Here is a 55653-nt window from a genome sequence, read left to right as displayed (position 1 = left end):
CGGTGCGGGCCTGGCCCTCCTCGTCGATGGTCAGCGCGATGAGGGCGGCGCCGTGCTCCCTGGCGAGCTGGGTGACCTTGGCGAAGCGGGACTCGGGGCCGTCGCCGTCCTCGTAGTTCACCGAGTTGATCACCGCGCGGCCGCCGAGCTTCTCCAGGCCGGCCCTGATCACGTCGACCTCGGTGGAGTCCAGCACGATCGGCAGCGTGGAGGCGGTGGCGAAGCGGCCGGCCAGCTCCTCCATGTCGGCGACGCCGTCGCGGCCGACGTAGTCCACGCACAGGTCGAGCATGTGCGCGCCCTCGCGGATCTGCTCCCGGGCCATCTCCACACAGTCGTCCCAGCGGCCCTCCAGCATGGCCTCGCGGAACTTCTTCGAACCGTTGGCGTTCGTCCGCTCGCCGATCGCCAGGTACGAGGTGTCCTGCCGGAACGGCACCGACTGGTACAGCGAGGCCGCGCCCGGCTCGGGCTGCGGGTTCCGCTCGGTCGGCGTCACCTCCCGGACGCGCTCGACGAGCCGGCGCAGGTGCTCGGGGGTGGTGCCGCAGCAGCCGCCGACCAGGGACAGGCCGTAGTCGCGGACGAAGTTCTCCTGCGCATCCGCCAGCTCCGGCGGGGTCAGCGGATAGTGCGCCCCGTCCTTGGTCAGCACGGGCAGGCCGGCGTTCGGCATGCAGGACAGCGGGATGCGCGAGTGCCGGGACAGGAAGCGCAGGTGCTCGCTCATCTCCGCCGGACCCGTCGCGCAGTTCAGGCCGATCACGTCAATGCCCAGCGGCTCCAGCGCGGTCAGCGCCGCGCCGATCTCAGAGCCCAGCAGCATCGTGCCGGTCGTCTCGACCGTGACCGACACGATCAGAGGTACGGCGTGGCCTGTGGCTTCCATGGCCCGGCGGGCGGCGATGACGGAAGCCTTGGTCTGAAGCAGGTCCTGCGTCGTCTCCACGAGGAGCGCGTCCGCGCCGCCCGCGAGCAGGCCCTCGGCGTTCTGCTGGTAGGCGTCTCGGATCGCTCCGTAGGTGATGTGACCCAGCGTGGGCAGCTTCGTGCCGGGCCCCATCGAGCCCAGCACCCAGCGCGGTCGCCCGTCACGGGCGGTGAACTCGTCGGCCGCCCCACGGGCGACCCGGGCGCCGGCCTCCGACAGCTCGAAGACCCGCTCGGCGATCCCGTACTCCCCCAGGGCGGCGAGGTTCGCCCCGAACGTGTTGGTCTCCACGCAGTCGACGCCCACGGCGAAGTACGCGTCGTGGACCGACCGGACGATGTCCGGCCGCGTCATGTTCAGGATCTCGTTACAGCCCTCCAAGCCCTGGAAGTCATCCAGCGTGGGATCCTGGGCCTGGAGCATGGTGCCCATCGCCCCGTCCGCCACCACCACACGGGTGGCCAGGGCTGTCCTCAGTCTGTCGCTGCGCGTTCCCGTCACGACAGCCCCCGCAGATGAGCCACGAGGTGCGCGGCGCACCCCACTCCATAGGTGGCCCGCAGCCGCGCGAGCAGCGCATCGCGGTACAGCCGGTACTCCTGCGTTCCGACGTAGTCCAGGACCGTGGCGGCCAGAACGCAGCCGAGTTGGGCGGCGCACTTCTCCGGCACGCCCCACGCCGCACCCGCGAGGAATCCCGCGCGGAAGGCGTCACCGACTCCTGTGGGGTCCACGACGCCCGACACCTCAACCGCGGGAACGGCCAGGGCTTGGCGCCCGTCCTTGCGGATTCGGACGCCCGCTGCTCCGTGCGTGGTGACCCAGCAGCCGACGCGGCGCAGGATCTCCTCAACGGTCAAGCCGGTACGGTCCTGCAGCAGCGCGGCCTCGTACTCGTTGGTGAACAGCCAGCGTGCGCCGTCGATCAGTTCGAGGACGTCGTTCTTGCCCAGGCGCGCCAGTTGCTGGGACGGGTCGGAGGCGAAGGGGATGCCCAGTGCGCGGCATGCCCGGGTGTGACGGAGCATGGCCTCGGGGTCGTCGGGCGAGACCATCACCAGCCCGAGCCGGCCGACCCGTTCTACGACCGTCCGCAGGTCGATCCGGCGGGCTTCCGCCATGGCGCCGGCGTAGAACGTCGCGATCTGGTTCTGCATCCGGTCGGTCGTGCACACGAAGCGTGCCGTGTGCTGTTCCTCGCTGACCAGCACGGAGTCGGTGTCGACTCCGTGCTGCTTCAGCCATATCCGGTAGGGCTCGAAGTCGCCGCCGACCGCGCCGACGAGCACCGGCTGTATGCCGAGCAGCCCGAGGCCGAAGGAGATGTTCGCTGCCACGCCGCCGCGACGGATCTCCAGCCGGTCTGCGAGGAAGGACAGGGAGACACGGTCCAGGCGGTCGGCCAGAAGCTGGTCGGTGAAGCTCCCCGGGAACGACATCAGATGGTCGGTGGCGATGGAGCCCGTGACAGCGATGCGCATCTCAGCCCTCCACAGCCCTGAGCAGGGCTTCGACCCGGTCCGTCGACTCCCATGACAGTTCCGGGAGTTCACGCCCGAAGTGGCCGTACGCCGCGGTCTGGGCGTAGATCGGCCGCAACAGGTCCAGGTCACGGATGATCGCGGCAGGCCGCAGGTCGAACACTTCGGTGATGGCGGCCTGGATACGGTCCACAGGCACGGCTTCGGTGCCGAAGGTCTCGACGAACAGGCCCACGGGCTCGGCCTTGCCAATGGCGTAGGCGACCTGGACCTCGCAGCGGGAGGCGAGGCCCGCGGCGACGACGTTCTTGGCGACCCAGCGCATCGCGTACGCCGCCGAGCGGTCCACCTTGGAGGGGTCCTTGCCGGAGAAGGCGCCGCCGCCGTGGCGGGCCATGCCGCCGTAGGTATCGATGATGATCTTGCGGCCGGTCAGGCCGGCGTCGCCCATGGGCCCGCCGATCTCGAAGCGGCCGGTCGGGTTGACCAGCAGCCGGTAACCGTCGCTCTCCAGACTCAGACCTTGTTCGGCCAACGCCTTGAGCGTGGGCTCGACGACGAGGTCCCGGATGTCCGGCGCCAGGAGACCGTCGAGGTTGATGTCGGGGGCGTGCTGCGAGGAGACGACGACGGTGTCCAGACGTACCGGCCAGTCGCCGTCGTACTCGATGGTGACCTGCGTCTTGCCGTCCGGCCGCAGGTAGGGGCAGGTTCCGTTCTTGCGGACCTCGGTCAGTCGCTGCGCCAGCCGGTGCGCGAGGTGGATCGGCAGCGGCATGAACTCAGGTGTGTCGTCGCAGGCGTACCCGAACATCAGGCCCTGGTCGCCGGCGCCCTGCCGGGATAGCTCGTCCCCGCCAACTTCGATCCGGGCCTCGTACGCGGAGTTCACTCCCTGCGCGATGTCCGGGGACTGGGATCCGATCGAGAGCGACACACCGCAGGACGCCCCGTCGAAGCCTTTCGCGGAGGAGTCGTAGCCGATCTCGAGGATCGTGTCGCGCACCAACTGGGCGATCGGGGCGTACGCGGTCGTGGTGACCTCGCCCGCGATGTGCACCTGCCCCGTGGTGATCAGAGTCTCCACGGCGACGCGCGAGGCCGGATCCTGGGCGAGCAGCGCGTCCAGAACCGTGTCGCTGATCCGGTCGGCGATCTTGTCGGGATGGCCCTCGGTGACCGATTCGGAGGTGAAAAGCCTCCGGCCCATCTCACTTCACCCCCGCACGGAAGAAGTTGGCGTCGATGGCGTCGAGGGTGCGGATGGCGTCGACCTCGAGGGTCTCCATCTCGATGGGGCGGCCGCAGTGCTGTTCCAGCAGGAAGACGAACTCGACGAAGGACAGCGAGTCGATGAGGCGGTTCTCGATCAGGTCCAGGTCGCCCGGGATGTCCTCGCGGTCCGGGTGACGCTTGAGGATCCAGTCCTTGACCTGCTGCAGGGCCTCGCTCATGAGTGTGCTCCTCACATTGCTGTGTACAGGTGGGTAGGCAGGCGCCTCACGGCCGGAGGCCGGAGGGATCGCCGAGGATGGGGGCGGCCACGGCGACCGCGTAGTCCACGTCATGGCTGATGCTCACCGTGATGTCCGTGATGCCAGACTGCGCCGCCATGTCGGCGGCGCTACGCCGCAGCTCGACGAGCGGCCAGCCACCGTCCGAGCGGCGCACCACGATGTCCCGCCACGGCAGGAAACGGCCCCGGACCCGCAGTGTCTTGAACGCCGCCTCCTTGGCCGCGATCCGGCCGCAGAGACTGAGAAGATCAAGCCCACTGGACGTGCGGCAGTCGGCCAGTTCTCCGGGGTCCAGCATCCGCTCGAAGAACCCCTCGCCGTGGTCCTCGAGGAGTCGGCGGACGCGCTTGACGGACACGATGTCCATGCCGAGGTTCGCCCAGCCCGGGCCGCCTGCGGCGGTAGGGTGGGCCGGCACGTCACACCCCCGGTCCGACCGGGGAGAATTGGTCCCTGGCCGCATGGACGGCCTCCGTGGCGGCGGCCCAGCTGCCGTGCCGCCGCGTGAGTGCGGACAGCCAGCGCTCCAGGCCGAAGGCGACGCAGCTGGTGAAGGCCGGACCGCCGGTGCCGGCGAGGGTGATGGAGCAGCGGTCGCCGAAGAAGTTGCGGTGCGTGTTGACGGAGGCGATCGCCAGGTCCTCGTAGAGGAATTCGTGCTTGACGGGCGACAGCCGCTGCAGCACCGCCTTGGAGCCGCCCTTGTCGTAGAAGGGGTCGCAGGCGGCTTCTTTGCTCAGCGGCAGGTCCAGCGCCCGGGCGAAGGCGGTGATGCGGTCACTGAAGTCGCACAGGTGGCTCTCGGCGTGCTCGCGGCTGCCGAGAGCCACGATCTCCCTCATGCGGAAGCCGAGTTGGCGCCTGAGCCCCTCGTAACGCTCCTCCTTGCGGAAGCACCAGCCGACAACGGTGACGAGGGTGTCCTCGGCCACCGCGCGGCCCTCGTGGTCGAGGTAGACCGCGTAACAGGACGCGGAGGGCAGACCGAGTTCGGCGGGTTGCAGAGTGCTGCAGGGAAAGCATCCGGTCTCGGCACAGAACTCACCGCGCCGGTCGACCTCGATCGCGGTCGCGACGACGGCCTGGTGCGGGAAGTTCTCGTAGTAGTCCAGGCGCCTCAGATCCGCGGCCGGCAGCAGCGGGGGCATGGTCATGGAGCGTGCTCCGGCAACCACTCCCCACCTTTCGAAGGTGTCGTCGAGGAGCCGCAGCAGGGCGGTGCCCTCCGGTCCGAGGGAGGGTAAACCGCGGGCTTCTCGGGGTGAGTCCGGTGAAGATCGCGGGGCTGTGAACGTGGTGTGGGACACGGTGGTTGACCACCTCTCGGGTCAGATGACCGGCAGCGTGTCGTCGGAGAAGATCCCGGTCTTGAGGAAGAAGGCGAGCGGCTTGCGGATGGCCTTGCGCTCGTGCGGGCGCCGACGCTCGTCGGCGACGAGCGCGTTACGCAGACCGAGCGGGTCGGCGATGCCGGCATCGCGGTAGACGTGCGGGTTGTAGAGGGAGTTGACACTGAAGACGACGTAGCGCTTGAGGTAGCTCTCCACCTCGCGCAGCCGCTCCTCACCCACCGCGTCACGCATCCGGGTGAACAGCAGCGAGACCAGCTCGCGCCCGAAGGCGATGTGCCGGGACTCGTCCTGGTGGTGGATGCGGTTGACCTGGCGGATGGTGTCGCAGAGCGTCTCGTCCTGCGCCATCCGCATGTTGTAGTGGTCGACCAGCTCCTCAAAGAACAGGATGCGGGCGAAGACGAGGAAGTTCTCGACCTCCGGTTCCCAGGCCGAGTCGGCGCGCATGGCGGTCGAGGCGTAGATCTTTTCGCCGTAGCGACGGCAGAACTCGGCGAAGAACCACATGTGTTCGTTCTCTTCACCGATGAAGTGGTGGAAGAAGTCGGACGGCACCTCGAAGCCGGGCATGTGGATGCGGCCCACGACCTCGATGAGCAGCTCGCGGATGCCGTGCACGTTGAGGCTGTAGAAGTTGATGGACTCCCACTTGGACAGCCGGTGCAGGGTCTCCTCGCCGAGCTCGTCGAAGTACGGGGTGCCGTAGGGGGTGAGCAGCTCGGGGCTCATCCACAGGCGGTTCTCGTCCAGCTTCTCGGGCCAGTCGAACTGCTGGTACGGGTTGTAGTAGTCCTCGATGGCCTTCTCGCTGAGCCGTTCGAGGACTTCGAGGAAGCGGTCGGTGACGGGCAGGGCCGTGGCGGCCATGGTCTCTCCTGTCGGGTACGCGGGTGTGCGGTACGCGGGCGGGTCAGGACCGGACGTCCTACGCGGTTCAGGGCCGGGCGTGGTGCGCGGCTCAAGGCCGGACCTCGTACACGGCGTTGACCGGGGTCTCGGTTGCGCGCCGCCAGCGGGTGAAGCCGGCCTCCTCCGCGATGGCGCGGAACGCCTTCTCGCCGGAGTGGTTGCCGAGGGCGTGCGGGCCGCGCTGGGCGACGGCGACGGGCAGGCACATCACGGCGGACAGCGACATGAACATGCGGGCAGCCGGTGTGCGGGTGTCGATGTCGGCGGGCGAGACGTTGGACTCGACGAGCATCCAGGTGCCGTCCTGGTCCAGGGACTTGTGGACGTGCTGGGCGGCGGCGACCGGGTCGCCCATGTCGTGCAGGCAGTTGAAGAAGGTGACCAGGTCGTAGCTGCTGCCCGGGTAGTCGTCGGCGGACGCGGTCTCGAAGACGACGCGCTCGGACAGGCCCGCGTCGTCGGCGAGCTGCCGGGCGATGGCGACGGCCTCCTCCGAGTAGTCGAAGCCGTACACCCTGGCCTGCGGGTAGGCCTTGGCGATGAGCAGGGTGGTGTGTCCCACGCCGCAGCCGATGTCGGCGACGCTGCCGCCGTTCGCCAGCTTCTCGGTGACGCCTTCCAGAGCGGGCAGCCAGTCGCTCAGCAGCCGGTGCTGGTAGGTGGGCTGGAAGAAGCTGCCCATGCCGGTGTCGAGTGCCGGGTCGTGCTCGGCCCAGCCCACGCCCTCGCCGGTACGGTAGGCGTCGACGAGCAGGTCCTCGGTGGCGTACAGCGCCTTCAGCGCGGTGAAGAATCCCGCGGCGTACGTGGCGGACCCGGGCTCGGCGAGGACGGAGGCGTGCGCCTGCGGCAGGGTGTACTTGTCGGACGACGGGTGGCGTTCCACGTAGTCGGCGCTGAGCTGGGCGTGCAGCCACTCCTCCGCGTACCGCGCGGTCACGCCGGCGCGCTCCGCGAGTTCCGCGGGGGTGAGCGGGCCGTGCTCGGCGAGTGCGCGGTACAGGCCGAGCCGCTCGCCGAGGGAGACGGTCAGGCCGCGGACGGCGGCTGCAGCGTCGTCGATGATGCGCTGGTGGAAAGCGGTGGTGGGGTCGGCACTCGGGGCACCGGTCGGGTCGGTCATGACGTGGCCTCGTCTCGGGTCGCGGTGAACAGGAAGGACCGCGGCACGCGGGGCACCTCACGGGACGGCACGGGGTAGGGCCAGCGGCCGAAGTCGGCGCCGTCCTCACCGGGCTGCTTGACCTCGCGCACCGTCCAGCCGCAGGAGGTGAGCAGCTGCTCGGGCTCCTCGGTGCCGAACAGCCAGGGGTTGCCGTCCTCTTCGAGCGCCTTCATGAAGGGCCGTGAGAGCGGGTTCTCCAGGGCCGCCTTGCTGATGACGTCACCGAGGAGGACGGAGCCCGGCGCGCTGTGCTGCCACAGGGTCGTGATCAGGGTGCGCACTGCGTCTTCGGGCAGGAAGAACAGCAGACCCTCGACCACCCACAGCGTGGGCTGCTCCGAGCGCCAACCTGCTTCCTTCAGCGGGCCGGTCCAGTCCTGGGTGAGGTCGACGGCGACGGTGCGGCGTTCACGGCCGGCCGGCTTCGGCTCGTCGGCGAGCATGGCCGCCTTGGCCTCGAGAAGCGCGGGCCGGTCGAGTTCGTAGACGGTGACGCCCGTGGGCCAGTCGAGCCGGTAGTAGCGGGTGTCCATACCGGCCGCGAGGAACACGACCTGGCGGATCTCCTGCTCCCGCATGGCGCGGCCGATGGCGCGGTCCAGGTAGGTGGTGCGGATGGCGAGGAACGGCACGGTGCCTGCGCCCGCGTAGCGATCGAGCAGCTCGAAGCCGACGGTGCCGGCGACCGTGCGGGCGTAGGGATCGGCGAACAGCCGGTCCTCACGCTCGGTCTCCAGTGCCCGCGCGGCGGCGGTCCACTGGGCAGTGCGGGATACGGCCTCCACAGGAGGTCTCCCTTCGGGAAGCGCTTGGGAAGCGGAAGGTGGAGCGGGACGTGTGCGGACGGCCGTGTTCAGCGCTCTCGTACACAGGGGACCGGGTCCTCCGCCGCGGACATCGACGCGGGGGATTCGGCGGAGGAGTCGGCAGGGCGCCGCCGGAAGATGCTGTGCAGGATCATGCTGAACACGGCCGTCCCGTCGGGGGCCACCAGCTCGCAGCGCGGCTGGACGATGCCGGTGGCGGGATTGCCGAACGAGGGACGCGATCCCAGGATCCGGATACGCGCGGTGAGGATGTCGCCCGGACGCACGGGCCGGTGGTAGCGGACCTCGTCGATACCCGGGGATCCGACGCAGGCGCTGTAGGCGAGGAGCCCGTCGACGTAGCGCCGCATGAAGAGCGCCGAGGTGTGGAAGCCGCTGGCGATCAGCCCTCCGAAGGGCGACTGCTTCGCGAGCTCCGGGTCGGTGTGGAAGGGCTGCGGGTCGTAGCGCCGTGCGAACTCCAGCACCTCCTCCTCGGTGACGGTGACGGTGCCCAGCTCGTGGATGTCACCGGTGCGGAAGTCCTCGAAGTAGCGCATGACGCCCCCTGGAGCCGGAGAAAAGATTCTCTTGACGTACCCCAATATACGAATGAGCCGTTTATTTTGTCAATCCAAATCTACGATCGGACCAAGGCTTGTTCGATGTCTCGCCAGAGGTCGTCCGGGTGCTCGATGCCCACCGACATCCGCACCGTTCCGGCGCCGATACCGGCCGCTGCCAGGGCCTCCTCGCCGAGCTCTCGGTGCGATGTCGACGCCGGGTGAGCGACCAGCGTCTCCACTCCGCCCAGCGAGAGCGCGAGCCGGGCGAGCCGCACCCGCTCGATGAACGCGCGGCCGGCCTCCCGCCCGCCGGCAAGCTCGAACGAGACCATGCCGCCCCCTCCGGACAGCACCTTGCGCGCCATGTCGTACGACGGATGGCCGGGCAGCCAGGGCCAGTTCACGGCGGTGACCTGCTCGTGCTCCGCGAGACGGCTGGCCAGGAGCTGTGCGCCCGCGCAGTGCTGCCGCATCCGCAGCGGCAGCGACGGCAGCCCGCGCAGGGTCAGCCAGGCCGCGAACGGATCGGCGCAGGCGCCGAGTTCGACCGTGCGCGGCCACACCCGGTCGCGCAGCTCCACGTCGGCGAAGACGGCGACCCCGCCCAGTACGTCGGAGTGACCCGCCAGGTATTTGGTCGTCGAGTGCACGACCACGTCTGCGCCGTGCTCTATGGGGCGGCACAGCACGGGCGACGCGAGGGAGTTGTCCACAACGCTGACCACACCGTGCCGCCGGGCCGCCGCCAGCAGGCCGGGAAGATCGGGCACCTGACCGGTCGGATTGGCGATGGTCTCGAGATGCAGCACGCGAGTGGTAGGCCGCACAAGCCGTTCGAACTCGGCCGGGTCGTCTCCTCCTACGTACTCCACCTTGACGCCGTACCGCGCCGCGAGGTCCGAGAGCACGGCGTACGTACCGCCGTACAGGCAGCGCTGGGCGACCACGTGGTCACCTGGTCGCAGCAGCGAGAGCAGCACCCCGCTGATCGCACCCATCCCGGACGCGAAAGCGATGGCGGCGGCTCCTCCCTCCAGCGCGGCGAGTGTGCGCTCCAGGGCCCGTACGGTCGGGTTGCCACGCCGCGAGTAGACGTACGGACCGTCCGGCCCGGCCATGGCGTCGGCGAGCGCGTCGGCGGACTCGAAGGCGAAGGCCGAGGACTGGACGATGGGAACGCTCAAGGGCTGACTGCCGCCCGGCAGAGGCTCGTTCAGGATGTGCACGGCACGGGTCTGCATGTCCAAAGTGGGTGCTCCTCTCTACACAGAACTCAGGGCCGCCCGGTGCCCCGGTTACCCGGTGCCGGACGGCCCTTCGGAGGTTCTCTTGTCCTGGTGGACGGTGGCGTTGTGCGATTCCTCCACCTGCCCACTGGGCGGCCGGCCCGCTAGACGCCGGCCCGCTCGCCCTGCGCCGCGGAGGCGGCGTCGGCCTGCGGTGCGGCAGCCGCCTTGTCGCTGCGCATCGCCAGCAGAGTGATCAGCCCGCCCACAGCGGCGATGACGGCGGCCCAGATGAACGCGGCACTGAAGCCGTCCGTCAGCGCGGGCAGGTTGCCCAGCTGGCCGGCGCCCTGTGACGTGGCCACCGCGGTCAGTGCCGCGAGACCCAGCGCGGAGCCCACCTGGTACGTGGTGTTGACGATGCCGGACGCCAGACCCGCCTGCTCCTGCGGAGCCCCGGACATGGCGGCCATCATCGCCGGGATGTAGGCGAGCGACATGCCGAGCGCGGCGACCAGCGAGGCAGGCAGGACATCGACCACGAAGGTGCCGGTGGGCTCGACGGCGGACAGCCACAGCAGTCCGGCGGCGAGGACCAGCAGACCACCGCCGATCATCGGCTTGGCGCCGAACTTGGCCATCAGCTTCGCCGTGATCGCCGTCATGAAGATCATCAGCAGACCGGTCATCGGCAGCAGCGCGGCACCGGACGCGAACGCCCCGTAGCCGAGGACCTGCTGGAGGTACAGGTTGAGGAAGTACCACATCGGGATCCACGCGGCGCCGAGCAGGGTCATCGCGAGGTTGGCCGAGCCGAGCCGCGGGACGCGCCAGATGCCGAGCGGCATCAGCGGCTCGCGTACCGTCTTCTGGATCACGAAGAACAGCACGAGCAGCGCGACGGCACCGGCCAGCTGAAGCACGGTCCCGGTGGAGGTCCAGCCGACCTCCGGCGCGCGGACGATGGCGAAGACCGCGAGCGCCAGGCCGGCGGTGACCGCGGCGGCTCCCAGCACGTCGACCGAACCGCGGCGGCTGCCGACGGCGGGCAGGAGCTTGGTGGCCGCGAGGGTGGCGACACCGATCGGGACGTAGATGATGAAGATCCACGGCCAGCTGAGCCACTCGGTGAACACTCCGCCGAGGAACACGCCGGCCGTGCCGCCCGCGGGGGCGGCGGCGCCGTAGAGCGCCATCGCCTTGCCGAGCTCCTTCGGGTCATGCGCGAAGAGCATCATCAGCAGCGTCATGGCCGACGGCGCGATCAGCGCACCGCCCACACCTTGAACGGCACGGCCGACGACCTCCACCCACGCCGTCTGCGCGGCGGCCGCGACAACCGAGCCGGCGATCAGCACGACCCAGCCGGTGTTGAAGATCTTGCGAGCACCGATCAGGTCGGAGAGGCGGCCGCCGAGCAGCAGCAGTCCGCCGAAGGCGATGACGTAGGCGTTGAAGACCCACTGCAACTCACCCTGCGAGAAGCCGAGGTCCTTCTGCATCTCGGGGAGCGCCACCCCGATGATCGACGTGTCCATGATGACCATGAACTGAGCGGCGGCGAGCACGACCAGTGCCCACCAGCGCCGGGGATTGACGGCAGACATGGGTTCATCCCTTCTCTGACATACCCCCAGGGGGTACTTTCGCTGCGAAGGTAGCATACCCATGGGGGGTATGTAAGAGAGCAAGTAGAGATCCGCACCATGGGCGCTTCCGCAAGTCGGCCATGACCCGCGAAAGGCGGCATACGGCTGCGAGAGGACGATCAAAGCGGTGGGTGGCAGTCCTCCATCGGCGTCGGCGGTAGCCGCAGGAGTGAGCACTCCGTCACACGGTGACGTGCCGCCGTGACTATCTGGGGCAACGCTGCATCCGGCGCTGACAGGATGCGAACCCAGGCCAACCCGAGGCACCACCGGCAGGGAAGGTCCTATCGTCTCTTCATGTCGATACGCCATGAAGACCTGGTCAGTCCGGCTACGCGCAGCACCTTCCGCATGCTGGCCACGAATCTGACCGTCCGGACGATCGCCGAAGTGTGGCAGAGCCACAACTTCGCGCCTGTTCCTGATGACGAGCTGCGGTACACCGACACCAGCGTGCGCCGCACCACGTTCGAGTCGTACGCGGCGGCAGTCGACTGGTCCGATCGCTCCCACGTCAGCCGGGCCCTACGAGTCTTCGAGGACATCATCCGCAGCGGCAAGCGGGAGGGATGGGCGGGATCATGGCTGGATGAAGTGACGGCGAAGCTAGAGCGGGACGGCCTGGTCCTCGACGAGCACGGCCGCATCACTGGCGTGTGGATGGCCGTCCCACCCCGGGTAACGCCGGCAGGCAGCGGAGCGCGGGGACTGCGGATCACCGAGGTCACCCGCCGCCGCATCTTCGACCTGCTGCGCCGACAGGGCACCGCCTGGTCCGGCGGCTTGGACGAGATCGCCTTCCTGTTACGGCTGTACAACCTGCAGGCCTTGCCGAGCACCGACTCACGCTTCACCACGGCCGAGCGGGACATCGTCCAGCACCGGTACAACAACCAGGACTGGGAGGACGACTGGATCTACGACGACGCGCGATTCGCTCTCGCCCAGGGGCCGGACGAGACCCTGCTGAGGTTCCTGGCCGAGATGATCCACCCCGCCGTACGTACGGACACCACCGAGGTGCAGCAGCTGCTCGCGGCATTCAATGAAGCCCTGACCCGCGATGGTTACGCGCTTGTCCAGCGAGCCACGATCAGCGGCTTCCCCGTCTACGAAGGGCGCCGGCTCGAGGACGCCGGCTCCGAGCGCCGGCAGCCCACGCAGAGAGATATACAGCCATCGCGGCCTCTGTCGGCAGTCCGTGAGCCCACGGCGCCGACTCCGGGAAGGCCTCCCGTCCGTGTCACCGCGCCTGTGCGCGAGCTCGCCCGTGGTGAGCGGAAGGACTACGCCTGCGACCGCTTCCCCATCCCGCACGGCGGACAAGCTGATGTCTTCCGCGCGACCCACAAGGCGACCGCGGCAACAGTCGCTCTCAAACAACTCCGAGGCAGGCCTCCCGCTGAGCGGCAGATCGCCCGTATGCGCCGTGAAATCGTGGTGGGCCGCTACCTCGATGGTCACCCGCACGCCATGCCCGTGCTGGACGCCGACCCGAACCACAGGTGGTTCGTGATGCCCTACGCCGAGACCACAGCCGAGCACTGCCGTCCGGAACTCTCCGAACTTCCGGGTCTGCGTGCCCTGTTGGACGCGCTGTGCTCTGTGCTGACCAGCGCGCACCAAGCCGGGTGGATCCACCGGGACATCAAGCCCGCCAACATCCTCCGTCTCGACGGTCGCTGGGTCCTGGCGGACTGGGGCATAGCCCGTCGTCCCCGCGGGCAGACCACCGACCCCCAGCGCACACGGGTCGGCGTCCGCTTCGGCACGGACGGCTTCGCCGCACCGGAACTCGCCCATGACGCGCACGCGGCCACGCAGGCTGCCGACATCTACAGCATCGGCCAGCTGATCGGTTGGGCCGTCACCGGAGACATGCCCCAGATCAATCTGCCCCTGATCCCCACATCAGGGCCCTGGCGCACCGTGGTACGCGCGGCCACCCAACGCGACCCCGCCCACAGACCAGCAACTGTCCAAGACCTCCAGCAGCTCATCGTCCAAGAGACGGAAACCCCGCCGCAGCCTCCCCTCCTGCGCGCCGAAGAGCTCGTGAAATCCATCGGAGCAGGCTCAGCAGCCGCAGCGCACGAACTGGTTGTGCTCGCGGCCGCACACACAGATGACGCACCCCTCTACTGCGACCTCCTCCTGACGCTCCCGGCGGCCAGCCTCGCGCCGGCGCTCCTGGCGGTACCAGGCCAAGCCGCAGAAGTCGTCCGGGCCATGGCCGCGCTTCTCGGTACCCACAGGCCGCCCGAACGCGGCGAGGTAGACGCCATGATCACCTGGCTGATGGAGATCGCCCAGCAAGCAGCAGAAGCAGGTGAGCTCGATCTGCTGGAAGAATGTTGCAACGGCGCCTTTGAATGGGACGCTGACTGGGATCAATGGATACCTCAACGCCATATCGCCGACTGGTTGCTCACTTTGGCCGGAGACTCCGCAAGCTCCGTCGCGGGAGTGCTCCGCCGCCATCCGGCCTGTGCAGCACACTTCAGCCACCTCGCCGACAACCTCCGCATCGACCACAGGATCCGAGCCGCCATTGAGGTCGCTACCGAAGGGCAGCCCATGATCCAGCAGTCTGATGGAACCGATTCCGTGCCTGCGCCGAGGACGGAGCGAACGCCATGAGCCACCAGCGAGCCCTGGACCATCAGCGACCGCAGTTGTCTCGAGGACTCATCTCGTCGCTGGGCGCGTGATGCCCATCGCTATACCCTCGCCTCCGGTCTCGTGCCGGACGCGGCTCCGACGGCCGTGGCCAGTGGGTCGCGGACCGGGCGGCCGAGGAGGTCCGCGAGGTCGGGGGCTCGGCCCGTGGAGAGAAGGCCGCACTCCCCCGCTACGTCCGTCGGGGAAGGGCGGCCGGTCCAGTCCGTGGCTGCCGGTCAGCTGTCCGGCGAGGCGCTCGTGCATGTCGGCGCTGGGCTTGCTCAAACCGATGATGGTGACCTTCTTGCCGGCAAAGAACCTGCTGGAGTCATTTCGCCACAGCATCCCTCAGGGGAGCAGCACCAAGGGCGCTCCCGCTGGGACCACCCACCTTGTGGAACTTCCACAAGCCGATAGGCCGATCATCAAGTCTCTGTACCGGCGTGTGACTCGGTTACTCGCCAAGCCGGAATCCGTCCGATGGCCACCCAGCCTGCAGCGACCGCCCTACCGCCGCAACAGCAGGACACTAGTCTGATGACATCTGATGGTGTGTCAGTAGAGTTAGCAAAGGGTTAGCAACAGTCCTGCCACAGGCGCCCACAGACGGCGACACCGTGGAATGGCGCAGCACCGCGCATCAGGCTTGCTACGAACCCAGCCGCCCTCCCGCACGCGATGGAACTGCTGAAGACAAACACTGCGGCGAGCCACCCACCCGTCACCGGCGAATCAGCCATTTTCGCAGGTCAGCGAACCCTTCCCCGCGGCTTCAGAGGCGTCGTCGGCAGTTCGGGAGCCGACAACGGATCCCCGTCGTACCCCTTCACCTCCCCGAAGCTCGACCCTTCCATCCAGTCCCGCCGCGCCTGTACGATCTCCTCCTGCGACCGTCCGATCCAGTTCCAGAACATGATCAGCTCCTCCTCGAACGGCTCGCCGCCCAGGAGCATCAGGCCCGCGTCCGACTCCGCCCGCAGGGGCAGTTCGCTGCGGCCGCAGCCGAGGTAGAGCATCGAGCCGGGCAGGACCGGGACGCCGTCGACGTGGGCCTCGCCGGACATGGACAGGACGGCGTACTCGAAGTCCGGTTCCAGGGGCAGGCGTACGTCAGCGCCCCGGGCCAGGGCGATGTCGGCGCCGACGATCGGGGTGTAGGCCGTGCCGGGCGACCTCGCGCCGTCGAGGTCGCCGAGGATCAGGGTCGCCTTGATGCCCGGACCCGCGACGACCGGCAGGTCGGCGTGGTGCTCGAAGCGCGGGTCGGTGTGGCGGTGGCCGTCCGGCAGGGCGACCCACAGTTGCGCGCCGTGCAGGAAACGGGCGTGCGAGCGGGGGCTCTCCTCGGAGTGGCTGATCGCCCGGCCGGAGGTCATCAGGCCCAGCTCGCGCGGGCGGATCATCTGGAGGCTGCCGGTGGAGTCGCGGTGCAGCACCTCGCCCTCGTGCAGCCAGCTCACCGTCTGCAGGCCCATGTGGGGGTGCGGCGGCACCTGCATGCCGGGCTCGTCGGCGATGTCGTCGGGGCCGTAGTGGTCGACGAAGCACCAGGCCCCGACCATCCGGCGGCCGAGGTTGGGCAGCAGCCGGCGGACCTCGCTGGACTCGCCCAGCTTCACGCGGCGCGGGCTGAGGAGTTCACGCACCGGCTCGGCCACCACGAAGCCACGGCCACCGCACAGGGCGGGGACCGCCTCGCGCTCAAGATTGCTCATGGCGCCCAACCTAGTGCGGCCGAGGCCCCCGCGTCAGCGCGTCACCGTCGCCCGCCCGGGTGCTGAGCCTGATCAAGGAGCGGGCGGACGCCGAGCCGGCCGGCCTCACCGAGTAGTGGAATATTGAACCAACAGGTTCGGTTGTCGGCCTCGAAGGAGGCCACCCGTGAACACCACCCACGACGAGACCTACTACGCCCACGGAACACCGGCGGAGCGCTGGGAGCGCGCGCTGCTGTTCTTCGACGCCAAGGACTACGCCGCCGCCGCGCGCGTCCTGGTCGGGCTGGTCGAGGAGGCGCCCGAGCAGACCGGGCCGCGCCTGCTGCTGGCGCGCTCCTACTACCACTCGGCCCAACTGCGGCGCGCCGAGGCCGAGTTGCGGACGATCGTCGAGCGGGACCCGGTCGAGCACTACGCCCGGCTGATGCTGGGCCGTACGCTCCAGCGGCAGAACCGGCACGAGGAGGCGGAGTCGCACCTGCGGATCGCCTCGGCGCTCGCGGGTGACTTCGAGCAGCCCCGCGCGTGACTTCGAGCAGCTCCGACCGCCACGCGGCCGACGGTGCCCCGGCTCCTTGGGAGCTGGGGCACCTGTGCGTCCCTGGAGGTCGGCGGGTCGGCTACTGCGCGGGGGCCCCGGGGCCGTACGAGCGCCGTCCGCGCCGGTAGGCGATCTCGCCCAGCAGGATGTCGACGGCGAGGAACACCGCCAGCGGGATGCCGAACAGGGGCAGGAAATACCCGAGTACGGCGGTCACCGCCAGCAGCGGCACCAGGATCTGCGGCGGCACCTGCTGCCAGGCGCCGCGCGGGACCGGCCGGCCGAAGGCGGTGCCGCGGCCGCGCTGCCACCACATGCGGTAGCCCCAGACGATCAGCAGGATCAGACAGAGCGCGAGCAGCATCAGGGCGATCTGGTTGGCCAGGCCGAACAGGACGCCGGTGTGCAGGTCGATGCCCCACCGGGTGAGCTTGGCGAGCACCGGGTAGTCGGCGAAGCGCAGGACGTCCATGACCTCACCACTGGCCGGGTCGATCGCGACGGAGTCCTGCTTCTCGGGCCAGCTGCGCTGGACCTGCTTGACGACGTACGCCGAGTTCGCGTCGGCGGGCGGCACGATCTCCACCGGGTCGCCGAGGCCCTCGGCCCGCGCCGCCGCCAGGACCTTGTCCAGGCCCACGCCGTGCGCGGCGTCCCCCGCCTGTCCGGCGGCGGAGCCGTGACCGGCGTGTTCACCGCCCGCCGCGGCCGACACCGACGGGGTGGCCTGGCCCAGCGAGGTCCGCAGCTCGTCGATGGAGGCCCCGGCGTGGGCCGACCAGGTCAGACCGGTCGCCGAGAGGAAGAAGAACCCGGCCGCCGCCCAGGCGCCGACGCCGCCGTGCAGTCCGAGCGTGCGGCGCCGCCCGTTCGTCCCCCGCACCTTGCGCAGGGCACGCCGGCGGGAGAACCACAGCACCAGCCCGCCGGCCGTGATCACCGACAGCCAGCTGGCCGCCAACTCGCTGTACAGGCGCCCCGGTTCTCCGAGGTGGAGGTCCCGGTGGAACTCGTCGATCCAGGTGCGCAGGGGCAGCGCGCCGGTCGCGCCGTACTGTTCGAGGGCGCCCCGCACCTTCGCGGTGTAGGGGTCGACGAAGACGGCGAGCGTGTGACCCTCGTCGACGCCCGGGACGCCGGACAGCAGCACCCTGGTCGTCGCGTCGTCCTCGAGTGAGGGGCGTACGGCCGAGACCGTGCCCTCCGGGTGGGCCTTGCGGGCGGCGGCGACCTGCTCGCTGATCGGCAGCTTCCGCTCGCCGACGGGGACGGTCAGCTCGTGGTCGTAGACGATCTTCTCGGCCTGGAAGGAGGCGGCGTACAGCAGGCCGGTGACGGCGGCGACGAGGAGGAACGGCGCCACCAGCACCCCTGCGTAGAAGTGCAGGCGCAGGACGAGGGGACGCAGCGGGGCCCAGCTGTTCTTCGACGGTGCCGGGGCGGCTGGTCGCGGGGCCTCGTCCGTGGTGGTCGAGGGAGCGGTGGTCATCGGCGGGCTTCTCCCGGGGGACGTCTTCTTGGCCGTTGCGGTGCAGTAGTCGGAGTGGAGGGGCGTCCAGTTCCCGAAGGAGGTGTGTGACCTGCGCCACTCGAAGGGGGAGGGTGCCGTGTCATCCTGACGCGATGGGAACTCCGAGTGATCGCGCACCCCTGGCCGAGCGGGTCGAGGAACTCCTCGCCGGCGACGGCCCCTTGACCATCGTCACGGCCGGTGACCCGGTACTGCGGCGCGGCACCGAGCCGTACGACGGTCAGCTGGACCCCACGCTGCTGGCCCGCTTCGTCGAGGCCCTGCGGGTCACCATGCGCGCGGCGCCGGGGGTCGGGCTGGCGGCGCCGCAGGTCGGCGTGGGACTCAGGATCGCGGTGATCGAGGATCCGGCTCCGGTGCCGGAGGAGGTGCGGGCGGCGCGCGGGCGGGTGCCGCAGCCGTTCCGGGTGCTGGTCAATCCCGCCTACGAGCCCGTCGGTGGCGCGCGGGCCGCGTTCTTCGAGGGCTGCCTGAGTGTGCCGGGGTATCAGGCGGTGGTGGCGCGGCCCGGCGCGGTGCGGCTGACCGGGCAGGACGAGCACGGGCGCGCCCTGGACGAGGTGTTCACGGGGTGGCCCGCGCGGATCGTGCAGCACGAGACGGACCATCTGGACGGGGTGCTGTACCTGGACCGGGCCGAGTCGCGGTCGCTCTCCTCCCACCAGGCGGTGGCGGAGCGCTGGGCGCAGCCGACGCCTCACGAGGCCGCGCGGGCGCTCGGCTTCGAACTGCCGTAGCGACAAGAAAAAAACCGGAGGCGTCCGACGCGGCGCTTCCCTTACCGTGGCCGCATGTCTACGCCCCGAATTTCCTAGCCGAGGACCCGCTTCCACGCCACCCGTGTGTCCTCTTGCTTGTTCGGAGCGTTTTCTCATGATCACCGTTCGTGACGTCGACGTGCGCGTGGGCGCGCGTCTGCTGCTGTCCGGCGTCTCCTTCCACATCTCCCCCGGCGACCGCGTCGGCCTGGTCGGCCGCAACGGCGCCGGGAAGACAACCCTGCTGCACACCCTGGCGGGCACGCTGCGGCCCGCCGCCGGGACCGTCGTCCGTACCGGCGACGTCGGTCATCTCCCGCAGGACTCGCGCGCCGCCGACCAGTCGGTCACCGTCACCGACCGGATCCTGTCCGCGCGCGGCCTCGACCGGGCCGTACGGGCGCTGCGCCGCGCGGAGGCCGCGATGGCCGACGGGACGGAGCGTTCGATGCGGGCCTATGTGCGCGCCGAGGCCGAGTTCCAGGCGCGCGGCGGCTACGCGGCCGAGGCGGAGGCCGCCCGGGTCGTCGCCGGGCTCGGCCTGCCGGCGGAGCTGGCGGACCGGCCGCTCGGCGCGCTCTCCGGCGGGCAGCGCCGCCGCGTGGAGCTGGCCCGCATCCTCTTCGCCGGGCACGGCACCCTGCTGCTGGACGAGCCGACGAACCACCTCGACGCGGCCTCGATCGCCTGGCTGCGCACCTTCCTGACGAGCCATCAGGGCGGGCTGGTGATGATCAGCCACGACACGTCCCTGCTGGCCGCCACGGTGAACCGGGTCTTCCACCTGGACCCGGGGCGGGCGGCGCTCGACATCCACAACACCGGCTGGGACACGTATCTCGAACGGCGGGACGCCGACGCGCGGCGGCGGACGCGGGAGCGGGCCAACGCCGAGCGCAAGGCAGCCGCCCTGCACGCCCAGGCGGGCAAGATGCGGGCCCGGGCGTCGACCGCGGTGGCCGCGCGGAACATGGCGCGCCGCGCGGACCGTATGCTCGCCGACCTCGAACCGGCCCGGCGCGCCGAGAAGACCGCCAGGATCCGGCTGCCCGAGCCGGCGCCCTGCGGCCGGATCCCGCTCGGCGCGGTCAGCCTGACCAGGTCGTACGGCGAGCGGCAGGTGCTGCGCGGCGTCGATCTCGCCGTCGACCGGGGCAGCCGGCTGGTGGTGCTCGGGCCCAACGGCGCCGGGAAGACGACCCTGTTGCGGATCCTCGCCGGGCAGGACGCGCCCGACAGCGGCCGGGTGGTCCACGGGCACGGGCTGCGCCTCGGCTACTTCGCGCAGGAACACGACACCCTCGACCCGGAGTCGACGGTCCGCGGGCACCTGGCGGATGCCGCCCCGCACCTCACCGACGGCGAGGTCCGCCAGGTCCTCGGCTCGTTCCTGTTCACCGGGGACGACGCCGAGAAGCGCGTCGGCGTCCTCTCCGGCGGTGAGAAGACCCGTCTGGCCCTGGCGGGTCTGGTGCACTCGGGCGCGAACGTGCTGCTCCTGGACGAGCCCACCAACAACCTGGACCCGGCCTCCCGCGCCGAGGTCCTGGCCGCGGTGGGTACGTACCCGGGCGCGATCGTCATGGTCACGCACGACGAGGGCGCCATCCGGGCACTGCGCCCGGACCGCGTCCTGCTCCTGCCGGACGCGGACGAGGACCTGTGGGACGAGGAGTACCTGGAGCTGGTGTCCTTGGCCTGAGCGGATGTCCCAGCTGTCCCGAGGCATGTCCTAGCTGTCCCGGTAGGACTCCAGCAGCCGCAGCCAGACCTCGCTGATCGTCGGGTACGCGGGGACGGCGTGCCACAGGCGGCTGACCGGGACCTGGCCGGCGACGGCGACGGTCGCGGAGTGGATGAGTTCGCCGACGCCGGGGCCGACGAGGGTCACGCCGCGCAGGATCTCGTCCTCGACGTCGACGACCATGCGGGCGCGGCCCTTGTAGCCGTCGGCGTACAGGCCCGCGCCCGCGACGGAGGACAGGTCGACGTCGACGGCCTTCACCCGGTGGCCGGCCTGTTCGGCCTCGGCGAGGGACAGGCCGACGGCCGCGGCCTCCGGGTCGGTGAAGACGACCTGGGGGACGGCGGCGTGGTCGGCGGTCGCCGCGTGGGCGCCCCACGGCTGGGCCAGCAGGGTCTCCCCGGTCGCCCGCGCGGCGATGGCGGCGCCCGCGATGCGGGCCTGGTACTTGCCCTGGTGGGTGAGCAGGGCGCGCTGGTTGACGTCGCCGACCGCGTACAGCCAGTCGTGGCCGGTGACGCGGAGGCTGTCGTCGACGTCGAGCCAGGAGCCGGGTTCCAGGCCGATGGTCTCCAGGCCGATGTCGTCGGTGCGCGCGGCGCGGCCGGTGGCGAAGAGGATCTCGTCGGCCTCGACGCGGTCGCCCTTGTCGGTGACGGCCACCACGGTGCCGTTCTCGCGGGTCACGGACTCCACCGACGTGCCGGTACGGACGTCGGCGCCCGCCTCGGTGAGGGACTCGGCGACCAGTTCCCCGGCGAAGGGCTCCATCCGGGCGAGCAGGCCCTTGCCGCGGACGAGGAGGGTGACCTTCGAGCCGAGGGCCTGCCAGACGGTGGCCATCTCGGTGGCGACCACACCCCCGCCGACGACGATCAGCCGGCCGGGCACGGTCTTGGCGCTGGTGGCCTCCCGGCTGGTCCAGGGCCGGACCTCGTCCAGTCCGGGCAGCGGCGGCAGGGCGGCGCGGCTGCCGGTGCAGACGGCGACGGCGTGCCGGGCGGTCAGGACCGTCTCGCCGCCGTCGGGGCCGGTGACCGTCACCGTGCGGGGACCGGTGAGCCGCCCGTGGCCGCGGTGGAGGTCGGCGCCGATGGAGTCGAGCCAGCCGACCTGGCCGTCGTCCTTCCAGTGGGAGGTGTAGTAGTCCCGGTGGGCGAGGACCGCGGCCGCGTCGAGGGGGCCCTGCACCGCCTGGCTCAGGCCCGGCACGCGGCGGGCGTCCGCGCGGGCGATGACCGGCCGCAGCAGGGCCTTGCTGGGCATGCACGCCCAGTAGGAACACTCGCCGCCGACGAGCTCGCTCTCCACGACCGCGGTGGTCAGCCCGGCGGCGCGGGTGCGGTCGGCGACGTTCTCCCCCACGGGCCCGGCCCCGAGCACCACGACGTCGTACGTGTTGGTTTCCGTTTCCGTCATGGGGTCAGTCTGGTGGGTGGTGTGCACCCTGGCCACATGGGTAGGGGCGCGGAATACGTGTCCGGTCGGCCGTGTTGTGCCGACGGCTTGACCCCACACCAGGAAGAGGGATTTACGCCATGAGCAGCACCGTGGAGCTCACCAAGGAGAACTTCGACCAGACGGTCACGGACAACGAGTTCGTCCTGATCGACTTCTGGGCGTCCTGGTGCGGGCCGTGCAAGCAGTTCGCCCCGGTCTACGAGAAGGCGGCGGAGGAGAACCCGGACCTGGTGTTCGGCAAGGTGGACACCGAGGCGCAGCCGGAGCTGGCCGCGGCCTTCGGTATCCAGTCGATCCCGACGCTGATGATCGTCCGTGACCAGGTCGCCGTGTTCGCGCAGCCGGGCGCGCTGCCCGAGGCCGCTCTGACGGACGTCATCGGGCAGGCCCGGAACCTGGACATGGACGAGGTCCGCAAGGCGATCGCCGAGCAGCAGGCCCAGCAGCCGGCCGAGTAACGGACCCGGCCGGCCGGCGGGCCGGGCCTCTAGTAGGGGTACGGAGCGACGTCTCCGCGCACCGTCGTCCAGCGCAGTTCGGTGAAGGCCTCCAGGTTGGCCTCGCCGCCGAAGCGGGCGCCGGTGCCGGAGGCGGCGATTCCGCCGAAGGGCGCGACGGCCTCGTCGTTCACGGTCTGGTCGTTGATGTGGACGATGCCGGTCGGGATGCGCTCGGCGAGGTCCAGGCCCCGGGCCGGGTCCCGGGTGACGATGCCCAGGGAGAGGCCGTACGGACTCTGCGCGGCCAGGGCCGCCGCCTCGTCGGCGGTGTCGAAGGGCCGGACGGGCGCCACGGGGCCGAAGACCTCCTCCGTGTAGGCCGGGGTGTGGTCGCCGACGTGGGCGAGGACCGTCGGCCGGTAGAACAGCCGGTCGTGCGTGCCGCCCGCGGCGACCTTGGCGCCCGCGGCCCTGCTGGACTCGACCAGGCCGCTGATCTTGGCGAGCTGTCCGGAGTCGATGATGGGACCCAGGTGGACCTGGTCGCGGTACGGGTCGCCGACGGCGAGCGAATCGGCCTTGGCGGCCAGCCGCGCGACGTACTCGTCGTACAGGGACGCGTGCACCAGATGGCGTCCGGTCGTCATGCAGATCTGACCCTGGTGGAAGAACGAGCCCCAGGCGGCGGTGGAGATCACCGCGTCGAGGTCGGCGTCCTCCAGCACGATCATGGCCGAGTTGCCGCCGAGTTCCAGGTGCGCCCGCTTGAGGTGACGGCCGGCCGCCTCTCCCACGGCCCGTCCGGCGGCGGTGGAGCCGGTGAAGGAGATGACCGGCACGCGCGGGTCGGCGACCAGGGCCTGACCGGCGTCCGGGCCGCCGGGGAGCACGTGCAGCAGGTCCTGCGGCAGGCCTGCGGCGGCGAAGACCGCGGCGAGGGACAGCCCGCCGCAGACGGCCGTGCGCGGGTCCGGCTTGAGCAGCACCGCGTTGCCCAGCGCCAGGGCGGGCGCGACGGAGCGGATGGACAGGATCAGCGGGGCGTTGAACGGGGAGATCACACCCACCACGCCGGCCGGGACGCGGCGCGTGTACGACAGGCGCGGGGCCTCGCTGGGCAGGACCTGGCCGGCCGGGCGGGAGGCGAGCGCGGCGGCCTCGTAGCACTCCTGGGCGGCGACGTGCAGCTCGAAGTCGGCCTTGCCGGGCACCGAACCGGACTCGCGGACGAGCCACGCGCGCAGTTCGTCGGCGTGCTCGCTGAACAGGTCGCCCGCCTTGCGGAGCACGGCGGCGCGGGCGAAGTGCGGGGCGCTCGCCCACGCGCGCTGGGCGGCCGCGGCCCGTCCGGCGGCGGCCCCCACGTCCTCGGGGGTGGCGAGGGTGAGGCCGGCGAGGACTTGGCCGGTGGCGGGCTCGGTGACGCTGTATCCGGGGCCCGTGAGGGGGTCGGGCTGCCAGCTCCTGGGGTCGAGCAACGGCATGACGGCTCTCCGATCGATCGGTCACCGGCTGACGGGTGGGCGGAAGTCCCGTGCGTGCGCGGCCGGTTCGGCGGTCACATGGCGGGACGCGCGGAGCGGGCGCGGCCGTGCGTGCCGCGGCCCGCCTGCGAACGCGCCCCCATTTGGTTGAGCATGCAACATCCTAGCCGTGTGGCGGGTGGGGCGGGGCGGACCGTCCCTCGTTCATCGACCGTAGGCACGGGAGCGGTCCGCCCGCACGTCAGCTCGACTCGCGGTGCAGCACCGTCGCGCCCAGTACCTTGTGCGTCTCGGGTTCGGTGCCGGGCTTGCGGACCGCGCGGTCGACCAGTTCGGCCAGTTCCTGGCCGGAGGGCAGCTCCAGGCGGACCGTGGTCAGCCGGGGCCGCAGCAGCCGGCCGAGCATCAGGTCGTCCGCGCCGATCACGGCCGTCTCCTCGGGGATGCGGATGCCCTCGTCCTGCAGGGCCCGCATCAGCAGCATCGCGTACTCGTCGTTGTAGGTGAACACGGCGTCCAGACCGAGGCTCCGCCAGCGGGCGGCGAGGCGGGCGGCGGCCTGTTCCTCGTAGGCCAGGGGCAGTTCGGTCAGCGTGGCGTCCGTGCCCCGCAGGGACTGGCGCACACCGTCGAGCCGGGGCGCGGAGAACGCCTCCAGGCCGGGCTCCTGGGGGACGACGACGCCGATCCGGCGCCGGCCGCGGTCGTAGAGGTGGGAGCCCGCGGTGTGGCCGACGACGTCGTGGTCCATGAGCAGGGCGTGCGCGCCCTCGATGGTCTCGGGGCCGAGAGTGACCACGGCCCGGGCCCCGGAGCGCTTGAGCACCGCCACCCCGCACGGACCGAGTCCGGAGCCGGGTACGAGCACGGCGACGGGCCGTAACTCGGCCCAGGCGCGGGCGGCTTCGTCGCCGTGCGGGCCGCCGGTGCCGTACTGCACGACCGTGTAGTCCAGGACGCCGAGCGCGCTCTGGAGGTCGGCGAGGAACCGGCTGTAGAGCGGGCCCACGGGGAAGGTCGGCGCGGGGATCAGCACCATCCGGCTGTGCCCGGCGCGCAGGCTGCGGGCCGCCGCGTGCGGTACGTAGCCGAGTTCCTTCGCGGCCTCGTGGACGCGGCGGCGGGTGGGTTCGCTGATCCGTACGGCGCTGGTGTTGTTCAGGACGTAGGAGACGGTCGCGCGCGAGACGCCGGCCAGGCGGGCCACGTCGGCGCTCGTGGGGACGGAGCGCGACGGCGCGGGGGACGGGAGCGCGGGCGTTTTCGGTATCTGCACCATGACGTACGGCATCTTGGCAGAAGCCCCAATGCGCGCTTCCGGCGGGGGAGTTGTGACGAATCCGTGAGCGTTCACGGCATGCGGCGGGCGCTGTCAGCAGGCGGGGCGCGTGCCCGTCACGCGGTCGACCAGGTCTGTCCAGGCGGCCTCCAGGCGGGACAGGGGGATCCCGCACTGCTTGGTCAGGTGATGGATCAGGGCCGGGTCGAGCTGGCCCATCAGGGTGTGCGCGAGGAGCTCGCAGTCCGCGCCGGGGACCGCCTGGCGCAGGAGCATCTCCACGTGGTGCCGCAGGACGCGGCGGGCCGGGTTGATGTAGCGGCGGTTCGCGCCCGGCTCGGCGGCCAGTTGCAGCTCCAGTTCGTCGGCGGAACGGCGCAGCAGCGCGCAGCCGAACGCCCGCAGTCGCTCCACGGGCGGCGCTCCGGGGCCGAGCGGCGGCGGGCCGCCGAGGAACGCGGCCTGGAACTTCTTCTCGGAGTGGTCGAGCAGCGCCGTCAGCAGGCCGGTGCGGTCGCCGAAGCGGCGGAAGACGGTGCCCTTGCCGACGCAGGCCGCGGCGGCCACCGCCTCCATCGTGACGGCTTCCGCACCGCGCTCCGCCACCAGCCGTGCCGCGGCCTCCAGCAGCCGGGCACGGTTGCGCGCGGCGTCGGCGCGCAGGCACGGCTCGTGGGCCTCCAGGGCGGTGCCGAGCTGGAGCAGCTCCGGGTGGTCGACGGGCTCCTGGGGCGTCGGGAGGGGCGGCGAGGCGGCGGACATGAAGCCAGCGTAAAGCATCGGGAACAAAACTGGACCGCGGTCCGGTTAGGATGCTAGAACATTAAACGGACCCCGGTCCGGATCGTGACGGCAGTGTTTCACTGCGGTCTTTTCATATACGTGGGAGTCAGCATGTCTGTTCGTATCCTCGCCCTCGTCGGCAGCCTTCGCGCCGGTTCGCACAACCGCCAGCTCGCCGAGGCGGCCGTCAAGCTCGCCCCCGAGGGTGCCGAGGTGGAGCTGTTCGAGGGCCTGGCCGAGATCCCGTTCTACAACGAGGACATCGACGTCGAGGGCAGTGTTCCGGCCGCCGCCGAGCGCCTGCGCGAGGCCGCGAACGCCGCGGACGGCCTGATCCTGTTCACGCCGGAGTACAACGGCACCATCCCGGCCGTCCTGAAGAACGCCATCGACTGGCTGTCCCGCCCGTACGGCGCCGGTGCCCTCAGCGGCAAGCCGGTCGCGGTGGTCGGCACCGCCTTCGGCCAGTACGGCGGTGTCTGGGCGCACGACGAGACCCGCAAGTCCGTGGGCGTGGCCGGCGGCAAGGTGCTGGAGGACGTCAAGCTGTCCATCCCCGGCTCGATGACCCGCTTCGCCGAGACGCACCCGGCCGACGACGCCGAGGTCGCCGCGCAGCTGACCGAGGTCATCGCCCGTCTGCACGGCCAGGCCTCGGAGCCGGCCGCGGCCTGACCGGCACCCGCCCGTCCGCCACGGAGGGACCGCAGCCGTCACGGCTCCGGTCCCTCCGGCGCGTCGGCGCGCTGTGCCTCACACCGGCTGGGGAGAAGCCTCCCGCCCGGCCCGGTGGATCGGTGCGTCCGAGCCGGTCAGGGGCGCCCCCGTGCCGCCGTGGCGGGCCGCGATGATCTCCGCCGCGATGGACACGGCGGTCTCCTCGGGCGTACGCGCGCCCAGGTCGAGGCCGATCGGCGACCTCAGCCGGGCCAGCTCCGGCTCGCCCAGGCCCGCCTCCCGCAGCCGCCGCTCCCGGTCCTCATGGGTGCGGCGGGAGCCCATCGCGCCGACGTACGCGACCGGCAGCCGCAGCGCCTCCGCCAGCAGGGGCACGTCGAACTTCGCGTCGTGCGTGAGTACGCACAGCACCGTGCGCGCGTCGGTCTCGGTACGCCGCAGGTAGCGGTCGGGCCAGTCCACGACGATCTCGTCGGCCTCCGGGAAGCGGGCCCGGGTGGCGAAGACCGGGCGGGCGTCGCACACGGTGACGTGGTGGCCGAGGAACTTGCCCGCCCGGACGAGAGCCGCCGCGAAGTCGATCGCACCGAAGACGATCATGCGGGGCGGGGGCACGGCCGACTCCACGAGCAGGGTGAGACCGCCCGGGCAGTGCGAGCCGTCCTCCGAGACCTCGACCGTGCCGGTGCGTCCGCCGTCCAGCAGGGCGCGGGCCTCGGCGACCGCCGTGCGGTCCAGGTCCGGGCCGCCGCCCAGACCACCTTCGGACGAGCCTCCCCCCGGCTCCGCCCCGGAGGCTCCCCGGTTCGCTTCGCTCGGGCGGACGAGCAGCGCCCGGCCGAGGAGGCGGGCCGGGCCCCGGACGACCCGGGCCAGCGCCACCGGCTCACCGCGGGCGGCGGCGGACAGCGCGGCCCCCTCGACCGAACGCCCCGCGGTGTACGGGACGACCATGACGTCGATGGTCCCGCCGCAGGTCAGCCCGACCGCGAACGCGTCCTCGTCGCTGTAGCCGAACCGCTCGACGAGCGTCGCGCCGTCCCGCAGGGCCTGGACGCACAGGTCGTACACCGCTCCCTCCACGCATCCTCCGGAGACCGAGCCGATGGCCGTGCCGTCGGCCGACACCGCCAGGGCGGCGCCGGGAGGGCGCGGGGCGCTGCCGCCGACGGCGACGACCGTGGCGACGGCGAAGTCCCGGCCCTGTTCGATCCACTCGCGCAGCGGCCCGGCGAGATCAAGCATCGCCGCCCGCCAGCAGCACCCGGTCGGGCCGGATCGGCAGGTTCCGGTGGCGTACGCCGGTCGCGTGCCACACGGCGTTGGCGACCGCCGCCGCGGCCCCCACGATGCCGACCTCGCCGATGCCCTTGATGCCGACCGGGTCGTCCGGGTCGGGGTCGTCGACCCAGTCGGCCTCGATGTGCGGGACGTCGGCGTGCGCGGCGACGTGGTAGCCCGCGAGGTCGGCGCCGTAGACACCGCCGCTCGCCCGGTCCCGGACGGCTTCCTCGTGCAGGGCCATGGACAGGCCCCACACCATGCCGCCGACGAGCTGGTTGCGGGCGGTCAGCGGGTTGACGATCCGGCCGGCCGCGAAGATGCCCAGCATGCGGCGCACGCGGACCTCACCGGTGGCGGGGTCGACGGCGACCTCGGCGAACTGCGCCCCGTAGGAGTGCCGTTCCTTCTGGGCGAGGGCCCCGGTGGCCTCCGTCGTGTCCGACCGTACGGTGACGCCCTCCGGCGGGATGTCGGCGCCCGGCGCGAGGCTCCCGCGCAGCTCCTCGGCTGCCGTCCGGACGGCCCAGCTCCAGGAACGGGTGCCCATCGAGCCGCCCGCGATCATCGCGGGGCCGAGGTCGCTGTCCCCGATCCGCACCCGGACCCGGTCCGTCGGGACCTGAAGCGCGTCCGCGGCGACCAGGGTGAGCGCGGTCCGGGCGCCGGTGCCGATGTCGGCGGCGTTGACCCGGACCGTGAAGGTGCCGTCCGCCTCCGCGGTCACGGCGGCCGTGGACGGCATGGCCACCACGGGGAACGAGGCGCCGGCCGTTCCGGTGCCGAGCAGCCAGCGTCCGTCCCGGCGGACGCCGGGGCGCGGATCACGGTCGGCCCAGCCGAACCTGCGCGCGCCTTCCCGGAAGCAGGCGATCAGGTTGCGGCTGCCGAACGGCAGCCCGGACACGGGACCCACCTCGGGCTCGTTGCGCACCCGCAGCTCGATCGGGTCGACACCGCACCGCTCCGCCAGCTCGTCGAGCGCCGACTCCAGCGCGAACGAACCGGGGGCCTCGCCCGGGGCGCGCATCCACGTGGGCGTGGGCACGTCGAGCCGCAGGATCCGGCTGGCCGTGTGGTGGGCGTCGGCGGCGTACATCGCCCGGCTCGCCGCGGCGCTCGGCTCGACGAAGTCGTGCACGGCCGAGGTCTGGTTCAGGGAGCGGTGCTCCAGCGCGCGCAGCCGCCCGTCCGCGTCGGCGCCGAGCCGGACCCGCTGGGCGGTGGGGCTGCGGTAGCCGGCGAGGGAGAACATCTGGCGGCGGGTCATGACGACCCTGACCGGGCGCTGCAGGACGGTCGCGGCCATCACGGCGGCCACCTGGTGCGCCCGGACGCCCTTGCTGCCGAACCCGCCGCCGACGTGCTCGGAGCGCACCCGCACGGAGGCCGGGTCGAGGGAGAAGAGGTTCGCGAGTTCGCCGGCGACCCAGGTGGTGCCCTGGTTGGAGTCGACGACCTCCAGCCGGCCGCCCTCCCACCGGGCCGTCGCCGCGTGCGGCTCCATCGGGTTGTGGTACTCCTCCGGCGTGGTGTACTCGGCGTCCACCACGACCGCCGACGCCGCGAGCCGGTCCGCCAGGTCCCCCTTCTCGACCACGGCCGGCCCGTGCCCGTCGAGCGTGTACGCCTCGGACTCGCGCCCGGCGGAGAACGCGACGTCGTGCGGCTCCTGGTCGTACCGCACGACGAGGGTCTCGGCGGCCTCCCGGGCCTGCTCGGACGTCTCGGCGACGACCAGCGCCACCGGCCAGCCCAGATGGGGCACGCGGTCGTGCTGGAAGAGGGCGGCGGTCGGGTCCGGCGGGACGCCCAGCAGTCCGACGAAGTCGCTGTCGACGCGCGGGGCGTTGTGGTGGTGCAGCACGGCGAGGACGCCCGGCATCCCGAGGGCGGCCTCGGTGTCGACGGCCCGGACGCGGCCGCGGGCGACGGTGGACAGCACCAGCCAGCCGTGGGCGAGTTCGGCGAAGGGGATCTCGGCGGCGTAGCGAGCCGCTCCGGTGACCTTGTCGCGGCCCTCGACGCGGGTGTGCGGGGTGCCGACGGCTCCCCTGGTGGCGGTGGTCATCGGGTGGCCTCCTCGGCGAGTTCGCTGAGCACGGCGACGACGAGGTTGCGCATCAGGGTCACCTTGTATCCGTTGTGGGGCAGCGGTTTCGCCTGGGCGAGTTCGGCGTCCGCGGCGGCCGCGAAGGTCTCGGCGTCGGCCGGGGCGCCGGTCAGGACGCGTTCGGCCGCCCGGGCCCGCCAGGGGCGGGAGGCGACCGCCCCGAAGGCCAGACGCACCTCGCGGACGCGGCCGTCCTGGACGTCGAGCGCGGCGGCGATCGAGCCGATGGCGAAGGCGTACGAGGCCCGCTCGCGGACCTTGCGGTAGCGGGAGACGGCGGCCACCGGGGCGGGCGGCAGGGTGACGCCGGTGATCAGCGCGCCCGGCGGCAGGACGGTCTCCCGGTGCGGGGTCTCCCCCACCGGCAGGTAGAAGTCCGTCAGCGGCACTTCGCCCGGCCCGTCCGCCGTCTCGTACGACACGACCGCGTCGAAGGCGGCCAGCGCCACGCCCATGTCGGAGGGATGGGTCGCCACGCAGTGGTCGGAGGCGCCGAGGACGGCGTGGTTGTGGTGCTCGCCCTCGATGGCGGGGCAACCGCTGCCCGGAACGCGCTTGTTGCAGTTGGCCGTGACGTCGGCGAAGTAGCCGCAGCGGGTGCGCTGGAGCAGGTTCCCGCCGACGGTGGCCATGTTGCGCAGCTGTCCGGAAGCGCCCGCCAGCACGGCCTGCGCCAGCGCCGGGTAGCGGCGGCGCACCTCGGGGTGGGCGGCCAGGTCGCTGTTGGTGACGGTGGCCCCGATGCGCAGACCGCCGTCCGGGGTGGACTCGACGCGGTTCAGGGGCAGTTCCCGCACGTCGACGAGGAGGGCGGGCCGTTCGACGCCGGTCTTCATCAGGTCGACGAGGTTGGTGCCGCCGCCCAGGAAGCGCGCGTCCGGGTCGCCGTCGAGCAGCGCCACGGCGCCGGAGACGTCGTACGCCCGCTGATAGCCGAACTCCCTCATGCCGCGGCCCCCTTGGCCTCGGCGGCCCGGGCCACGGCCTGGACGATCGAGACGTAGGCGCCGCAGCGGCACAGGTTGCCGCTCATCCGCTCGCGTATCTCCTCGGGGGTCAGTGGTGGCGGTCCGGCCTCGGGCCGTACGTCACCGGTGGCGGCGCTCGGCCAGCCGGCCGCGTGTTCCTCGATCACGGCGATGGCCGAACAGATCTGTCCCGGCGTGCAGTAACCGCACTGGAAGCCGTCCAGGTCGAGGAACGCCTGCTGCACCGGGTGGAGTTCTCCGCCCTCGGCCACGCCCTCGATGGTGGTGATCTCGCGGCCTTCGGCCGCCACCGCCAGTTGCAGGCAGGACACGCTCCGGCGGCCGTCGACCAGGACCGTGCAGGCGCCGCACTGCCCCTGGTCACAGCCTTTCTTGGTGCCGGTCATGTCCAGTCGCTCGCGCAGGGCGTCGAGCAGGGTCGTGCGGTGGTCGACGGTCAGCGTGTACTTCTCGCCGTTGACGGACAGGGTGAGGTCGCTGGACGTCGATGGGGGCATGGAAGCCTTCTCTCTCACATCACAAGGTCGGCAGGCAGGGCGTGCCGGTGGCGGAGCCGGTCCGCAACCAGGCAGGATGCGGGGCGGGCCGGGCACGGTCCGCACGGGTGCGGCCGTTTCCGGGTGCCGTTTCCGGAGGCGGTCGGCAGGGGCTGTCCGCGCGGACGGCACGCCGATACGATGCAACAATCGGACAGTTGTCCGCTTACCCGGAAAACGTAGTGGACACATGTCCGCTTAACAAGCACCGGGTTTCGGCCACCACGCGAGGAGGGCGAGTGCCGCAGAGGAAGGGCGCTCCCCTGCGCTCGGACGCGCAGCGCAACCGTGAGCGCATCCTGGAGGTGGCCGTGGTCGAACTGACACGTGCCGCGGACGCCCCGCTGAGCGCGATCGCCAGGAAGGCGGGCGTCGGGCAGGGGACCTTCTACCGCCACTTCCCCAGCCGCGAGGCACTCGTGATGGAGATCTACCGCCACGAGATGCGGCAGGTCGCCGAATCAGCGGCACCCCTGCTGGAGAGCCGGGAACCCGACCGGGCGCTGCGCGAGTGGATGGACCGCCTGGCCCGGTTCGCCATGACCAAGGCCGGCCTGGCCGACGCCATCCGCCAGGCCACCAGCGCCCCCGGGAAGCCCGAGAAACCGGCACACGCCCCGGTGACCGAGGCGGCCGAACTGCTGCTCCGCGCCGCCGAGCGGGCCGGCACCATCCGCCCGGGGATCACCGCGGAGGACCTCTTTCTCGCCATCGGCGGCCTCTGGACGATCGACCCCCGCGGTGACTGGCAGTCGCGCGCGACCCGGCTGCTGGATCTGATCATGGACGCCCTGCGCGTGGGGGCGCCCGGGGGGTCGTCCGGGGAGTCGCCCGGGGGGTGAGCGCCGGTCCGCGCTGGAGGTGCCCCCGGTCTTCGCGTGTCCCCGTCGTGAGCGGCCGTGACTGGCGTGGCCGTGAGTGGCCGTGAGTGTCGGACCGCTGTTCAGGCGACCGCCGTGGGCGCCAGGTCCCGCAGTTCGTCGAGGGCCGCCGCGACGGCCGGGCGGGCGTGGCCGCCGCCGCGCGTGCAGGTCAGGAGCTTGCGGTGGGGGTTGCCGGTGCAGCGGACGCGGACGATCGGCAGGTGCGGCGTCAGGTGGGCCAGGCGCGGGACGAGGGCCACACCGAGCCGGTGGGCGACGAGGTGCGCGGCGACGTTCCAGTCCAGGGCGTGGTGGACGACGTCCGGGGTGAATCCGGCCGCGCCGCAGGCGGACAGTACGTGCGGGCGGCAGGGGCTCTCCTCCACCGGCGCGATCCACGGCTCGCACGCGGCCTCCGCGAGGTCGACCCGGGTCCGCCCGGCGAGCCCGTGCTCCTCGTGGACGACCAGGTCGAAGGGGTCGTCCAGCAGCGGCCGTTGGTCGAACCGCGCGTCGCTCAGCGGCGGGTTGTGCGGGGTGGACTCGACGATCGCCAGGTCGCTGACACCCTCGAAGAGAAGGTCGAAGCTCTCCGGGACACCTGCCTCCGTGATCCGCACGGACAGCCGCGGATGCCGCTCCCCCAGCCGGGCCGCCATCGGCGCCAGCAGCACCGAGACGGCCACCGGGAAGCCGGTCACCCGCAGCACCCCGGAGGGCGCCCCGTGGTCGGCCCGCAGATCGAGTTCGGCCTGGTCCCAGCGGGCCTGGATGGCGTCGGCGTGCGCGAGCAGACTCTCGGCGGCCGGGGTGAGACGGACCCCGCGCCCCTGCGGCTCCAGCAGGTCGACGTCCAGGTCCCGGGCGAGCTGCCGGATCTGCTGGGAGGCGGCGGACGGGGTGAAGTGCAGGGCCCGGGCGGCAGCGGTGACCGTGCCGTAGTGGGCGACCGCCCTGAGCACGTGCAGTCGGCGCAGGTCAATCATGAAGGCTACGCTTCACAATGCCGTCCACAAAGTCAACCTGGACGCGTATGGAGACCTCGACGCACCCTGGCTGTGTCGCGACGGTCAACCAGCCACGACGTACGAGGAGTCCCTTCATGAACAGCACCGACGCCACGGCCTGCCCGCACTGCGGATGGCCGGACGGGGGCGAGCCGTTCCAGGTGCTGTCCCGGCACACCACCGCGACGGGCCGCACGGAGTGGACGCGCTGCGGATGCGGCTCGCTGCAGGTCCGGGTCGTCGACGGGGCCGGGACACGCGTCGTCTCACGCAGCAGGCCGGCGGCCGGGTGCGGCGCGGCGAGCCGCTGACGGCTCGGGTGCGGGGGTGGGGGCCGGGGCGCCCATGCCGTCGCCCTCCCCCTGGGGGACACTGTCCGGGCGCCCTCCCGTACGACGTTCAGGAGCATCACGCATGAGCGTGCAGCGGTACCCCCTGGCCGGGATCACGGTGGTCAGCCTGGAGCAGGCCGTGGCCGCGCCCTACGCCACCCGGCAGCTCGCCGACCTCGGTGCGCGTGTCATCAAGGTGGAGCGGCCCGGCGGCGGTGACTTCGCCCGCCGGTACGACACGACCGTGCACGGCCACTCCAGCTATTTCGTGTGGCTCAACCGGTCCAAGGAGTCCCTCACGCTGGACCTGAAGGACCCGCGCGGCCGCGAGATCCTGCACGATCTCCTCGACGGCGCCGACGTCTTCGTGCAGAACCTCGCCCCGGGCGCCGCCGCCCGGCTCGGCATGGACACCGCCGGGGCCACCGGCCGCCGCCCCGACCTGATCGCGTGCACGATATCCGGCTGGGGCACGACCGGCCCCTGGGCGGACCGCAAGGCGTACGACCTGCTGGTGCAGTGCCAGACCGGGCTGGTGTCGCTGACCGGCACCCCGGAGGACACCGCCCGGACCGGGATCTCCGTCGCCGACATCGCCGCCGGGATGTACGCCTACAGCGGCATCCTCACGGCCCTGTACACCCGCGCGGTCACCGGCGAGGCCCACCCCGTGGAGGTGTCCCTGTTCGAGGCGCTCGCGGAGTGGATGGGCCAGCCCGCCTACTACACCCGGCACGGCGGCACCCAGCCCCCGCGCCTCGGCACCCAGCACGCCACGATCGCGCCGTACGGGACGTACACAGCCGCCGACGGCAAGGAGGTGCTGTTCTCCATCCAGAACGAGCGGGAATGGGCGGCGCTGTGCGCGGAGTTCCTCGGCCGGCCGGAGCTGGTCGACGACCCGCGCTTCGCCACCGCCTCCGACCGGGTCGCCCACCGCGAGGAGCTCAACACCGTCGTCGCCGGCCGCTTCGCCCGCTCCGGCTCCGACGAGATCCTCAAGGACCTGGAGCGCATCGGCATCGCCTGCGCCGGGGTCAACGACGTCGCCGCGTTCCTGGACCACCCGGTGCTGGCCGCGCGCGGACGCTGGACCGAGGTCGGGGTGCCGGGCGCCACGGTGGAGGCCCTGCTCCCGCCGGCCGACCTCGCGGACCTGCCCGCGCGCATGGACCCCGTACCGGCGGTGGGCGAGCACACCGAGGCGATCCTCACCGAACTGGGCCGCACCGCCGAGGAGGTGGCGGCGCTGCGCGCGGACGGCGTCGTCTGACCCGCGCGGCAGACCGACGTCCCGCCGGCGGCCCGGACGGACCCCGCCGTTCTGTGAGCCGGCAGGCTCGTGGCCGTTTCCGGGAGCTGGAGGAGAGCTCAGGCGGGAAAACGCTGGATCGCTCGGCGCATGCCGCCCTACGGTGGCGCCATGAGCGATCACTCGGAAGCGCCTGCCGCACCTGTGGAGGCCTTTGAACCTCCCTATTACGTGGCTGTCTTCACCACCGTGCGAACCCAGGACCAGAGCGGCTACAGCGAGACCAACGCGCGCATGGAAGACCTGGTGAAGGACGTCCCCGGGTTCCTGGGGATGGATCACGCGCAGACTCCTGGCGGGCTGGGCATCACCGTCGGGTACTTCCGCGACGCCGAGGCCCTCACGGAGTGGCGGACCAACGCCGAGCACCGCGCGGCGCAGAAGCGCGGGCGAGCCGAGTGGTACGAGAGCTACACGCTGCATGTGGCGAAAGTGGAGCGGAGCCACGGCTTCACGCGAGCGAAGGCCCCGCAGAGCCCGACAGCACGCTGACTAGTGGGACCCGGCCTCGCGGCGCGCCGCCTCCTCGGCCTGCTGCTGCTTCTTCGAGGCCCGCAGGCTGGTGATCGTGGTGACGGTCAGCACCAGCACGATGAAGCCGAGTGAGAAGGGGATGCTGATCTCCGGGACGTGCACGCCCGACTCGTGCAGGGCGTGCAGCACCAGCTTCACACCGATGAAGCCGAGGATGATCGACAGGCCGTAGGAGAGGTGGACCAGCTTCTTCAGCAGGCCGCCGATGAGGAAGTACAGCTGCCGCAGACCCATCAGGGCGAAGGCGTTCGCGGTGAAGACGATGTACGGGTCCTGCGTCAGGCCGTAGATCGCGGGGATGGAGTCGAGGGCGAACAGCACGTCGGTGGAGCCGATCGCGAGCATCACGACCAGCATCGGGGTCATGATCCGCTTGCCGTTCTCGGTGATGAACAGCTTCGTGCCGTGGTAGCGGTCGGCCACCCCGAAGCGCTCCTCCGCCATCTTCAGCAGCTTGTTCTCCTGGTACTCCTCCTCGTGCTCCTCCTTGCGGGCGTCCTGGACCAGCTTCCAGGCGGTCCAGATCAGGAAGGCGCCGAAGAGGTAGAACACCCAGGAGAAGGCGGAGATGATCGCCGCGCCGGCGGCGATGAACACGGCCCGCAGCACCAGGGCCATGATGACCCCCACCATCAGCACTCGCTGCTGGTACTGCGAGGGCACCGCGAACTTCGCCATGATCAGGACGAAGACGAAGAGGTTGTCGACGCTGAGCGACTTCTCGGTGATGTACCCGGCGAAGAACTCGCCCGTGGGCCCGCTCCCACCGTAGTACCAGAGCCCCAGCCCGAAGAGCACGGCCAGGACGATCCACACCACCGTCCAGGTCCCGGCTTCCTTGATGGACACGTCGTGGGGCTTGCGGCCGACGAAGAAGTCGACGGCGACGAGCACGCACAGGGCGGCCACGGTCAGCAGCCACACGGACAGCGAGACGTTCACTTGTTACTCCTGATGCAGGTGTGGGGATGGCACATCGTCGTCCGTGTGGCTGATTTTCGCCACTCCTGCCAGGTGAACAAATGGTCACAGCTGCGCGTGCAGCGCGTCCAGGACGTCCTGGTCCGTCAGCTGGTCGAAGTTCTCGTACCACAGGCCGACGGCCATGAACGCGGCCGGCTGGTGCAGGCAGATCACCTCGTCGGCCTCGGCGCGCATCAGCTCGGCGGCCTCGGGCGAGCACACCGGCGCCGCGAGCACCACCCGTTCGGGCGCCTGACGGCGCACGAAGCGCAGCGCGGCCCGGGCCGTGGAGCCGGTCGCCAGGCCGTCGTCGACCACGATCACGGTCCGCCCGCGCAGGTCGGGCGCGGGACGGCCCTGCCGGTACAGCCGCTCGCGGCGGCGCAGTTCCGCTCGTTCCCGCTCGATGACGGGGGCCAGGGCGGTCTCGCTCAGGCCCAGGTGGCGCAGGGCGTCCTCGTCGAGGAGCGGCACCTCGTCCCCGGCCATCGCGCCGACCCCGAACTCCTCCTGGAAGGGCGCGCCGATCTTCCGTACGACGAGGACGTCGAGCGGGGCGTCCAGCGCCCCGGCGACCTCGCGCGCCACGGCCACCCCGCCGCGGGGCAGGGCGAGCACGAGGGGATCGGGCAGGGCCCCCTCCCGCTGCCGGTCACGGAGTTTTCCGGCCAGTTCCAGTCCGGCCTGCCGTCGATCACGGAACCGCATGACGGTCACCTCTGCTTCCCGCCCACAGCCGGCGCCTCGGTCCGGCTCCCGCGTACCCCCGGCTCACCGGACAATGCGCACCTTCCGGACCTCCGTCACACTCGGAACGCGGGGTGTTTCCGGCCGGGCGGCACCGGCAACCCGGAACCGTGCGCACGGCACGCACCGTACGCACGGCACGGCTGTCCGTGCCGGTGGCGCCCCGGGCCACTGAGCAGACCCCGACGCGACGGGAGCACCCGGATGACCACTGCCCCTCCTGCTCCGCAGCCCGCCCGGCCGGGCCCGCGCATCGGCGTGCTGGGTTCGTACGGCGGCTTCAACATCGGCGACGAGTCGATCCTGACCTGTGTCCTGCGCTGTCTGCGCGCCCAGCGGCCCGACGCCGGCCTGGTCGTCTTCAGCCGGAACGCCGAGCACACCCGCGCCCATCACCCGGACGCCGACGAGGTGGTGGACTGGGAAGGCGTCAGCCGCAACCGGGTCCTGGACACACTGGCCTCGCTGGACCTGCTGATCCTGGGCGGCGGCGGGATCCTCTACGACGGTGAGGCACGCCGCTATCTGCGGCTGGTCCGGGCCGCTCAGGAACGCGGCATCCGCACGTTCTCCTACGCCGTCGGCGCGGGGCCGCTGCGGGAGCCCGACGACCGGGAGGCCGTGCGCACGGTCCTGGCCGAGATGGACGACGTCGTCGTGCGGGACGAGGAGTCCAAGCTGGTGCTGGAGGAGGTCGGGGTCGAGCGCGACGTGATCGTCACCGCCGATCCGGCGCTGCTGCTGGAGCCGGAGCCGTTCACCGACGAGATGATGCGCCACGAGGGCGTGCCCACCGACTCGCGTCTGGTCGGGATGTCGGTGCGGGAACCGGGCCGGGCGGCCGAGAAGCTGGACGAGGGCGACTACCACGCGCTGCTCGCCGACGTCGCCGACTTCCTGGTCCGCCGGCTGGACGCACACGTGGTGTTCCTGCCGATGGAACGGCACGACGTACGGCACGCGCACGCGGTGCTGTCCCACATGACCGCTCCCGACAAGGGGCGGATCCTGCACGGCTCGTACAGTCCGGGGCAGGTCCTGGGCTTCATGCGCCATCTGGACCTGGCGGTCGGCATGCGGCTGCACTTCGTGATCTTCGCGGCGCTCTCCGGGCTGCCGGTGCTGCCGCTGCCGTACTCGGGGAAGGTCTTCGACTTCGCCCGCCGGATGGGGGCTCCGGCCCTGGTGGGCGTGGCGCGGGAGCAGGCCGGGCTGCTGCTGGCGGAGGTGGACCGGCTGTGGGACGAGTATCCCGAGCGCCGGGAGGACCTGCACGCCCGCGTCCAGGAGCTGTCCACGCGGGCCCGCGAGACCTGCGCCCGCTGCGGCGTGCTGCTCGACGGGATCGACGGCCGGGCCGGTGTGTCCCTGGAGCCGGAGGTGCCCGCTGAGGCGGCCACCGGGGCGGCCACGGGGGCGGATCCGGCCCTGGCCACGGACCCGGGCGCGGAGGCGGAGCCGCCGCGTCCGCCCACTGCCGAACCGCGCCCGCTGGGCGTGTGACGCCGGGGCCGGGGCCCCGTCCGCGGGAGGACACCGATGCCGATCCTGCAAGAACCGAGCAAGCCCCGCACGGTCACCCTGCCCGCCCGGCCCGCCCGGCACGGCGGCCGGACGGAGGTCCTGGTGGTGGGCGGCGGCCCGGCCGGGTTCGCGGCGGCCGTCGCGGCGGCCGACGCCGGGGCCGAGGTCGTCCTGGTGGAGCGCTACGGCTTCCTCGGCGGCAACGCGACCGCGGCGCTGGTCATGCCGCTGATGTCGTTCCACAACGAGCACAAGCAGGCCGCGTTCACCGAGGACGGCGAGGACTCCCGGCTGCTGCCCACCGACCACGGCGAGGGCGAACCGGTCGTCCAGGGCGTGCTGTGGCGGCTGCTGGACCGGCTCATGGGGCGCGGCGGCTGCCTGAAGCCGTCGCCGAGGACCGGGTACACGGTCCCCTTCGATCCCGAGCTGTTCAAGCTGGTGCTGCTCGACATGATGGACGAGGCGGGCGTGCGGATGCTCTTCCACGCCTTCGCCTCGACCGCGCTGCGCCTGGAGGACGGCTGGCGGGTGGTGTTCGAGACCAAGTCGGGGCCGGTGGTGATCGACGCCGACGTGGTCGTGGACGGCACCGGCGACGGTGATGTCGCGGCGGCCTGCGGGGCGCCGTACGAGATCGGCCGGCCGGAGGACGGGCTGGTGCAGCCGATGACGCTGATGTTCCGTGTCGCGGACTTCGCGCGGCCGGACTTCGCCGCGTACGTGCGGGAGCATCCCGACCAGTGGCGCGGGGTGCACGGCCTGTGGGACCTCGTGGAGGAGGCCCGGGCGGACGGCGATCTGCGGCTGCCGCGCGAGGACATCCTGTTCTTCGCGACCCCGCATCCGCGGGAGCTGAGCGTCAACAGCACCCGCGTGACCAGGGTGCTCGGCACCAGCGTGTGGGACCTGACCCGGGCCGAGTACACCGCCCGGCGCCAGCTCGCGGAGATCGACCGGTTCCTGCGCACCCGCGTGCCCGGCTTCGAGGAGTCGTACGTGGTGCAGAGCGGCACCCACATCGGTGTCCGGGAGACCCGGCGCGTCGTCGGCGACTACCAGCTCACCGGTCACGACATCCTGGCCGCCCGCCCCTTCCCGGACGTCGTCGCGCACGGCGCCTACCCCGTCGACATCCACAACCCGCGTGGCTCCGGAACGGTCCTGAAGCGGGTGCCCGCGGGCAGCTTCTACGACATCCCGCTGCGCTGCCTCGTGCCGCGGGGGACCGAGCGGCTGCTGGTGGCGGGCCGCTGCATCTCGGGCACGCACGTGGCGCACTCCTCGTACCGGGTGATGCCGATCGCGATGGCGACGGGCCAGGCGGCGGGGGTGTGCGCCGCGCTGACCGTGCGCCACGGGCACGGGCCGCGGGGCGTGCCGTACCGGCGCGTGCAGCGGGAGCTGCTGCGGCAGGGCGCCCGGTTGCGGATCGACCTGCCGGTGAGCGGCTGAGCGCGGCGACCGGGGCGGGCCCGGTGCGCGCGGCGGCCCGCCGGGTCCCTCGGCGCCGACCCTAGCCGGTCAGCCCGCCGCGGTCCGCAGCTGCTCGTCGCACCACCGCCGGGCCGTCTCGGTGACCTGGTCGAGCGCGCCCGGCTCCTCGAACAGATGGGTGGCGCCGGGTACCACGTGGAGGGTGTGCGGGGCGTGCAGCCGCCCGGCCGCCTCCTCGTTGAGCCGCAGCACGTGCTCGTCCCGGCCGCCCACGATCAGCAGCACCGGGGCCCGTACGGCGTCCAGGGCGTCGCCCGCGAGGTCGGGCCGGCCGCCGCGTGAGACGACCGCCCGCACCCGGTCGGGGCGCCGGGCGGCGGCGACCAGGGCCGCGCCCGCGCCGGTGCTGGCGCCGAACAGGACGACGGGCAGGCCGTGGGTGCCGGGCCACCGCGCCAGCCAGTCGATCGCGGCCACCAGCCGGCGGCCCAGCAGGGGGATGTCGAAGCGGAGTTCGGCGGTCAGGGCGTCCTGCTGTTCCTCCGCCTCGGTGAGCAGGTCGACGAGCAGGGTGCCGAGGCCGGCGGTGCGCAGGCCGGCGGCGACCTCGCGGTTGCGGGGACTGTGCCGGGAGCTGCCGCTGCCGTGCGCGAACAGCACGACCGCGCGGGCGTCCGGGGGCACGGCCAGGTCGCCGGTGAGGGCGGCGCCGCCGGCCGGCACGGTGACGGTCCGGGAGATCATCGCGAGCCTCCTCTCCCCCCGGGTCCCGTGGTACCCCCGCTGCGGCGGACGTCCCATGGCGCGATCTGTGGGATGTGTGTCGTTGACGCCATGATCCGGGCCGGTGGAGCGTGGAGGGGTGACAGAGCGCCGTATCGTCTTCGTCGTCTTCGACGGCTTCCAGCCGCTCGACCTCACCGGCCCGCACGAGGTGTTCCACGGCGCGGGCGGGTACGCCTGCGAGGTCGTGGCGGCCCGGCCGGGACCGGTCCGGTCGGTCAGCGGGCTGCTCGTGCACGCCGCGCACGGGGTGGCGGACCTCGACCCGGCCGGCACGGACACCCTCGTGGTGGTCGGCGGCGGGGGCGTGGACCGGGCCCGGGAGGACGCGGCGCTGGTCTCCTGGATCGCCGCCGCGGCGGCCGGTGCCCGGCGCGTGGCCTCGGTGTGCAGCGGGGTGTTCCTGCTGGCGGCCGCGGGCCTGCTGGACGGACGGCGGGTCACCACGCACTGGGCGCGGGAGGAGCAGCTCGCCCGGGAGCATCCCGGGGTGCGGGTGGACTGCGACCCGATCTTCGTCCGGGACGGGCGGGTGTGGACCTCGGCCGGTGTGACGGCCGGCATGGATCTGGCGCTCGCCCTGGTGGAGGACGACCGGGGCCGGGAGGTCGCGCACGCGGTCGCCCGTCAGCTGGTGCTCTTCCTGCGCCGTCCGGGCGGCCAGTCGCAGTTCAGCGTGGCGCTGTGGTCGCGGCAGCCGGCGACGGACCCCGTGCGGGCCGCCGTCACCGCGATCCACGCCGATCCGGGCGCCCGGCACGACATCGCCTCGCTCGCCGCGCACGCGGGGCTGAGCCCGCGCCATCTGCAGCGCCGCTTCACCGCCGAGCTGGGTGTGCCGCCGGCCGCGTACGTCGAGCGGGTGCGCGTCGAGGCGGCCCGGCGCGCCCTGACCGAGGGGGACGAGCCGGTCGAGGCCGTCGCCCGCCGCTGTGGCTTCGCCACCGCCGAGACCCTGCGCCGCACGTTCCACCGCCGGCTCGGAGTCGCCCCGTCGGAGTACCGCGCGAGGTTCCGCTCCACGGCGGCGCCCGCCGGCGCACTCCCCGATCATCACGTCTCCAAGGAAGGTGAACCCGTATGACGACCTACGGCCTGCTGGTCTTCGAGGATGCCGAGGAGCTCGACTTCGTGGGGCCCTGGGAGGTGTTCACCGTCTCGGCCATGCTCCGTGGCGGCGCCGACCGGGCCGTGCTGGTCGCCGAGCACCCCGGGCCCGTGCGCTGCAACAAGGGCCTGCGGGTGCTGCCCGACCACACGCTGGACGACCATCCGCCGCTGGACGTGCTGCACGTGCCGGGCGGGCGGGGAGCCCGTGAGACGCAGCTGCACAACCGGGTGGTGACCGACTGGATCGGGAAGACCGCGGAACAGGCGGCGTGGGTGCACGGGGTGTGCACCGGCACGTTCCTGCTGCACGCCGCCGGGCCCGCCCGCGGACGCCGGGTGGCCACCCACTGGAGCCGGGAGGACACCCTTGAGGCGCGGGGCGATGTCACGGTGGTCCGGGACGCCCGCTATGTCGTGGACGGCAACCTGGTCACCAGCCAGGGTGTCTCGGCCGGCATCGACAGCGCGCTGTGGCTGGTGGGCCGGCTGCACGGCCGGGAGCACGCGCGGGCGGTGCGCCGTTACATCCAGTACGACCCGGCACCGCCCTACCTGGCGGACGAGCCCGTCTGACCCGGGTGCCGGTGCCGTGCGCTGCATGGGTCCGCCTGCCCCGGGCAGCCGATGTTCATGGGCGGTGACAGGGACGACGGCGGACAGGTGAGGCAACCGGGCGGCTGGGGGCACCGGGCGGTGCCGCACCCGGGCGACATCCGGATCGAGGCGTGGGCGGCGTGCCGGGAGCACTGTCTGGCGGAGGCCGTACTGGCGATGGTGGAGTGCTTCGCGGACCTGTCCGGGGTGCGGCCCACCGCCGTGGACCGGGTGCGGCTGGCCGAGGCCAGCGACGACGACCTGCTCGCCACACTGCTGGACGAGGTCATCTTCCGGCTGGAGGCGTACGGCGAGGTGCCGGTGGACGTGGAGGCGGACGAGGCCGACGGCGGCCTGGACGTCCGGCTGGCGGTCACCGGCCTCGATCGCGTGCGGATCACCGGGGACATCCCGACGGCGGTGGCGTGGAACGAGCTGCGCATCGGGCCGGACCCGTACGGCTGGTCGTGTGCGGTGACGGTCGACGCGTGACCCGGCCGGCCCCGGTGTGCCTACGGTGGAGACGTGGGCGGCGGAGTCGTGACGCTGTTCCTGTGCGGTGACGTGATGCTCGGGCGCGGCGTCGACCAGATCCTGGCGCACCCCGGCGATCCGGCGCTGCGCGAGGCGTACGTCGTGGACGCGCGGACCTACGTCCGGCTGGCGGAGGCGGCACACGGCCCGGTGCCCGCGCCCGTCCCTCCGTCCTGGCCGTGGGGCGAGGCGCTGCGGGTGCTGGCCGAGGCCGCCCCGGACGCCCGGATCGTGAACCTGGAGACGTCGGTGACGCGCGGCGACACGTTCGACCCGGACAAGGAGATCCACTACCGGATGCACCCGGCGGGCCTGCCCGCCCTGGCCGTGGCCCGGCCCGACGTGACGGTCCTCGCCAACAACCACGTCCTGGACTTCGGCCGCCCGGGCCTGCTGGAGACTCTGGACGCGCTGGCCCGGGCTGGGTTGCGGACGGCGGGCGCGGGCCGGGACGCCGACCGGGCGTACGCACCGGCGGTGGTGCCTCTGCCCGGCGGGCGGCGGCTGCTGGTGTTCGCCCTCGGGGCGCGCTCCAGCGGGATCCCGTCCGGCTGGGCGGCGACGACGGACCGGCCGGGCGTCGCGTACCTGCCCGACCTCTCGGCCGCCGCGGCCGACACCGTCGTACGGCGGGTCCGGCAGGTCCGGCGGGCCGGTGACCTCACCGTCGTGTCCGTGCACTGGGGTTCGAACTGGGGGTACCACGTGCCCCGGGAGCAGGTGCGGTTCGCGCGCGCCCTGGTGGACGGCGGGGTGGACGTCGTCCACGGGCACTCCTCGCACCATCCCCGCCCGCTGGAGGTGTACCGGGAGCGGCTGATCCTGTACGGCTGCGGCGACTTCGTCGACGACTACGAGGGGATTCGCGGGTACGAGGAGTACCGCGACGACCTGCGGCTCGCGTTCCTGGTCTCGGTCGAGGCGGACGGCGGGCGGCTGACGGGCCTGCGCATGGTGCCGCTGCGGGCGCGGCGGCTGCGGCTGGAGCCCGCGCCCCCGGAGGACCGCGCGTGGCTGCGGGCGACGCTGGACCGGATCAGCCGTGGGGTGGGCGTGGCGCTGGAGGCCGACGGCTCGCTGACACTGGTGTGAGCGGCGCTGGAGGCTGGACGCCGGGTCAGCCGGCCCAGGCCAGCAGGCGCTCCCGGTTGCCGGGCTCGCGCAGCCGGGCCAGGGACTCCTTCTCCAGCTGGCGCACCCGCTCCCGGGTCAGGCCGACGCGCTTCGCGACCTCCTCCCGGGTACGGGTGTGGCCGTCGTGGAGGCCGTAGCGCAGGGTGAGGATCATGGCCTCGCGGGGCGCGAGCGTGCCCACCGCCTCGCGGAGTTCCTCGGCGAGCGCCTGGTACTCGGCGACTTCGGGCGCCTGGAGCACCTCGGTGTCGGGGATGAGGTCGCCGACGACGGTCTCGCCGGTCTCGTCCACGGGCGTGTCCAGGCTGACGGCGTGCCGGCCGACGCGGCGCAGCCAGCCGATCCGGTCCACGGCGAGGCCGCTCTCCCGGGCCACCTCCTCGACGCTCGGCTCGCGGTCCAGGTCGTGGCGGAGCCGCCGCTCGACCTTGGCGACCTTCTGCAGCTGCTCGACGACGTGCATCGGCAGCCGTACCGTGCGGGCGTGCGCGGCCAGGCCCCGTTCGATGGCCTGGCGGATCCACCAGGTCGCGTAGGTGGAGAACTTGAAGCCCTTGGTGTGGTCGAACTTCTCCACGGCCCGGATCAGGCCGAGGTTGCCCTCCTGGATCACGTCCAGCAGGGGCAGACCGCGGTGGGCGTGCCGTTTGGCCATCGAGACCACGAGCCGGAGGTTGGCCCGGACCATGTGGTCCTTGGCCGCCTGCCCGTCGCGGGCGGTCTCCTCCAGTTCCCCGCGCCGCTCGGGTGCGAGGTCGCTCTCACCGGCGTCGGCCCGCTCCAGTTCCTCCAGCGCCCGCTCACCGGTCCGCATCCGCCGGGCCAGCCGTACCTCGTCCTCCGCGGTGAGCAGCGGCGTCGCCGCGATCTGCGCGAGGTACTGGCCGAGCAGGTCCGGTTCCTCGTCGGGCTCGGGGATGCGGCTGCGCAGCCGTGCGGTGCGAGCGGGGGCGCGGCGGTCCTCGCGGGCATCGGCCGCGGGGTCTTCTGCCAGGGGAGACATCCTCGTGTTCCTCCGTCTCCTGCCTCGTTCCGGCTCGCTCCGGAGAGGTTCCCGGGTACCCGCGAGGATCGGTGCCGAACCGCATGCCCGGGCGCGGCGAGGGTACTCCGGGGCATATGACCGGCATCGAACTGCGCAGCGACGCGTTCAACGACCACTCCTTCATCGCGCGCCGGTACGCGTACGAGGGACCGAACGTCTCTCCGCCGCTGACCTGGAGCGGCGTACCGGACGACGCGGCCGAACTGGTCCTGCTCTGCGAGGACCCCGACGCCCCGTCGGGCACCTTCGCGCACTGGGTGGTGGTGGGCATCGACCCGCACAGCGACGGCGTCGAGGCCGGGCACTGCCCACCGGGCGGCACGGAACTCGTCAACGGCTACGGGCAGCAGGGCTGGGGCGGCCCCCATCCCCCGCCGGGTGACGACGCCCACCACTACTTCTTCCGGCTCTACGCCCTGTCCGAACCGTGCGTGCTGCCCGACGCGCCCCGGGCGGACCAGGTGCACGAGGAGGTCGAGAAGCGGCGGATCGCCGACGGGACGCTGGTGGGGCTGTACCAGCGCTGAGGCCCTGAGCCGCGCCTGCCCTCGTGGCACAACGGGTGGTTGTGGCACGGGTGACGGGCGGTTGTTTGCCCGGCCCGCCCGGTCCTCGCTTGGATGGCTCCCGGTCAACACGGGGTTGTCCGCGGGAGCTGGGAGTGTGCGCCGGGCATGGCGGGCAGACGGTCGCTGGGGCGGCGGTTCGGGTGGCTGTGGGGCGCGTACGCGGTCAGTACGGCCGGTACGTGGCTGGCGTTCGACGCGTTCGCCCTGATCGCGGTCCTGGTGCTGGACGCCGGGCCGACGCAGGTGGCGCTGCTGGCGGCGGTGGGTCCGGCCGTCGGCGCCGCGGTGTCGGTGCCGCTCGGGCCGTGGGTGGAGCCGCGCCGGAAACGGCCGGTGATGATCGCGGCGGACCTGGTGCGGTGCGCGGTGCTGCTGAGCGTCCCCGTGGCGTTCGCCCTGGGCCGGCTCGGCTTCGGTCAGCTGCTGCTGGTGTCGGTGGTGGTCGCGGCGGCCGACATCACCTTCAACGCGTCGGCCGGGGCGTTCCTGAAGGAGCTGGTGCCGCGGCGGGACCTGCTGGTCGCGAACGGGCGGTTCGAGGCGACGATGTGGACCGCGAGCATGGCCGGGCCGCCGCTGGGCGGGGCCGCGATCGGGCTGTTCGGTCCGGTGACGACCGTGGTGGCCGACGCGGTGAGCTATCTGCTCTCGGCGGCCGGGCTCCGGGCGATGGGCGACGGCGAGAAGCGCCCGGTGCGGCCCGAGGCCGCCACGGTCCGGCTCCGGGCGGGCGACCTGCTCGGCGGCTGGCGGCACATCCTGGCCGATCCGGCCCTGCGGCCGCTGTTCTTCAACACGGTCCTGGTCAACGCCCTGATCATGGCGGCCTCACCGCCGCTGCTCGTCCTGATGGTCGACGACCTGCGCTTCGCGCCCTGGCAGTACGCCCTCGCCTTCGCCGTGCCCTGCACCGGCGGCCTGCTCGGCTCACGGCTGGCCCCCCGGCTGGTCACGCGGTTCGGGCGGCACCGGGTGCTGCTCGGGGCCGGGGTGCTGCGGGCGTGCTGGTCGGTCGGTCTGGCCTTCGCCGGCCCCGGCGCGACCGGGCTGGCGCTGGTGATGCTGGTCGAGTTCGGCCTGATCACGTGCTGCGCCGTGTTCAACCCGGTGTTCGCCACCTTCCGCCTCGACCGGACCCCCGCCGACCGGGTCACCCGCACCCTGGCCGCCTGGTCGGCCACCGGCAAGGCGGCCACCGCGGCCCTGACCGCCCTGTGGGGCCTGCTGGCGGCGCGGACCGGCCCTCGTACGGCCCTCGCCCTCGCCGGTGTCCTGCTCCTCGCCAGCCCGCTCCTGCTCCCCCGCCGGGACCACGCGCCGGACACCGACGCCGAGCCCGCGCCCCTGGCCCTGGAGGCGGACGGCGGCTGAACGGCCGTTCAGCCGCCGCGCGGACTCCGGGAAGCCGGGTCAGACCGCCCCGGGCACGTCCTCCGTGACCCCGTTCAGCGGGGAGGACGGATCGGCGCCGTACGGGCGGGTGATGATCTCCATGCCGTGGCCCGCCGGGTCGAGGAAGTAGACCCCGCGGCCGCCGTCGTTGCGGTTGATCCGGCGCGGGTGGTTGCCGTGCGGATCGGCCTGGATGGGTATCCGGGCCTCGATGAGACGGGCGAGGGCCTCGTCGAACTCGTCCTCGGAGACGAGGAACGCGTAGTGCTGCATGGGGATGTCGGCGTCGATGGTGAGGAAGTCCAGCGTGACGCCGTTGGCGGTCGTCACCGGCAGGAACACCCCGGCCGGTGCCCCGACCTCCAGCCCCAGGATCCCGGCGAGGAAGTGGGCGGACCTCTCCCGGTCACGGGACAGGACGATGGTGTGGTTGAACTCGACTGACACGGTTGAATGCCTCCACGGGCATCTTCGCGGCGCCTCCATGCCTCACCCGGCCGGTGACCGGCACGCGATGCCGCGCCGTGGATCGTAGACAGAGGCGGCCGGGGCCGTCGAGCGGTTTTCGGCCGTATCGAGATCCCTGGCGCGGAGTCCCTGTCCCGGCACCCGGCGCCCCCGCCTCAGCCTCTCCCTCTGCTTCTGTCGCCCCCGAGGATCCTGACAATTGTCAGGGACCGTGTCGCCCCGGGCCTCCCTACAGTTCTGAGCGTCGGCCACACCGTCAGGGGGAACACGACATGTCCACTCGTCTCTTCGCCAAGGCCGCGCTCGTCGGTGCCGGGGCGCTCGCGCTGCTCGGCCCGCTCACCGCCGGGACCGCGACCGCGGCCACCGTCGGCGAGCAGGGCGGCGCCCGCGTCCTGGCCGCGCCGTACGCGGTCGTACCGTACGAGAACGTCAACGTCCGCCGGGGGCCGGGCACCGGCTACGGCATCATCACCACCGTCGCGGCGGGCCAGCCGCTCGGCGCCTACTGCTGGACCCGCGGCGAGCGCATCACCGACAACGGCTACTCCAACGACGTCTGGGTGAAGCTCCTCGAGGGCTATGTCAGCGCCGTGTACCTCAAGGGCGACGAGTACGGCGACCTGCCCGCCTCGGCGCGCTGCTGATCCGGGCCATGACCTGCCCCGGTCCCACCACCCACACCTTCTTCCCACGGGGGACAGACACATGAAGCGACTGATCAGCCGTACCGCCCTGGGCCTCGCCGTGACCGCGCTCGCCGTCGGCGGACTCGGCACCACGGCCCAGGCGGCCCCGGCCGGCGCCAACGGCGGCGACCCGACCCTCACCGACGTCTACATCTGGGCGACCGACGTCAACCTGCGCCAGCAGCCGACCACCGACTCCCCGCGTCTCGCGGTCCGTTCGAAGTGGTGGGCGGACGCCATCTGCCAGACGCAGGGCCAGACCGTGCACGACCCGGCCGTCGGCACCAACAACTGGTGGACCGCCGTCATGGAGCTCTCGGGCAGCGACGTGGCCTGGGTGAACAACCTGTACATCCGGGGCGGCGAGAAGATCGCCGGCGTTCCGGACTGCTGACGTACGCCGAAGGGGGCGGACCGGAGCACCGGCCGCCCCCTTCGGTGTGTGCGGCTCAGTACCAGCCGGTCTCGGTCAGGTCGTGGCCGTCGCACGAGAGCACGGCGCGCGAGACGCGGCCGTTGAGGTTGTTGCCCATCTGCGTGTAGGCGTAGTTGATGCCGGGGTCGACGGTCTCGGAGACCCATCCGTCGACGCGCCCCACACTGTTGTTGGAACGCTGCAGCACGGCCGCGCAGTTGGCCCGGGAGTTCTCGATCCGGGCGAACGAGCCGCACTTGTCGGAGTAGAAGTACTTCAGGGCCATGCCCTCGGCGTACTTGGTGGCACCGATCTGCCGGAACGTGCCCGAGCAGTAGGAGGTGGTGGGGTACTGCCCCTCCATCCCGTAGGCCCCGTAGTTGCCGCCCGAGTACGGCGCGGCCTGGGCGGAGGTCGGCAGGAGCGCCATCATCGCGGCGGCTCCCCCGGCGGCCAGCAGTGTCCTGAGTGATCGGCGGCTCATGAGCCCTCTTTCGTTCGTGTGTCGGCGGGTGTTTCCGTGGCGACCGTACGGGCCGTCACCAGGCCGCCGACACCTGACATTTATCAGGGTGGACGTGCCCTGACATTCGTCAGGACCGCACGCGCCCCCCGCGCTCCTACGGTGTCGGCACGGGGCCGCGGCTCCGCCGGACAGCCGGACGACCAGGAAGGCCAACCATGCGCATGCTGCTGCGCGGCGCCGCCGCGCTCGCGACCCTCGTCACGGTCGCGTCGCTCACGAGCGGTGCCGCGGCGGTCCCCCGGCCGGAGACGGCCACCCGAGCGGTGGGGGCCGCCCAGATCCCGGACGGCGTCACCGCCGGCGTCGCCGTCTTCGACCGCCGGACCGGCACGTTCACCGAACAGGTCGACGCGAGCGCGCGGTTCCGGTCCGCCTCGGTCGTGAAACTGCTGCTGACGCTGGACTTCCTCTGGAACCGCGGCCCCGGCTACACCGTCCCCGCGTCCGACCGGGCCCTGCTGGAGCCGATGCTGCGCAGCAGTGACGACGACGCCGCGAACCACTACTGGTCGGCGTACGGCGGTCCGGCGATCATCGACCGGATGTCCGCCCGGCTCGGCCTGCGCGACACCGCGCCGCCGCCCGCCGGGTACGCGGGCTTCTGGGGCTACACCGCCCTCTCCGCCCGGGACACGGTGACGATCTACCGGTACGTCCTGGAGCAGGCGCCCACGCCCGTCCGCGACTTCGTCATGGACAACCTGCGCCGCTCCACCCGCTGCTCCTCCACCGACCACTTCGACCAGCACTTCGGCATCGCGGGGGCGTTCGACCGCCCCTGGGCGGTGAAGCAGGGCTGGTCCGGGAAGTTCGGGGAGGGGACCTGCGGCCCGCAAGGGGCGGCCGCGGCCCCGGCGGCACCGGCCGGGGCCACCGCCCGTGCCGCCGCGGACGTGGACCTCACCCGCCCCGCGCTGCACACCACCGGCACGGTGGGCGCGGACGACCGGGCGATCGTGGCCGTGCTGACGCTGCACCCGGTGGGCACCTCGTACGGGAAGGCCTACACCGACCTCGGGCGGCTGACCCGGTCGCTGAACGTGCCGGGTGCGGCGCGGCCCGCCGGGACGTGGTTCGGCACGTGGGGCGAGTCGGTGAACGTCCGCAAGGGCCCGACCACCGGTGACGACCGGATGACGCGACTGCCGGCCGGGGTCGAGGTGCTGGTGGGCTGCCAGATCCGCGGCCAGGTGGTCAGCGTGCCGCCCTACACCAACGAGTGGTGGGCCTATCTGCCCCAGTACGGCGGCTACATCTCCAACATCTACATCAGCTCGCCGGACAACCGGCTGCCGAACGTCCCGGAGTGCGGATCGCCGCGGCCGTGACGGGAACGGGGGACGAGCGGGGGGCGGGGCCGAGGCTCCGCCTCCCGCTCGCGTTCGTGCGCGTCAGCGCTGGTACTCGGCGAGGTAGCGCAGCACCTTGTCGACGTGCGGCCGCACCCGTTCCGGGACGCCGCCCTCCTCGATGACCGTGCGGTCGCTGGTGCGGTAGCCCGCCGCGACCAGCGCGGGCAGGTCCTTCTTCGGCAGCCCGGCTCCCTTGAAGCGCTGGTCGAGCCAGCACACGTAGCCGCTCATGGTGGAGATCGCGTCCGGCGGCGACATGTGGTCCTTGTCGCCGTCGCCGTCCCCGTCCACCGCCCAGGCGTTGAACACCGACGGCGTCCACATGGCGATGCCGTACTCGTCGCTCTCCGGGCGGGCGGCCTTCGCGTCGAAGCCGCTCTCGGCCTTGAGCATCGCGGCGAGCAGGGCGGGGGTGATCTCCTCGTCGGTGCAGCGGTGCGCGGCGCGGGTGATGACGGGACGCAGCGCCTCGGGCACGTCGGAGTCCGCCGGGATCTCACCGGGGGCCGGGCGGGGCGTGCCGGTGACGGCGGCGGGGGCGGTGGGGGCGCCCCGGCCGCGGTCGTCGTCCCCGGTGTCGCTGTCCGGGCCGTACAGGGCCGTCCCGGCGAGTGCGGCTGCGGTCAGGACGGCGAGCCCGGCCGCGGCGGCCGGCAGCAGGCGTCGCCGGCGGGGGCGGGGACAGCCGGTCAGTGCCTCCACCCGGGCGGCGACGCTGCCCGCCGTGTGCGGCAGGCGGGCGGTGTGGTCGGGTGCCAGGCAGTCGGCGATCAGCCGGCGCAGGCCGTCGTCGAGGCCGGCGTCGAGCCGCAGGGGTGCGGTGCCGCGGGCGTAGGCCTGGGCGGCGAGCGAGCGGGCCCGGGCCGTGGCGCCCGGGAAGGGGTGGAGGCCGCCGGTGAGGACCTGGTGGGCGAGGACGCCGAAGGCCCAGATGTCGGCGGTGGGCCGGACGACGGCGCCCTGGGTGCCGGTGCGCTGGGACCACCACTCGGGCGGCAGGTGGTCGAGGGTGCCGAGCGGCGGCAGGTGGGCGTGGGTGCCGTCGAGTTCGGCGGCCAGTCCGAAGTCCGCGAGCCACACCTGCCCGTCCGGGCCGAGCAGGACGTTGGCGGGTTTGAGGTCGCCGTGCACCCAGCCGGCGGCGTGCATGTGGGCGAGGCCGGCGGCGACTCCGCGCAGGACGCGGTCCGCGCCGTCGATGGGCCGCCCCGGGCCGGTGGCGTCGAGTACGTCCTTCAGGCTGGACTCGGCCCGGTCCATGACGAGCGCGATCGCCCCGTCCAGGGCGGGCAGTCCGGGTGCCTCGACGGTGCACACGGCGTGGGTGCGGACGAGGTGCGGGTGGTCGGCCTCCGCGCTGAACCGGACCTCGCGGGCCACGAGTTCGCCGAGCGCGGCACGCTGCCCGGGGCCCAGGGCGCCGGTGGGGAGCACCTTCACCGCGACGGGCGTGCCGTCGGCGACCGTGCGGGCCTCGTGGACGGTTCCCCAGCCGCCGGAGCCGATGACCGCGCCCACTTCCCAGTCCTCGATCCGGAAGCCCTCCGGGAGGCGGGGCCGGGGCGTCTCCAGGTCGTCCTCGTGGACATCGGGTCGGGAGGTCATGCGCCGGCCTCCTGCGGGGCGAGACGGCCGGCGCCGCGGCGCGGCAGCAGGCCGAGGTGCTCTTCGCGCACCAGGCCGAAGCGCAGGGCGACGGAGGCGAGCCGGGCGCGTTTGGCGCCGGCCCCGGTGGCCGTCTCCTCGCCGAGGTCCAGGCGCAGTTTGGCGAAGGCGAGGTAGTCGATGTGGTAGTTGACCGCGGATCGGGTGAGGTCGCGGCAGGACTCCAGGGGGCGCAGCCGCTCCACGATCTGGCCGACCCCGGGCAGCGCCGAGTCGGAGGGGTCGCGCAGCCGCGGTTCGCACAGGGCCACCAGGACGAGGAAGTACTTCGACGTGGGGTCGAGGGCGAAGGGGTGGACGGTCTGTTCCCCGCCGCCGGGCGCGGATTGCTCGCCGAGGTAGGCGTGCTGGGGTGCGAACACCTTGAAGGCGGCGGTGCCGGACAGGGCGGGGAGCACCACGCGGGAGAACTCGAAGGGCACGGGCGCGCCGAGCCGCCCGGGGGCGACGGTGAGGTACTCGCCGGCTCCCTCCAGGTTCTCCACCACGTACGACACGCTGCGGCTGAAGTTGGACAGCCGCCAGTAGTCCCCGGCCGCTTCCAGTTGCCCGGCCCGGCGGGAGATCCCGGGGTCGGCCAGGACGATGCGGACTCCCGTTCCACCGCGGCCGAAGTCCGCGACGTCGCCCGGCCCCAGGTGGATCAGTTCGGGACTGCCCGGCTCGTCCGCGTCCCAGTGCGACGGACCGGGCAACTGCACGATGATGGTTTCCACGCGGACTCCCCCGCTGCTGACGCCCCCGATTTGGTCGCGAGGATTGTACGGGCGGATTCCGCTTGCCACGGAGCCGATCGGGCCGTCTCAGCGGCGTTTCCTCACGCCGCTTCCTCAGGCCACTTCCTCAGGCCGGTTCCGCACGCCGCGCGACGAACACGTACTCCCGGCCGGGACGGTCGGGTGCGTCGCGCACGTCGTCCACCGCGTAACCCTGGGCGGCCAGTTCGGCCTCGACCTCCTCGCGCTCGCGGAAGCGCAGCGTCGACTCGGAGGTCAGCACCTGGCCGTCCGCGGCGAACGCGTACGTCCACCGGAACGTCACCAGCGGCCCGCTCACGTCGAGCAGTTCGACCCAGGACTCGACGCCGCCGACGCCGGGGACGTCCGTCACGGTGTACGTGTCCTCGCGGTTCCACTCCTCCCAGGCGCGGCGGGCCGGTATCCGGGTCTCGAACACCAGGCGGCCGCCGGGCCGCAACGCCGCTCGTGCCCCGCGCAGGGTGCGCCGCCAGTCCTCGGGGCCGACGATCTCCTGGGCGGCGTTGCCCGTCAGCGTCGCGAGGTCGGCGGCGAGCGGCGGGAGCGCCGTCGCGTCGCCGTGGAGCCACCGCACCCGCTCGGCGCCCGGCTTGCCGCGTGCCACGTCCAGGGAGGCCCGGGCCGGATCGACCCCGACGACCTGGACGCCGCGTGCGGCGAGCAGCAGCGCGAACACGCCGGTTCCGCAGCCGATGTCGAGGACTTGACGCGCCCCGAACTCCTCCGCCATGCGCAGGTACGGGTCGAGATCGCCTCGGTCGGGGTCGAGCGGGTCGTAGACCGCGGCGAGCCGCGGATGCCGGAAGCACTCGTCAGCCATGCGCCCGACGGTACGGAGGGCGGCCGCGGACGGCCACGGGTTTTCGGCTCAGCCGAGGCAGATGACGAGCAGGCAGAGTTCCTTGGACTGCGGGTCGGAGGGAGAGGTGGCGGGCGGCGTGGTGCTCGTCGCGGGCGGCGGCGTCGCCGGGGCCGCGGGCTGCTGCGTGTCCGGCTGGGTCTCGGCGGCCGGCGGTGTCGTCGGCTCGGTGACCTTCGAGACGGACGAGCCGGTGGTGCCGGTGGCCGTGTCGACGGTGCTCGGGACGGTGGTCCGCCGCTGCGGGGTCGTCAGCGGCAGCTCGCGCGGTGCGGCGGCCGCGTCCGTCCGCGGGTTCGTCGGCGTGGTGCGGGGGTCGGCCGTCCGGGCCTGCTGGTGGCGGGAGGCGCGGCTGGTGTGCGGTGGCGTGGTGGGCTGCGAGCGCGGGGTGTCGTACTGCTTCGACGTCGGCTCCGTGAACGTCGGGGCCTCTCCCCCGGTGCCGCCCATGGTGGTGTCCTCCGGCGCGGTGGCCGCGCGTACGCCGGGGGCCGCGTTCTGGTTCAGCGCGGCGACGGTCAGGCCGCCGCCGACGAGCGCGACGGCGGTGGCCACCACGGCCCGGCGCTGGTTCTTCTTCCAGCGGGCCATCTGGCGGCGCCGCGCCGCGCGCCCCTGGGGCCGTTCCTCGTAGCCCTCGGAGGTCTCGGTGCCCGGGGAGCCGTGGTCGTGGGCCGAGCCGGTGTCAGGGGTCTCCGGCGTGCCGGCACCGGTCGTCTCGTCCCACACGGTGCCGTCGTGCCACGTACCGGTGGCGGCCGGGTACTCCCATGCGGCCGGGGCGGTCGCGGGGGCCGGGCCGGTACCGCCGTCGGCGGCGGAGGGGTCGATGTCCGGGGCGTAGGCGCCGCACCCCGGGCAGACCAAGGCGCCGTTGAGGTGCCGACGGCACGAGGAGCAGTAGTCCATGTGTGGTCTTCCCGATCTGGCTGTTCCGGCGGCTCGCCGGCCGCGGCCTGGTCACGTTCGCACGTGGGATCGAGCCGTAACGCTAACGAGACTTTGGAGGGGCGGTGTGCAGCCTGTGTGTCACCCCTGCGCAGATCCTCTGGATCTCGCGTGAGCCATGGGTGACCCGGCGAGTAAAGGCGGCCGGGGCTGGGCACGCTCGCGCAGCGCCCCGAGCCCGGGCGGCTCCCCCGCCCCGAGGCTGGCGCCTCCCGTCAACTCACCTGATTTTCCCGGGAATCGACGCACAACCCTTTGGACGCGCCACGGGTCACATCATGCAGGAGCAACCACCTCGAAGAGTTGCAAGGGGGAAATATGAGATTCGCCCGTTCCGTTCTGGCCGCGTCCGCCGTGGCGGCGCTGTCGGTGGGGACCATGACCGCCCTGGCGTCGCCGGCCTCCGCGGCGCCCAACACCACGCCGCAGAAGGTCTGCGGCAGCGGCTACAAGACGGTCAATTCCGCGACCGTCGGTTCGCTGGGGACCGTTTA

At 72.4% G+C, this 55653-nt stretch carries 55 protein-coding genes (2 of these 55 cut by a window edge); 22 read left to right on the top strand and 33 right to left on the bottom strand.

Annotated elements, in window-relative coordinates; all coding sequences use genetic code 11:
- From metH to ABZ386_RS12775, 12 genes are all read right to left on the bottom strand, one after another.
- Positions 1-1432, bottom strand: partial view of a methionine synthase gene (gene metH, locus ABZ386_RS12830; protein WP_356502419.1) — the 5' end (the start) only. Its footprint begins 2042 nt before the window's first position; only the first 1432 of its 3474 coding nucleotides appear in the window; it begins with the start codon at positions 1430-1432; its stop codon lies beyond the left edge, outside the window.
- Positions 1429-2412, bottom strand: a complete 984-nt coding sequence (locus tag ABZ386_RS12825) for a carbohydrate kinase family protein (RefSeq protein ID WP_355715071.1) — start codon at positions 2410-2412, stop codon at positions 1429-1431. Before ABZ386_RS12825 ends, metH begins: the two co-directional genes overlap by 4 nt.
- A 1-nt stretch (position 2413) precedes the next feature.
- Positions 2414-3622: a methionine adenosyltransferase gene (metK, locus tag ABZ386_RS12820; protein WP_355715068.1), complete on the bottom strand. Its 1209-nt coding sequence runs from the start codon at positions 3620-3622 to the stop codon at positions 2414-2416.
- A 1-nt stretch (position 3623) separates the two neighbouring features.
- Positions 3624-3866, bottom strand: a complete 243-nt coding sequence (locus ABZ386_RS12815; RefSeq protein ID WP_020275650.1) for an acyl carrier protein — start codon at positions 3864-3866, stop codon at positions 3624-3626.
- 46 nt (positions 3867-3912) lie between these two features.
- A complete protein-coding gene (gene acpS / locus ABZ386_RS12810) occupies positions 3913-4347 on the bottom strand; it encodes a holo-ACP synthase (protein ID WP_355715063.1) in 435 nt (144 codons plus the stop codon).
- Between the two features lies 1 nt (position 4348).
- Positions 4349-5083, bottom strand: coding sequence for a hypothetical protein (locus ABZ386_RS12805; RefSeq protein WP_355715060.1), 735 nt, complete (start codon positions 5081-5083; stop codon positions 4349-4351).
- 174 nt (positions 5084-5257) lie between these two features.
- Positions 5258-6148 (bottom strand): diiron oxygenase, encoded by an 891-nt coding sequence (locus ABZ386_RS12800; RefSeq protein ID WP_355715057.1) that lies wholly within the window; start codon positions 6146-6148, stop codon positions 5258-5260.
- A 91-nt stretch (positions 6149-6239) separates the two neighbouring features.
- Positions 6240-7313 (bottom strand): class I SAM-dependent methyltransferase, encoded by a 1074-nt coding sequence (locus tag ABZ386_RS12795; RefSeq protein ID WP_355715054.1) that lies wholly within the window; start codon positions 7311-7313, stop codon positions 6240-6242.
- Positions 7310-8140: an SAM-dependent methyltransferase gene (locus ABZ386_RS12790; RefSeq protein WP_356502423.1), complete on the bottom strand. Its 831-nt coding sequence runs from the start codon at positions 8138-8140 to the stop codon at positions 7310-7312. The genes ABZ386_RS12795 and ABZ386_RS12790 overlap by 4 nt, the downstream gene beginning before the upstream one ends.
- Positions 8141-8208: 68 nt before the next feature.
- A complete protein-coding gene (locus ABZ386_RS12785; RefSeq protein ID WP_355715048.1) occupies positions 8209-8721 on the bottom strand; it encodes a MaoC family dehydratase in 513 nt (170 codons plus the stop codon).
- An 80-nt stretch (positions 8722-8801) separates the two neighbouring features.
- Complete coding sequence (locus tag ABZ386_RS12780; RefSeq protein WP_355715086.1) at positions 8802-9968, bottom strand: aminotransferase class I/II-fold pyridoxal phosphate-dependent enzyme; 1167 nt, start codon at positions 9966-9968, stop codon at positions 8802-8804.
- A gap of 149 nt (positions 9969-10117) precedes the next feature.
- Complete coding sequence (locus tag ABZ386_RS12775) at positions 10118-11560, bottom strand: MFS transporter (protein ID WP_355715045.1); 1443 nt, start codon at positions 11558-11560, stop codon at positions 10118-10120.
- A gap of 339 nt (positions 11561-11899) precedes the next feature.
- Here ABZ386_RS12775 and ABZ386_RS12770 point away from each other — a divergent pair, with 339 nt between their 5' ends.
- On the top strand, positions 11900-14242 hold the full coding sequence (locus ABZ386_RS12770) for a serine/threonine protein kinase (protein ID WP_355715042.1): 2343 nt from the start codon (positions 11900-11902) through the stop codon (positions 14240-14242).
- Positions 14243-15012: 770 nt separating this feature from the next.
- Here ABZ386_RS12770 and ABZ386_RS12765 read toward each other — a convergent pair.
- Positions 15013-15978: a pirin family protein gene (locus ABZ386_RS12765; protein ID WP_356669322.1), complete on the bottom strand. Its 966-nt coding sequence runs from the start codon at positions 15976-15978 to the stop codon at positions 15013-15015.
- Between the two features lie 166 nt (positions 15979-16144).
- Here ABZ386_RS12765 and ABZ386_RS12760 point away from each other — a divergent pair, with 166 nt between their 5' ends.
- Positions 16145-16510, top strand: coding sequence for a tetratricopeptide repeat protein (locus ABZ386_RS12760; RefSeq protein ID WP_356617704.1), 366 nt, complete (start codon positions 16145-16147; stop codon positions 16508-16510).
- Positions 16511-16601: 91 nt separating this feature from the next.
- Here ABZ386_RS12760 and ABZ386_RS12755 read toward each other — a convergent pair whose 3' ends face one another.
- Positions 16602-18011, bottom strand: coding sequence for a PepSY domain-containing protein (locus tag ABZ386_RS12755; protein ID WP_358964715.1), 1410 nt, complete (start codon positions 18009-18011; stop codon positions 16602-16604).
- A 134-nt stretch (positions 18012-18145) separates the two neighbouring features.
- Between ABZ386_RS12755 and ABZ386_RS12750 the strand changes: the two genes are divergently transcribed.
- On the top strand, positions 18146-18790 hold the full coding sequence (locus tag ABZ386_RS12750) for a peptide deformylase (RefSeq protein ID WP_351333094.1): 645 nt from the start codon (positions 18146-18148) through the stop codon (positions 18788-18790).
- A 136-nt stretch (positions 18791-18926) separates the two neighbouring features.
- Complete coding sequence (locus ABZ386_RS12745) at positions 18927-20513, top strand: ABC-F family ATP-binding cassette domain-containing protein (protein ID WP_351333097.1); 1587 nt, start codon at positions 18927-18929, stop codon at positions 20511-20513.
- A gap of 30 nt (positions 20514-20543) precedes the next feature.
- Here the strand turns inward: ABZ386_RS12745 and ABZ386_RS12740 are convergent, their stop codons facing one another.
- Positions 20544-21974, bottom strand: a complete 1431-nt coding sequence (locus ABZ386_RS12740; RefSeq protein WP_351333100.1) for an NAD(P)/FAD-dependent oxidoreductase — start codon at positions 21972-21974, stop codon at positions 20544-20546.
- Between the two features lie 119 nt (positions 21975-22093).
- Here ABZ386_RS12740 and trxA point away from each other — a divergent pair, with 119 nt between their 5' ends.
- On the top strand, positions 22094-22474 hold the full coding sequence (trxA, locus tag ABZ386_RS12735) for a thioredoxin (protein WP_351333102.1): 381 nt from the start codon (positions 22094-22096) through the stop codon (positions 22472-22474).
- Positions 22475-22503: 29 nt separating this feature from the next.
- On the opposite strand, the gene ABZ386_RS12730 is transcribed toward trxA, so the two are convergent.
- The 3 genes from ABZ386_RS12730 to ABZ386_RS12720 form a co-directional block, all read right to left on the bottom strand.
- Positions 22504-23940, bottom strand: coding sequence for a benzaldehyde dehydrogenase (locus tag ABZ386_RS12730; protein WP_358964714.1), 1437 nt, complete (start codon positions 23938-23940; stop codon positions 22504-22506).
- A 241-nt stretch (positions 23941-24181) separates the two neighbouring features.
- Complete coding sequence (locus tag ABZ386_RS12725) at positions 24182-25219, bottom strand: LacI family DNA-binding transcriptional regulator (protein WP_351333106.1); 1038 nt, start codon at positions 25217-25219, stop codon at positions 24182-24184.
- Positions 25220-25312: 93 nt separating this feature from the next.
- Entirely contained in the window at positions 25313-25981 is a 669-nt protein-coding gene (locus ABZ386_RS12720) for a helix-turn-helix domain-containing protein (RefSeq protein WP_351333108.1), read from the bottom strand.
- A gap of 132 nt (positions 25982-26113) precedes the next feature.
- On the opposite strand from ABZ386_RS12720, the gene ABZ386_RS12715 reads away from it, so the two are divergent.
- Positions 26114-26677, top strand: coding sequence for an NAD(P)H-dependent oxidoreductase (locus tag ABZ386_RS12715; RefSeq protein WP_355727620.1), 564 nt, complete (start codon positions 26114-26116; stop codon positions 26675-26677).
- 78 nt (positions 26678-26755) lie between these two features.
- Here the strand turns inward: ABZ386_RS12715 and ABZ386_RS12710 are convergent, their stop codons facing one another.
- The 4 genes from ABZ386_RS12710 to ABZ386_RS12695 are packed head-to-tail and all read right to left on the bottom strand — an operon-like array spanning position 26756 to position 31560.
- Positions 26756-27925: an XdhC/CoxI family protein gene (locus ABZ386_RS12710; RefSeq protein ID WP_355727622.1), complete on the bottom strand. Its 1170-nt coding sequence runs from the start codon at positions 27923-27925 to the stop codon at positions 26756-26758.
- Positions 27918-30032 carry a xanthine dehydrogenase family protein molybdopterin-binding subunit gene (locus ABZ386_RS12705; protein WP_356617709.1) on the bottom strand — a complete coding sequence of 705 codons (2115 nt, stop codon included), beginning with the start codon at positions 30030-30032 and terminating at the stop codon, positions 27918-27920. The genes ABZ386_RS12710 and ABZ386_RS12705 overlap by 8 nt, the downstream gene beginning before the upstream one ends.
- Positions 30029-31021 (bottom strand): xanthine dehydrogenase family protein subunit M, encoded by a 993-nt coding sequence (locus tag ABZ386_RS12700; RefSeq protein WP_351333116.1) that lies wholly within the window; start codon positions 31019-31021, stop codon positions 30029-30031. The genes ABZ386_RS12705 and ABZ386_RS12700 overlap by 4 nt, the downstream gene beginning before the upstream one ends.
- Positions 31018-31560 (bottom strand): 2Fe-2S iron-sulfur cluster-binding protein, encoded by a 543-nt coding sequence (locus tag ABZ386_RS12695; RefSeq protein ID WP_351333119.1) that lies wholly within the window; start codon positions 31558-31560, stop codon positions 31018-31020. The genes ABZ386_RS12700 and ABZ386_RS12695 overlap by 4 nt, the downstream gene beginning before the upstream one ends.
- Before the next feature lie 278 nt (positions 31561-31838).
- Between ABZ386_RS12695 and ABZ386_RS12690 the strand changes: the two genes are divergently transcribed.
- Positions 31839-32441 (top strand): helix-turn-helix domain-containing protein, encoded by a 603-nt coding sequence (locus tag ABZ386_RS12690; RefSeq protein ID WP_351333121.1) that lies wholly within the window; start codon positions 31839-31841, stop codon positions 32439-32441.
- Between the two features lie 101 nt (positions 32442-32542).
- Here the strand turns inward: ABZ386_RS12690 and ABZ386_RS12685 are convergent, their stop codons facing one another.
- Positions 32543-33448, bottom strand: a complete 906-nt coding sequence (locus ABZ386_RS12685; protein ID WP_351333123.1) for a LysR family transcriptional regulator — start codon at positions 33446-33448, stop codon at positions 32543-32545.
- A gap of 116 nt (positions 33449-33564) precedes the next feature.
- On the opposite strand from ABZ386_RS12685, the gene ABZ386_RS12680 reads away from it, so the two are divergent.
- From ABZ386_RS12680 to ABZ386_RS12670, 3 genes are all read left to right on the top strand, one after another.
- Positions 33565-33780: a hypothetical protein gene (locus ABZ386_RS12680; protein WP_358964713.1), complete on the top strand. Its 216-nt coding sequence runs from the start codon at positions 33565-33567 to the stop codon at positions 33778-33780.
- A gap of 103 nt (positions 33781-33883) precedes the next feature.
- Entirely contained in the window at positions 33884-35074 is a 1191-nt protein-coding gene (locus ABZ386_RS12675) for a CaiB/BaiF CoA-transferase family protein (RefSeq protein WP_358964712.1), read from the top strand.
- Between the two features lie 150 nt (positions 35075-35224).
- Positions 35225-35605, top strand: a complete 381-nt coding sequence (locus ABZ386_RS12670; protein ID WP_358964711.1) for an antibiotic biosynthesis monooxygenase — start codon at positions 35225-35227, stop codon at positions 35603-35605.
- Here the strand turns inward: ABZ386_RS12670 and ABZ386_RS12665 are convergent, their stop codons facing one another.
- Positions 35606-36589 (bottom strand): TerC family protein, encoded by a 984-nt coding sequence (locus ABZ386_RS12665; protein ID WP_356617713.1) that lies wholly within the window; start codon positions 36587-36589, stop codon positions 35606-35608. It abuts the gene before it with no gap.
- 84 nt (positions 36590-36673) lie between these two features.
- Positions 36674-37318, bottom strand: coding sequence for a phosphoribosyltransferase family protein (locus ABZ386_RS12660; protein ID WP_355725691.1), 645 nt, complete (start codon positions 37316-37318; stop codon positions 36674-36676).
- 243 nt (positions 37319-37561) lie between these two features.
- On the opposite strand from ABZ386_RS12660, the gene ABZ386_RS12655 reads away from it, so the two are divergent.
- Both ABZ386_RS12655 and ABZ386_RS12650 read left to right on the top strand, forming a co-directional pair.
- Entirely contained in the window at positions 37562-38860 is a 1299-nt protein-coding gene (locus tag ABZ386_RS12655; protein ID WP_355725688.1) for a polysaccharide pyruvyl transferase family protein, read from the top strand.
- Positions 38861-38896: 36 nt separating this feature from the next.
- Entirely contained in the window at positions 38897-40336 is a 1440-nt protein-coding gene (locus ABZ386_RS12650) for an FAD-dependent oxidoreductase (protein WP_356502442.1), read from the top strand.
- Positions 40337-40405: 69 nt separating this feature from the next.
- On the opposite strand, the gene ABZ386_RS12645 is transcribed toward ABZ386_RS12650, so the two are convergent.
- Positions 40406-41062 carry an alpha/beta family hydrolase gene (locus tag ABZ386_RS12645; RefSeq protein ID WP_356502444.1) on the bottom strand — a complete coding sequence of 219 codons (657 nt, stop codon included), beginning with the start codon at positions 41060-41062 and terminating at the stop codon, positions 40406-40408.
- Between the two features lie 118 nt (positions 41063-41180).
- Here ABZ386_RS12645 and ABZ386_RS12640 point away from each other — a divergent pair, with 118 nt between their 5' ends.
- Genes ABZ386_RS12640 through ABZ386_RS12625 form a run of 4 tightly spaced genes read left to right on the top strand, consistent with a single transcriptional unit; the run spans position 41181 to position 44431 of the window.
- Positions 41181-42185 carry a DJ-1/PfpI family protein gene (locus ABZ386_RS12640; RefSeq protein WP_351333149.1) on the top strand — a complete coding sequence of 335 codons (1005 nt, stop codon included), beginning with the start codon at positions 41181-41183 and terminating at the stop codon, positions 42183-42185.
- The gene (locus tag ABZ386_RS12635; RefSeq protein ID WP_351333152.1) at positions 42182-42784 is read left to right on the top strand and encodes a DJ-1/PfpI family protein; all 603 of its coding nucleotides are present in this window, start codon (positions 42182-42184) and stop codon (positions 42782-42784) included. Before ABZ386_RS12640 ends, ABZ386_RS12635 begins: the two co-directional genes overlap by 4 nt.
- A 57-nt stretch (positions 42785-42841) precedes the next feature.
- Positions 42842-43297, top strand: coding sequence for an archease (locus tag ABZ386_RS12630; RefSeq protein ID WP_355728018.1), 456 nt, complete (start codon positions 42842-42844; stop codon positions 43295-43297).
- Positions 43298-43330: 33 nt separating this feature from the next.
- Positions 43331-44431, top strand: a complete 1101-nt coding sequence (locus tag ABZ386_RS12625) for a CapA family protein (protein WP_358964710.1) — start codon at positions 43331-43333, stop codon at positions 44429-44431.
- Positions 44432-44456: 25 nt separating this feature from the next.
- Here the strand turns inward: ABZ386_RS12625 and ABZ386_RS12620 are convergent, their stop codons facing one another.
- Complete coding sequence (locus tag ABZ386_RS12620) at positions 44457-45476, bottom strand: sigma-70 family RNA polymerase sigma factor (RefSeq protein ID WP_358964709.1); 1020 nt, start codon at positions 45474-45476, stop codon at positions 44457-44459.
- A gap of 116 nt (positions 45477-45592) precedes the next feature.
- Here ABZ386_RS12620 and ABZ386_RS12615 point away from each other — a divergent pair, with 116 nt between their 5' ends.
- Both ABZ386_RS12615 and ABZ386_RS12610 read left to right on the top strand, forming a co-directional pair.
- Positions 45593-46045, top strand: coding sequence for a YbhB/YbcL family Raf kinase inhibitor-like protein (locus tag ABZ386_RS12615; RefSeq protein WP_031121295.1), 453 nt, complete (start codon positions 45593-45595; stop codon positions 46043-46045).
- A gap of 147 nt (positions 46046-46192) precedes the next feature.
- The gene (locus tag ABZ386_RS12610) at positions 46193-47458 is read left to right on the top strand and encodes an MFS transporter (protein ID WP_356502452.1); all 1266 of its coding nucleotides are present in this window, start codon (positions 46193-46195) and stop codon (positions 47456-47458) included.
- 39 nt (positions 47459-47497) lie between these two features.
- Here the strand turns inward: ABZ386_RS12610 and ABZ386_RS12605 are convergent, their stop codons facing one another.
- On the bottom strand, positions 47498-47926 hold the full coding sequence (locus ABZ386_RS12605; protein WP_114256767.1) for a VOC family protein: 429 nt from the start codon (positions 47924-47926) through the stop codon (positions 47498-47500).
- 293 nt (positions 47927-48219) lie between these two features.
- Here ABZ386_RS12605 and ABZ386_RS12600 point away from each other — a divergent pair, with 293 nt between their 5' ends.
- Both ABZ386_RS12600 and ABZ386_RS12595 read left to right on the top strand, forming a co-directional pair.
- Entirely contained in the window at positions 48220-48594 is a 375-nt protein-coding gene (locus ABZ386_RS12600) for an SH3 domain-containing protein (protein WP_356617719.1), read from the top strand.
- A gap of 61 nt (positions 48595-48655) precedes the next feature.
- Positions 48656-49030 (top strand): peptidase M23, encoded by a 375-nt coding sequence (locus ABZ386_RS12595; protein ID WP_114256765.1) that lies wholly within the window; start codon positions 48656-48658, stop codon positions 49028-49030.
- 55 nt (positions 49031-49085) lie between these two features.
- On the opposite strand, the gene ABZ386_RS12590 is transcribed toward ABZ386_RS12595, so the two are convergent.
- Positions 49086-49535 (bottom strand): hypothetical protein, encoded by a 450-nt coding sequence (locus ABZ386_RS12590; RefSeq protein ID WP_355727215.1) that lies wholly within the window; start codon positions 49533-49535, stop codon positions 49086-49088.
- A 197-nt stretch (positions 49536-49732) separates the two neighbouring features.
- Here ABZ386_RS12590 and ABZ386_RS12585 point away from each other — a divergent pair, with 197 nt between their 5' ends.
- Entirely contained in the window at positions 49733-50905 is a 1173-nt protein-coding gene (locus ABZ386_RS12585; RefSeq protein WP_356672825.1) for a hypothetical protein, read from the top strand.
- Between the two features lie 63 nt (positions 50906-50968).
- Here ABZ386_RS12585 and ABZ386_RS12580 read toward each other — a convergent pair whose 3' ends face one another.
- The 4 genes from ABZ386_RS12580 to ABZ386_RS12565 form a co-directional block, all read right to left on the bottom strand.
- On the bottom strand, positions 50969-52534 hold the full coding sequence (locus ABZ386_RS12580; protein WP_358964708.1) for a serine/threonine-protein kinase: 1566 nt from the start codon (positions 52532-52534) through the stop codon (positions 50969-50971).
- Positions 52531-53310, bottom strand: a complete 780-nt coding sequence (locus ABZ386_RS12575) for a serine/threonine protein kinase (protein WP_355728432.1) — start codon at positions 53308-53310, stop codon at positions 52531-52533. Before ABZ386_RS12575 ends, ABZ386_RS12580 begins: the two co-directional genes overlap by 4 nt.
- A 127-nt stretch (positions 53311-53437) precedes the next feature.
- Positions 53438-54172, bottom strand: a complete 735-nt coding sequence (locus ABZ386_RS12570) for a class I SAM-dependent methyltransferase (protein WP_358964707.1) — start codon at positions 54170-54172, stop codon at positions 53438-53440.
- Positions 54173-54220: 48 nt separating this feature from the next.
- Positions 54221-55120, bottom strand: coding sequence for a hypothetical protein (locus ABZ386_RS12565; protein WP_358964706.1), 900 nt, complete (start codon positions 55118-55120; stop codon positions 54221-54223).
- A gap of 357 nt (positions 55121-55477) precedes the next feature.
- Between ABZ386_RS12565 and ABZ386_RS12560 the strand changes: the two genes are divergently transcribed.
- Positions 55478-55653, top strand: the 5' portion of a protein-coding gene (locus tag ABZ386_RS12560) for a spore-associated protein (RefSeq protein WP_351333187.1). Its footprint extends 274 nt past the window's final position; 176 of the gene's 450 nt are visible here — the first part of the coding sequence; its start codon is at positions 55478-55480; its stop codon lies off the right edge, out of view.

The sequence above is a fragment of the Streptomyces sp. NPDC006140 genome, from assembly GCF_040628815.1.
GTDB lineage: Bacteria > Actinomycetota > Actinomycetes > Streptomycetales > Streptomycetaceae > Streptomyces.
This window is presented reverse-complemented; position numbering and strand designations above follow the sequence as displayed.

Coding starts and splice junctions, on each gene's coding strand:
- ABZ386_RS12825 (WP_355715071.1), bottom strand. CDS start 2,412: ATGCGCATCGCTGTCACGGGCTCCATCGCCACCGACCATCTGATGTCG.
- metK (WP_355715068.1), bottom strand. CDS start 3,622: ATGGGCCGGAGGCTTTTCACCTCCGAATCGGTCACCGAGGGCCATCCC.
- ABZ386_RS12815 (WP_020275650.1), bottom strand. CDS start 3,866: ATGAGCGAGGCCCTGCAGCAGGTCAAGGACTGGATCCTCAAGCGTCAC.
- ABZ386_RS12805 (WP_355715060.1), bottom strand. CDS start 5,083: ATGACCATGCCCCCGCTGCTGCCGGCCGCGGATCTGAGGCGCCTGGAC.
- ABZ386_RS12800 (WP_355715057.1), bottom strand. CDS start 6,148: ATGGCCGCCACGGCCCTGCCCGTCACCGACCGCTTCCTCGAAGTCCTC.
- ABZ386_RS12795 (WP_355715054.1), bottom strand. CDS start 7,313: ATGACCGACCCGACCGGTGCCCCGAGTGCCGACCCCACCACCGCTTTC.
- ABZ386_RS12785 (WP_355715048.1), bottom strand. CDS start 8,721: ATGCGCTACTTCGAGGACTTCCGCACCGGTGACATCCACGAGCTGGGC.
- ABZ386_RS12780 (WP_355715086.1), bottom strand. CDS start 9,968: ATGCAGACCCGTGCCGTGCACATCCTGAACGAGCCTCTGCCGGGCGGC.
- ABZ386_RS12775 (WP_355715045.1), bottom strand. CDS start 11,560: ATGTCTGCCGTCAATCCCCGGCGCTGGTGGGCACTGGTCGTGCTCGCC.
- ABZ386_RS12770 (WP_355715042.1), top strand. CDS start 11,900: ATGTCGATACGCCATGAAGACCTGGTCAGTCCGGCTACGCGCAGCACC.
- ABZ386_RS12765 (WP_356669322.1), bottom strand. CDS start 15,978: ATGAGCAATCTTGAGCGCGAGGCGGTCCCCGCCCTGTGCGGTGGCCGT.
- ABZ386_RS12755 (WP_358964715.1), bottom strand. CDS start 18,011: ATGACCACCGCTCCCTCGACCACCACGGACGAGGCCCCGCGACCAGCC.
- ABZ386_RS12750 (WP_351333094.1), top strand. CDS start 18,146: ATGGGAACTCCGAGTGATCGCGCACCCCTGGCCGAGCGGGTCGAGGAA.
- ABZ386_RS12745 (WP_351333097.1), top strand. CDS start 18,927: ATGATCACCGTTCGTGACGTCGACGTGCGCGTGGGCGCGCGTCTGCTG.
- ABZ386_RS12740 (WP_351333100.1), bottom strand. CDS start 21,974: ATGACGGAAACGGAAACCAACACGTACGACGTCGTGGTGCTCGGGGCC.
- trxA (WP_351333102.1), top strand. CDS start 22,094: ATGAGCAGCACCGTGGAGCTCACCAAGGAGAACTTCGACCAGACGGTC.
- ABZ386_RS12730 (WP_358964714.1), bottom strand. CDS start 23,940: ATGCCGTTGCTCGACCCCAGGAGCTGGCAGCCCGACCCCCTCACGGGC.
- ABZ386_RS12725 (WP_351333106.1), bottom strand. CDS start 25,219: ATGGTGCAGATACCGAAAACGCCCGCGCTCCCGTCCCCCGCGCCGTCG.
- ABZ386_RS12720 (WP_351333108.1), bottom strand. CDS start 25,981: ATGTCCGCCGCCTCGCCGCCCCTCCCGACGCCCCAGGAGCCCGTCGAC.
- ABZ386_RS12715 (WP_355727620.1), top strand. CDS start 26,114: ATGTCTGTTCGTATCCTCGCCCTCGTCGGCAGCCTTCGCGCCGGTTCG.
- ABZ386_RS12710 (WP_355727622.1), bottom strand. CDS start 27,925: ATGCTTGATCTCGCCGGGCCGCTGCGCGAGTGGATCGAACAGGGCCGG.
- ABZ386_RS12705 (WP_356617709.1), bottom strand. CDS start 30,032: ATGACCACCGCCACCAGGGGAGCCGTCGGCACCCCGCACACCCGCGTC.
- ABZ386_RS12700 (WP_351333116.1), bottom strand. CDS start 31,021: ATGAGGGAGTTCGGCTATCAGCGGGCGTACGACGTCTCCGGCGCCGTG.
- ABZ386_RS12695 (WP_351333119.1), bottom strand. CDS start 31,560: ATGCCCCCATCGACGTCCAGCGACCTCACCCTGTCCGTCAACGGCGAG.
- ABZ386_RS12685 (WP_351333123.1), bottom strand. CDS start 33,448: ATGATTGACCTGCGCCGACTGCACGTGCTCAGGGCGGTCGCCCACTAC.
- ABZ386_RS12680 (WP_358964713.1), top strand. CDS start 33,565: ATGAACAGCACCGACGCCACGGCCTGCCCGCACTGCGGATGGCCGGAC.
- ABZ386_RS12675 (WP_358964712.1), top strand. CDS start 33,884: ATGAGCGTGCAGCGGTACCCCCTGGCCGGGATCACGGTGGTCAGCCTG.
- ABZ386_RS12670 (WP_358964711.1), top strand. CDS start 35,225: ATGAGCGATCACTCGGAAGCGCCTGCCGCACCTGTGGAGGCCTTTGAA.
- ABZ386_RS12660 (WP_355725691.1), bottom strand. CDS start 37,318: ATGCGGTTCCGTGATCGACGGCAGGCCGGACTGGAACTGGCCGGAAAA.
- ABZ386_RS12655 (WP_355725688.1), top strand. CDS start 37,562: ATGACCACTGCCCCTCCTGCTCCGCAGCCCGCCCGGCCGGGCCCGCGC.
- ABZ386_RS12650 (WP_356502442.1), top strand. CDS start 38,897: ATGCCGATCCTGCAAGAACCGAGCAAGCCCCGCACGGTCACCCTGCCC.
- ABZ386_RS12645 (WP_356502444.1), bottom strand. CDS start 41,062: ATGATCTCCCGGACCGTCACCGTGCCGGCCGGCGGCGCCGCCCTCACC.
- ABZ386_RS12635 (WP_351333152.1), top strand. CDS start 42,182: ATGACGACCTACGGCCTGCTGGTCTTCGAGGATGCCGAGGAGCTCGAC.
- ABZ386_RS12630 (WP_355728018.1), top strand. CDS start 42,842: ATGGGCGGTGACAGGGACGACGGCGGACAGGTGAGGCAACCGGGCGGC.
- ABZ386_RS12620 (WP_358964709.1), bottom strand. CDS start 45,476: ATGTCTCCCCTGGCAGAAGACCCCGCGGCCGATGCCCGCGAGGACCGC.
- ABZ386_RS12615 (WP_031121295.1), top strand. CDS start 45,593: ATGACCGGCATCGAACTGCGCAGCGACGCGTTCAACGACCACTCCTTC.
- ABZ386_RS12610 (WP_356502452.1), top strand. CDS start 46,193: ATGGCGGGCAGACGGTCGCTGGGGCGGCGGTTCGGGTGGCTGTGGGGC.
- ABZ386_RS12600 (WP_356617719.1), top strand. CDS start 48,220: ATGTCCACTCGTCTCTTCGCCAAGGCCGCGCTCGTCGGTGCCGGGGCG.
- ABZ386_RS12595 (WP_114256765.1), top strand. CDS start 48,656: ATGAAGCGACTGATCAGCCGTACCGCCCTGGGCCTCGCCGTGACCGCG.
- ABZ386_RS12590 (WP_355727215.1), bottom strand. CDS start 49,535: ATGAGCCGCCGATCACTCAGGACACTGCTGGCCGCCGGGGGAGCCGCC.
- ABZ386_RS12585 (WP_356672825.1), top strand. CDS start 49,733: ATGCGCATGCTGCTGCGCGGCGCCGCCGCGCTCGCGACCCTCGTCACG.
- ABZ386_RS12580 (WP_358964708.1), bottom strand. CDS start 52,534: ATGACCTCCCGACCCGATGTCCACGAGGACGACCTGGAGACGCCCCGG.
- ABZ386_RS12570 (WP_358964707.1), bottom strand. CDS start 54,172: ATGGCTGACGAGTGCTTCCGGCATCCGCGGCTCGCCGCGGTCTACGAC.
- ABZ386_RS12565 (WP_358964706.1), bottom strand. CDS start 55,120: ATGGACTACTGCTCCTCGTGCCGTCGGCACCTCAACGGCGCCTTGGTC.